Origin of the sequence: Vibrio sp. 1F279, assembly GCF_041439815.1 — a bacterium.
GTDB classification, from domain to species: domain Bacteria; phylum Pseudomonadota; class Gammaproteobacteria; order Enterobacterales; family Vibrionaceae; genus Vibrio; species Vibrio tasmaniensis_A.
In genome coordinates this window covers 1-57,671 of record NZ_JBGOOU010000033.1, presented here as the reverse complement: position 1 = coordinate 57,671, position 57,671 = coordinate 1, and the positions used below count along the sequence as shown (strand labels likewise).

Here is a 57,671-nt window from a genome sequence, read left to right as displayed (position 1 = left end):
CTGTAAATCGTCGTCATAAGTTGGATAGAGTAAATACAATCCTAGTACAACACTGATCAGTACGACGAGAAAAAATGAGCCTAACACTCTGTTGTTATTCATTTATAAGTGCCATTACTGATTGCATACCAATTTAATCGACGGTTACCTTAAGCGGTTTCACATTGTACCCGACACATATGGAGATTTAAATCCTGCACATGGGTCGATCCGCGTAGTATTTTTCTCATAAATTAGAATAATCAGATAATTTTCTTGATTTAACTCAGGCAATGATTCTGTAAAAAAGCGTTATAGTAATTTTCCTGTTCCAGCCTCCGTGACTTCTTTAGAAACAACGGAGCAAAATGAGAATTAACAATGACCCAAATTAATGAACAACGTCTCGTAGAACATTTCTGCGATCTAGTGAAAATTGATAGTGAATCTCGTAACGAAAAAGCGATTGCTGAAGCTTTGGCTGAGCAACTCGGTGAACTGGGTTTTGAAGTTCACAAACTGGCGGTTCCTGAAGAAGTGTCTAACGGTTTCAACATCTACGCTCGTCTAGATGGCACTCTTCCAGGTAGCACAGTGTTCAGCTGCCACATGGACACAGTAACGCCAGGTATCGGCATTGAGCCAATCATCGAAGACGGTATCATCCGTTCAAAAGGCAACACAATTCTCGGTGGCGACGACAAGTCTGGTATCGCAGCTATCATGGAAGCGGTTCGTTGCATCAAAGCTGAAGGCCAAGAGCACAAAACTATCGAGATTGCGTTTACTGTATTCGAAGAAGGCGGTCTGTTCGGCTCTTTGAACTTCGATATGTCTTACATTCAGTCTGAGCACGCTATCGTACTAGATACAGGCGGCCCAATTGGCACTATCGTCAATGCAGCACCTGGCCAACAGAAGATTGTTGCTAACATCAAAGGTCGCCCTGCTCACGCGGGTTTAGCGCCAGAAGAAGGCATCAGTGCCATTCAAGTGGCAGCAGACGCGATCACTAAGATGAATCTACTTCGTATCGATGAAGAAACTACAGCAAACGTCGGTATTGTTGAAGGTGGTCAAGCGACTAACATCGTAATGCCAGAACTTAAAGTCGTGGCTGAAGCTCGCTCTCTAAACGGAGAAAAGCTAACAGCTCAAGTTGAGCACATGATCTCGACATTCCAAGAGAGTGCAAAACAGTTTGGCGCTGAAGTAGAAATCGAATCGACTCGTGCTTACGATGCATTCGTTATCGCAGACGATCACCCGCACATTCTTTCTATCAAGTCCGCATTCGAGAAGCTTGGCGTAACAGCGAACACTAAACGCACTGGCGGCGGTAGCGATGCAAACAACTTCAACGCGAAAGGCCTAACAACAGTTAACCTTTCTACTGGTATGGCGAAAGTTCACACCACTGAAGAGTACATTGCAGTGAAAGACATGGTCGCAATCACTGAGTTTGTTGTGGCTTACGTGACTCAATAGTCTTACTGGTTAACTAGCCTGTCTTATTTGTTAACTAGACAATCTTACTCGTTGACGAAATAGAAAATGCCATCTAGTTAATGTCAAAAAGCCGAGTTCACGAATGATCCGTGACTCGGCTTTTTTGTAGTCTGAGTTTAGCTAGAAGATTAAGCTTAAAACCCCCTACGCTTCCAGAATTGGCCTTCATCTTTTGCAACAAGGTCGAATGTCTTATCAGCAATGATGTTGCCTTTTAACTCCACGGTCATGCGCCACTTGCCTAGCTTGTTCGAGACTGGCGCCCAGATGGTGTCGCCTAAGTAGAAATCCCAGTCGTTGTTACCGACATGCTCTTCACCATCGAACGGTTCGAGCACTTCGCCTTTATCTGTAGTGATATTCGGGTGATAGATGCAGTAGCGGATCTTTTCGCCTTTGGCTTTCTTGATATTCAAGATATAGCCAAATTCCACATCGATTTCAGCATCAACGGTAGTGGTGAACTCTTGGATTTTTGGAAGGTCTTTAGATTTAGAATCCCACGTCGTATAGATGCCGTAAGATGTCATGTCGACCACAACAGAGCGCTTTGCCATTTCAATCGTTACCTTGGAGTTGTTCTATTAATTTAATTCTAGCTACCATTCAGCCACGTAAGTAGAGGAAGAACGAGGCTATTCTTGCCAATCTTTTGCCATGCGCTTAATCACCGACGGTTCAATGTCGTGAATGCTGCCATATTGCTCTCGGCACACTTCTATAACCAAATCCGCTTTATATTTGAGTGCGAGTTGGCGGTAGGCTTTCATTTCCCACTGCTTAATAAAAGTATTCGACACTACAACGTCTAACCCTTGCTTCAAGCCGTCTTCTGCAGTGTTCTGACACCACTCATGCGCTTGCTGCAACTGCCTTGGGTCAAAATGATAGTCGCCTTGCTCATTCACGTAATACATATCCGCTTCGACATGCAATGCATCGTAGGTTTTTGCTTTTGTTGACTTGCCAGAACCGGGCAACCCTCGAATGAGTATTAACTTCATCTGTCACTTTACAAGCTAATTTTAAAACATGAGTTTATCTTAAATAGTGACGAGTTTCTCTGATAACTGCCGTTGCTCAACATCCGAAAACCGAGTCCTTATACTCGACTCAGATAATCACTGAATACAATGAGACTCCCCTCGACGCTGGTGGATGACTTCTGATAGCAAACACAAATAATTTACAACTATCCATTTTGTATATCGACAAGCGTATCAAACTACTATAGATTTAGATGTATAGACGTCTACATATCTAGCTTAGGGAGCAAGCTTTGCCTATTCGCATTCCAGACCAATTGCCAGCATCTGATGTTCTTCGTGAAGAAAACATCTTTATTATGCCGTTATCAAGAGCATCGACACAGGAAATTCGTCCACTTCGAGTCTTGATCCTCAACCTAATGCCAAAGAAGATTGAAACTGAAACTCAATTCTTGCGCCTACTATCCAACAGCCCATTGCAAGTCGATGTAGAGCTGTTGCGTATTGATGACCGACCAAGTAAAAACACGCCGACAGAACACCTTGATAACTTCTACCGTCAATTTGAAATGGTCAAAGGGAGAAATTTTGATGGATTGATCATCACAGGTGCGCCACTTGGCTTGGTTCAATTTGAAGACGTTATCTACTGGGATCATCTAAAAACCATCATGGAATGGGCAAACAAGCATGTGACCTCAACCTTGTATGTGTGTTGGGCAGCTCAAGCTGGCTTAAAGCTCTTGTATGATTTGCCAAAACGAACTCGTAAAGATAAGCTTTCTGGAGTTTACAACCACGAGATACATAACCCGTACCACCCAATCTTACGTGGCTTCGACGATACCTTCTTGGCACCGCACTCTCGCTATGCTGATTTCTCTCAGGAATACTTAGCCGAGCATACCGACCTTGATGTTCTTGCGACTTCTGATGTGGCGGGCGTATATCTAGCGGCAACCAAAGATAAGCGAAACGTGTTTGTAACCGGTCACCCTGAATACGATGCGCATACACTTCACAACGAATACATTCGTGATTTGGGTGAAGGCATGGAGCCTGTGATACCAATCAACTACTACCCGAACAACAATCCAGACAACAAGCCTGTAGCAAGTTGGCGTAGTCATGGACACTTATTGTTTTCAAACTGGCTAAACTACTGTGTTTACCAACAAACGCCTTACGATCTGGATCACTTCAGCGAAGACAACTTCACCAAGGACGACTAAGCGATAAGTCATCTACATAAAAAGCAACTAGGCATTTAGCCAATATGCCTATTTGCCAATGAACTAATAAGCTAATAAGCTAATAAGCTAACAAGCTAACAAGCTAACAAGCTAACAAGCTAACAAGCTAACAAGCTAACAAGCAATTTATACAGTTGGCTATCCAGATAAAGAACAATTAAGCCGTGCTCCATAGGTTGTTGATAAAACACCAAATGGGAGACGGCTTTTTTTATGGTGTTTGAGTCGCATTCCATAATCGACATAACACTTAAGTGTGTTCGATTTTATATCATAGGTTTGTGTTCAAAAGGAGCTGCACATGCCTAACAAGTCGCTATTACCAAAATCCACTCTGTTCTCTCAACTCACGCTACTCGCCTCTCTTTCTTTGGTAGGTTGTGTTTCTGTAACCGAAGGTCCACCAAAAATGGCAAGTGATCCAATTGCGATGTCTCAATCACGTATTGAATTGGGTTTGGGTTACATGGGACAAGGTAATATGGTCAAGGCACGTGAAAATCTAGAGCTCGCTATCAAACACGCTCCTAGCTATTACCGCGCCCAACTTTCGATGGCACATTATTACGAGCAAGTTGGCGAAGTAGATGAAGCAAGAACGACTTACCGCAAAGCACTCAGTCTAGATTCAAGAAACGGCAATGTATTGAATAACTACGGTACGTTCTTGTGTAAACAAGGCGAATACGAGCAAGCTGATAAATATTTCAATCGCGCTATTGACCAACCCTACTACTACCTTGTCTCTGCAAGTTATGAGAATGCGGCATTCTGCGCGTTTAAGGCTGGTAATACCGACCAAGCAAAATACTACTTCACACGAGCGATTGACCACGATCCAAATCGCGTAAAATCGATACTACAGCTATCAAAAATTGAAGTGAGTGACGCCGATTACAACGACGCTAGGCTTCGTTTATTCAAATTCCACCAGCGTTATGGCTACCAAATTCCATCGCTTAAAATCTTGGTCGATCTCGAAAACAAAGCAGGTAACAGTGCTCTAGAGAAGAAATATCAGAGTAAGTTAGATGAGTTACTTTCTGCTTAGCGCATATGAAAAACACAAAAAACGGGCTTGTTGCGTTAACAACAAGCCCGTTCGTAATTTCAGCTTAATATCTTAACTAAGTACAGTCTGTTATTTAAGCGCAATCCACTCTTGTCTTTGTTCGTCGTCCATAAAGGTCCATGCGATAAAGCGACTCACCTTCTGGCCTTGTGACATCTCAACCACTTTTACTTGTTTAGCTCTCAGCTTGCCAAGCTCTGAACGAACCATATCAACGTTGTCTTTCTTAGAGATCAATGTCGTAAACCACAATACTTGAGTAGCAAAAAGCTGGCTCTCTCTCGCCATCTTCATGATGAAAGCCGCTTCACCACCCGGACACCAAAGTTCAGATTTTTGGCCACCAAAGTTTAAGGTTGGTTTCTCTTGCTTAATCGATTTGGCTGGCTTCTTATTCATCTCGGGCTTGAATGACTTGCCCGCTTTCTTAGCTCGGTTTGCCGCTAAGTTATCCAATTTACGTTGTGATCCCTTTTCCGCCTCTTCTAGAGAACTATGGAATGGAGGGTTACAAATAGTGACATCGTAACGTTCATTATCCTTAATCACGCCCTTAAAGATAGATTCAGAGTCCGCTTGCAGGCGAGCTCGGATCTTACCTTTTAGATTAGGGTTACTTTCAGCAATGAAGTTCGCTGTTTTGATGGAGACTGAATCGACGTCCGTACCCGTACAGCGCCACTTATACTCTGTCGCGCCAATGATTGGGTAAATACAGTTTGCACCAACACCGATATCTAATGCTTTCACAGAGGCATGATTATAAGGTTCACCTTGTCCATCGCTATTTAAGATGTCTGCCACTCTGTGGATATAATCTGCACGGCCAGGAATTGGTGGGCACAAGTAACCAGCAGGAATATCCCAATGCTTAACGCCATAGTGATGCGCCAGTAAAGCCTTGTTAAGTAACTTAACAGCCAATGGATCAGAGAAATTAACGGTGTCTTCGCCCACCGGGTTCTTGATCAGGTGTTCTTTTAGCTCAGGTAACGCTGCAACCAATAACTCAAAGTCGTAGCGACCTGTGTGTTGGTTTCTTGGGTGCAATCCACCTTGAGGCTTCTCTGCCGAACGTCTTTTCTGTGCTGCATTCTTGTTAAATGCAGTTTTATTGAAAGACGCCTTATTCGATGGCCCTTTATTCGCGCCCGGCTTACCTTTGCTATCTTTTGCAAAAGGTCGCTTTGCTTTGTTGTTACTAGCGCCTTTTGAAACTGTACTCTTTCGTTTTTTATCCGATGTGTTCTTTGAAGAAATACGCTTGTCGCTGCTTGGTTTACCTGCACTTGGCTTAACATCACCTTGATTGTCTTTTGTTTTTGCTGATGAGGTACTGTTTTTCGACAGGCTTAGCGTCGTTCTATTTTGTGATTGGCTCATTGGGCTACTTCTTTAAATCTAAATACATCATGAATAAACGGGCATCTAACTCAAGTTGATGATATTCCGGCTCCATGTGACAGCATAGTTGGTAAAAGGCTTTGTCGTGCTCTTTCTCTTTGATGTGCGCCAGTTCGTGTACCACCAACATTCTCAGCAAAGGTTCTGGCGCATTTTTAAAAACACTGGCGATACGAATCTCATTCTTTGATTTGATCTTTCCACCGTGATTCTTCGCAACGTAAGAGTGCAGACCTAATGCATTATTGATTAGGTGTATCTTGCCGTCATAAATCACTTTACTGATCGGTGGTGTTTTTTTCATATAACGATTTTTAATCTCAATCGCATAGTCAAACAGGGCTTTCTCGCTTTTTATTTCATGATTCTTTGGGTAGCGAGCTTCGAACCACGGCACCAACTTTCCCGATTCAACTAGTTGAGTTACCGGGTCGAGAATGTGCTTCGGGTAGCCTTGGATATAGCGTAAAGAAGGATGCATGCTGAAAGACCGTACAAGTTACACCACGACAATACGTTGTGGTCTTGAAAATTGAGCCGCATAGTGTAACTGATCACACTTTTCTAATCACCTAGGATTCGTTACACTTTAGCGAGATTCACCAAGAGCTAGACTCAAAAAGAGATTATAAAAATGAAACGTGTTGTATTGTACGTCGCAGACAAATGCCCGCACTGTAAAGATGCACAGCGCTATTTGGATTCAAAGAAAATTGTTTACCGCCTAACGAATGCAAAGATGCAGCGTGGCCGTAAAGAGTTGCAAGCGATGGGGGCTCGCTCTATCCCCGTACTTAAAATCGGCGACCAGGTGATGGTCGGCTGGAATCAGAAGAACTTCGATAAAATGTATAACTCAAAGAGTACCTAAGTGCTCTAAGCCAGTAATACTTCTATATAATAAAGCCCGAATGTCCAACCTAGGATGCTCGGGCTTTGTTTATTTAAATCTTACTCAATCACACATACCGCTTAACGAAATCAATAAAGGTTCTATCGGCTTTCGACAAATACCCTTCCTTTCTCCAAGCCAAAGATAGATTGAGTTTTACAGGATCTTTAAATGGCACCCCCACGACGTCTTCTTCGTATTCTGTGACCAAACTCAGCAGCGCAGTAATGGCAAACTCTCGTTTTACTATAGAAAGAATCATTGGCAATAAGTTGGTTTCGAAGGCGATGGTCATATCGAGATTGTATTTTTTACAGGTCGCATCAATGAAATCACGGTGGAAATACCCCGACTTGAACATAATCAGTTCTTGAGCGAAAAACTCTTCAAAGGTAATGAATGGTTGTGACGCTAATGGGTGTTCTTTACCAACAACAGCTAGCATCTCGGAACTCAACAAGTGATCGGTTTCGAGATCATCTGGGACATTTTCATGATTGATAACCCCAATATCCAATTCGCCGTTTAATAGCATTTCACGAATCGATGCGGTGCCAGCATCTATAAGCGTCAGTTTTAGGTTTGGGTATTGGCTTTTAAATGCCATCACGACTTGGGGGAAAAAGTAACTGCCCATCATGCTTGGAGCGCCTAATCGCACCTCTCCCTTTTCTAGTCCCTTTAGCTCATTCATTGCGAGCTGAGCATCATTGAACTGCTGGGCGATTCGCTTGGCATGCTCGAACAGTACCTTTCCCTCTTCCGTTAAGGTGACGGATTTATCGCCTCGACGAAATAGAATCAACTCAAGCGTCTGTTCTAGTTTTTTAATGGAAATACTCAAAGCAGGCTGCGCGATATGCAGCGCTTTGGCTGCTTGGGTAAAGTTACCGAACTGAGCGACGGCTAAGAAATGACGAAGAGGTTTTGATTCAAGCATGGCGATATATTTAATATATAGAGGTGATATTTTTAATATATTTCTTTAATCACACTTGTGCTGATAACTTGTTCACAAATAGCTTACTTACTCGCGCAGGCACAACGTAAATGTTTGATAAAGGCAGTCCTCAATACAAACGTATCACCCAATCATTGGCGATTGGCTCGTTTATCATTTTCTGTAACCTTTATCTCTTTCAGCCAATCTTGCCGCACATGGCGGAGCACTTCCAAGTATCTGAAACTCAAATCAACTGGCTGTTTGCCGCGACAACACTTGGGCTTTCCATCAGTTTGGTGCCTTGGGCAATCGCATCTGAAACCTTTGGCCGAAAACCCATTATTTTGTTCAGTCTATTCGCTATTCCTTTGATTGGATTGAGCATGGTGTTCACGACCACTCTACTACAGCTTGTTATTGCTCGAGCATTCATGGGAATTGCAGTCGCTGCATTTGCAGGTGTGGCTGTTGCCTATATGGTTGAAGAGTTGTCACCTAAGGCATTCGCCATCGCGATTGGTGGGTATATTGCGGCTAACTCATTAGGTGGCATCTTCGGTCGTGTATTGGGTGGCTTGATTACGGACTATTTCGACTGGCATGCAACAGTTCTGTTTTTCGTTGTCGGCTCTTTGCTTGGCGCTCTCTATATTGCGTATAGTCTGCCTGACCAACAAAACTTCAAACCTCAAAAAGGGTTGTTCTTTCATCATAACCGCTCGCTTGTGATGCACTTAAGAAACCGTACCTTGTGGCTCGCGATGTTGATTGGTGGCGCTAACTTCGCGCTATTCGTTAACCTGTATTCAGTAATGGGCTTTAGGTTGGTATCCGAACCTCACTCAGTGCCTGTGGGCTTAGCTTCACTGATATTCCTATGTTACTTGGCCGGTACGGTAAGCTCTAAGCTCTCCAACAAATGGACACTTCGTTTTGAACCGTTGAGCGGAATCTTGATGGGGGTGTGTATCAGCTTAGTTGGAATGCTCGTTTCTGCGGTCGATAAGATCCCGTTCATGCTCGCTGGGTTGTTATTGATCAGTGGCGGAGCTTTCTTCGCCCATACCCTAGCCTATTCTTGGGTAAGTCAAAAAGCACCGAGCGCGAAAGCGACAGCAGCGGCACTTTACTTAGTTCACTATTACATAGGCGGGAGCTTGGGTGGTTTCTTACTCCTGTATTGTTGGCAGTTGTTCGGTTGGGATGGTGTTATCGCCGGTTGTTCTATCTTCTATGTTGCGATATTTGCTTGGGTCTACCAGTTAAAACAACTTCAAGGATCAACCTCGAAGCTAGCTGAAGCTTAAGTAACACAAGTTGTCTGATTGAATTAGTGCTTTTGATTAACGTCCGTTCTGATATCCTACGCAAAATTTCATTTCGGAACCTGTTATGTCGAACACTCAAAGCTCAGATCTTCAAACCATCCATGACCAAGTAAAACAGTGGTTAGACGATGTCGTTATTGGCCTAAACCTGTGTCCATTTGCAGCTAAGCCACAACGTAATAAACAGATTAAGATCTTTGTGAGTGAAGCGAAAACGGAAGAAGCGTTACTAGAAGACATCATGACGCACTTTGTAGAATTAGATAACACGCCAGTCGCAGAATTAGAGACGACGTTGGTGGTTGTGCCTAACATGCTGCAAGATTTCTTCGACTACAACATGTTCATTGATTGGATTGAAGCGCTGATTAAGCAGGAAGACTGGGAAGGCGTTTATCAAGTAGCGACGTTCCACCCAGACTATTGCTTTGGTGGTGCGGATCCAGAAGACGATGAAAATCTTACTAACCGCTCTCCGTATCCGGTTTACCATTTGATTCGTGAAGCGAGTATGGAAAAAGTGTTGAAGCACTACCCCAACCCTGAAACGATTCCTGATACCAACATCGCGAGAGTTGAATCTTTAACACCCGAAGAGCGTCGTAAGTTGTTCCCTTATCTATTCAGTTAAGAACTAACCTTTGAGCTTTAAGAGCTGACAGCTTCAACTTACGAGTCTGAGTGTTCTTGATGATATGGGCGAGATATAAACTGATCTCGTCCATTTTGTTTAGCAATGTACAGGCATTCATCGGCAACTTTGATTAGCGAGTCTAATGCCGACATTCTCTCCCCTTTGCTATCTCCAGTGCTCAACTCAAAATGACACGCACCAATTGATATGGTGATAGGCTTACTATCTAGTGTGATTTTCTTCATTTCTTGTAAAAGAGTCATGAACTTATCTTCAACACCACTTGGTGTACTATTTGGATACCAAAGAATGAACTCTTCACCACCAAAGCGAGCTACAAACTCTCCATCTTGAATATTATTGCGCAGAACGTTTGCCACTTTCTTTAAAACAACGTCACCCATTTGGTGACCGTAAGTGTCATTAACGACCTTAAAGAAATCGATGTCTACGACGGCTAGTGTCCCTTTACCTAGAGAGCCTTTTAACTGCTCCACTTCTGCATTCAACGTTTTGAACAAGCAACGTCTATTTGGCAAATGGGTCAGAGGATCGTACATAGCTTGGTACTCTAACTTCTCATTCAGCTCTTTGAGTTTTCGTTCTTGCTGTCTTCTAACCAGTTCCACTTCGATCCATGAGGCCATTAATCGCATAACGTCGATATCGAACTCTTTAAACTCGCGATGATAGGGAGCTGGGCTTGAAAAGTTTAAGGTGCCATAAAGCTCATCATTAACGAAAATCGGGATACCAATATAAGACTCTAAACCAAAAGACTGGTAAGCGGGATGCGTCGCATACTTATCGTGTTTGCCACAATGCTCTATACAGATAGGACCAATCGATTTACAGGTAATTTCACAATAGGTTGAACGATAATCGAAGATATCGCCACTATTGAGATCAACCCCTTCAGGTGTGACAGAGTGTTCAACTAAGTAAGTATTACCCTCGACTTTAGATAAAATACCGATATCAAGGTTGAAGCGTTCAAGCCCCATGATAAGCAGCTGAGCGATCTGAATATCGAAGCCCTTCCGGTAATCATTGGTGATTTGATACAAGCGACGTATAACAATTTCGCTTTCACTGGCTTGGTTCATAAATGGGGTCCCACTGCTGCCGAAGTTAATGGCAACATCAACATTTGGTATATTAAGAAGAGTAAAGTGTAAAAAAACATAATAATCAATTAGTTTGTATGCAAAATACCTCATTGGTCCAATGAATAAAAGTCGACTTCTTCGACTTTGCGTTAGCACCCTATTCCTAGCTTTGGTAAAATAATCCATTAACGAAACAGAATGGATAGGAAAATGAACCTTTCTCAACTAAGCCAAGAAATCTACGATCACCTTTACCGCGACATTGAAGAGTTCCGCAGTACTTTTGATCTGCCTGTTGCTGCTCCTGAAACAATGGACGAAAAAGGCGATACGCTACATACCTCTCTAGCGATCGAAGAACTAACAGAACTTGCAGAAGCTGACTCAAAAATCGAACAAGCGGACGCTATTGTAGACAGCGTTTATGTTTTGATGGGACGTCTGGTTCACCTTGGCCAAGCTAAGGTTGAAGACAACCTAGCAATCAGCTACCTGATCGACCTGCTATTGAATGTTTCTAAAAACCGCTCAATCGACTTTCTGCCTTGCTGGGACGAAGTACACTCAAGCAACATGAGTAAAGTATGTCGCAACGAAACTGAATACGCTGAAACAGAAGCTTTTTATGCTGAGCAGAACATCAAGCTGATGGCGGTTCAAAAAGGCGAATACATCATCGCTAAGTGTGCGGAAGATTTCGTATCTGAAGGCAAGACAGTTCGCCAAGGTAAAGTACTAAAATCTGTACACTACCGTCCTGCGAACCTTGAGCCACTAACGGCTTAACTAAGTTTACGACTGAACTAAGGTTATGGCTGTAGCTCTTTAAAGCACCAGCGCACCAAAATAGCAAACGCCACGTTTAAATAACGTGGCGTTTTATTATCTGTCCGTAAATTCTAACTGTATGTAGCTAACTAAGTGTTATACCAGTCGCGCCATATGATAAGCCGCCACATATTCGCCGTTTCTGAAAGCGAACCCTGCGGACTCTCCTTCAATCACGAAGCCAAATTTCTTATACAGGCTGATCGCTCTTTCGTTATCGGTATACACCGTTAACTCCATTCGCTTGATGTTAATCCAGTTATCACACAAGTCGATCGCGGTCGCGAGCAGCTGACTACCCACACCTTTGCCTAGCACATCGTCTTTAACACCCATACCAAATGAAGCCACATGTCGTCTTCTTGGATTCACGCACACTTCCATTCCCAAGTTGCCAACAATCTCATCGTCGATCATCGCGACATACGAGTACACGTTGTCAGGCATATTAGAGATTCGTTTTTGCCAGCTTTCCAGAGATGGATTTGGGAGTTGCAGCGTACCGGTATAAGCATTAGTGCATTCGTAAACTTCTTTTATTCCCTTTGCATCTGACGGTTCAGACCGTCTCACTATAATACTCATCGCAACTCCTACTATTTTCATCGCTAAATATGAAACACATCCTCAATGTGCACCTAGACACACTATCAAATACTAAATATTTAACAATAGGTTAGATAAAATTGTTTTGATTAAATCTTATATAGAGTTGAGATATAGGTGTACTTAAAAGAATGCAGCTCACTCGATTTAAGTCTTACCATCTTGTACCACGAAGGAAGAACCAAATCTTACGCTTTAGGAAGGCTCATAAAAAAGACCAGAGCATCATGCTTCTGGTCTTTTTATGAATCAAACGTCAATCAGAACTCAGTTTCTGAGTCACTTTTCTCTAGGCTGATGACATTCAAAACTGCAAATGCAGAGGCTAGGAATAAGCCTAATATCCAAACAAAATACCACATGAGAAACTCCTTAATACAGTGAATTGCCGTTGCGTTCGACATACTCGTTATCGAGTCGTCCAAACATCGTGCGATAACTAAAAGCGGTGTAACAAAGGATGATTGGCACCATCACAAATGCTACGCCTGTCATGATGTTCAAGGTCAGTTCGCTTGATGTCGAGTCCCAAAGGGTTAAGCTATGACTTGGATTAACACTCGACGGGATAATGAACGGGAACATCGAGAAACCCGCCGTTAAGATGATGCAAGCGTTAGTCAGGCTTGAACTAATAAAAGCAATCGCATCCCATTTCAACCTTGCGCCAATCAAAGCCAGCAATGGAATGGTCACGCTGCCGATCGGTGCAAACCACATCCAAGGGTACGTATCGAAGTTGGTTAACCAAGCGCCTGTTTGTGTGATGACTTCTTTGTTCAAAGGATTCGAAGCCGAGCTATGAACCATCGCACTGACTACCAGATAACCATCAATGTGGCTTATTGTTAAACCACCTAGCACCATGAGACTCACCACAAGTATCGCACTCACCTGAGCAACCAATCTTACCTTGTTGTATAGCGCATCTGTCGTTTTCATCATCAGCCAAGCACTGCCTTGCAACAACGCCATCAATAAACCAACGAAGCCACACAACAGAGCAAACGGATTAAGCAAATCAACAAACGATCCGTGGTACTCAACCATGAGTAAACTATTGAGCGAGAATGGAAGCCCTTGCATCAAGTTGCCAAACGCGACACCAAATAAAATCGGCGGAAAAAAGCCTGAAAACGAAATCGCTAAATCACACACTTTTCGCCATTGGTCGTTATCTATCTTGGCTCGGTACTCAAGTGCAAGAGGACGCAGCCACAATGAGATAAGAGCCAAGTACATCGCAACATATAAGCTTGAAAACGATGTCGCATACACTAACGGCCAAGCCGCAAACAAAGCGCCACCTGCGGTAATTAACCACACCTGGTTGCCGTCCCAATGGGGTGCAATGGAGTTAATCATCACTCGTCTTTCAGAGTTGGTTTTACCGATAAACGGTAACAACGCTCCTACTCCCATATCAAAGCCATCGGTGATCATAAAACCAATCAGCAACACACCGATTAGCACCCACCAAATTAAACGCAATGTGTCATATTCGAACATGAGTCAGTCACCTTATTGTTGAACTTGTTGTGCCAATTTGGCTTCAAGTGATGTTGTTGTTTGTTCATAGTGATAACGCCCCGTTTTCAAACTGCTTGGGCCTTTTTTAGCGACGGTAATCATCAAGTAACTTTCAACAATGATGAAGACCGTATAGAGGCCAATAATTAGCGCGAGAGACGTAAGTAAATTTCCAACGGTTTGCGAAGAAGCCGCGACCGCAACAGGGAGAATTTCACCGACCGCCCATGGCTGACGACCATACTCCGCAACAAACCAACCTGCTTCGATTGCCACCCAAGGCAACGGAATTGACCAAAGTGCCGCCTTCAATAACCAAGGCTTTTGCGTAATGTTTTTACGGTAGGTTTGCAGGAAGGCCGCACCAAAGACAAACAACATAATGAAGCCACAACCCACCATGATTCTGAATGACCAGAACAGAGGCCACACAGTTGGGATTGAATCATCGGCTGCTTGTTGGATTTGTTGTTCAGTCGCGTCAGTCACTGTATCGGTGTAACGCTTAAGTAATAAGCCATAGCCGAGATCGTGCTTGGTTTGATCGAAAGCTTGCTCTGTCTCATGTGAGGTATCGCCAGATCGCAAACGCTCTAGCAATTCATAAGCAATAATACCGTTTCGAATACGCACTAAATGTTGGTCACGCAAGTCATGAAGCCCTGTCACTTGCTCGTCCAAAGATCGCGTTGCAATAATCCCCATCACATAGGGAATTTTCACAGCAAAGTCGGTTTTGCCTTCTTCTTGATTTGGTAATCCAAACAAAGTAAACGCCGCAGGTGCCGGTTCGGTGTGCCATTCAGCTTCAATCGCCGCAAGTTTCACTTTTTGGACGTCACCCAGTTCATAACCAGATTCATCGCCAAGTACGATTACGGAGATAATCGATGCGATACCAAAAGATGCCGCTACAGCGAAAGAACGCTTGGCAAAGGCAATATCTCGACCTTTCAGCAAGTAGTATGAACTCACGCCAAGGATAAACATCGCACCGCAGGTATAAGCTGAAGCGACTGTGTGTAAGAACTTAACCTGAGCAACTGGGTTGAGCACCACTTCGGCGAAGCTAGTCATTTCCATACGCATGGTTTGGTAATTAAACTCCGATCCAATCGGATTTTGCATCCAACCGTTAGCAACCAGAATCCATAACGCAGAGAAGCTAGAGCCCAACGCCACCAACCAAGTCACGACAAGGTGTTGGCGTTTGGACAGCCTTTCCCAACCGAAGAAGAACAGTCCAACAAAGGTGGATTCTAGGAAGAATGCAACAAGGGCTTCGATCGCAAGAGGAGCACCAAAGATGTCACCGACATAGTGAGAATAATAAGACCAGTTGGTGCCGAACTGGAACTCCATGGTTAATCCGGTCGTGACACCTAAGGCGAAGTTAATACCAAAAAGTTTGCCCCAAAAGCGAGTCATGTCCTGATAGATTTGCTTACCGGTAAGCACATAGATCGACTCCATGATCGCCAATAAGCAAGACATACCAATAGTTAACGGGACAAAGAGAAAGTGAAACATAGCGGTTAGCGCAAACTGTAAACGCGACAATTCAACTACATCAAACATTTAAGCTCCAAACATCATAATGATGGATTTCATATTAAGAATTGGAGCGTATTTCAGCACAGTTTGAACAAACCAAACTAGAACAGATTGAATGTTAAAAAACAGAACAGGTTGAATTATCCGACGAGTGACAAGCTAGATTTCAAGTAAACATAGTCGAGGATCGACTAACGACTTAGGCTTGTGATTCCATGGTCTGAATCAAACTACCTAGTGTACGAATGGCTTCTGCTATTTTGTCGTCACAAACGTACGAACAATTGAGACGAATATGATGAGAGAACTTTTTGTCGCTGCTGAATATAATTCCCGGCGCAACAGAGATGTTGTGTTCAAGTGCTTGCTCATAAAGCTTCTCAACACAAACAGAATGAGGCAACTCTATCCAAAGGAAGTAACCACCTTGGCTTTTATGCACCATCGCACTTGAAGGTAAGCTAGATTCTAACAATGCAATATGCGCCTTCTTCCTTTCATTCAAAAGCTTGCGAAGTTTTTTAAGATGGTTGTCATAACTATAAAACGTCAGGTAATGAGACAGTCCAAGTTGGATAGGAATACTGCTTGAGAGCGTCGAAAGGTGCTGCAATCTCTGAATCTTTAACGCTTGTTTCCTTGCAACTACCCAACCGATTCGAAAGCCGGGCGACAATGATTTGGAAAACGAACCGCACAGCATGATTTGCTCGCCGGTGTCATAGGCTTTAGCAGGCAATGAGCTTTGGTTGCCGACATGAAGTTCTCGATACACATCGTCTTCGATCATCGGGATCTTATGTTGATTCACCAAATCGGCCAACCGCAGCTTGTTTCCATCACTCATCGAATAACCCACTGGGTTTTGCGATTCTGTCATGAACCAGCACGCTTTGATGTTCATTGAAGCGAAAACCGATTCCAACACATCTAAATCGATACCGGTTTCAGAGTCGGTCGGGATCTCAACAGCGGTAAGATTAAGTCTTTCAATAGTCTGTAACACACCGTAAAACGCAGGGTACTCTATCGCGACTAAGTCACCCGGCTCGGTACAGGATTGCAGGCATAAGTTAAGTGCTTCCATTGCCCCTGACGTGATCACAATATCGTCGGGCAATACATCTAGCCCACCAGCTTGATAGCGCTGAGCGATTTGCCTGCGTAATGTTTCACTGCCCGGTGGCAGATTAGTAAGCATGCTGTTATCGGGCATTTGACGACTGGCATTGGCTAAACTGCGCGACAACGCTTGATGCGGAAACAAGGCAGGGTCTGGAAATGCCGAGCTGAGTGGAATGATACTAGGGTCTTTGGCTCGTTGAAGTACATCGTAAAGCAGGTCGCTGATCTTAACGGGATACGGCTTGATGGCTTTTTGTTGTGCGAGTTCTGAGGTGAACACATTTCTGCGCGGTAACACGAAATAGCCAGATTTAGGCTTCGAGCGCACATAGCCTTGGTCTTCAAGCTGTTGATACGCCTGAAGTACCGTCTCGATACTGAGTTTATAACGTTTACACGCGTCTCTAATCGATGGAATTTTCTCACCACTAAGCCAGATGTTTTGTTCTATCTGATTCTTGATTGTATTGGCGAGTATCTGAGATTTTTTCATCAAAAAGTCTTTTCTATCTAATGTATAAAAGATTACTAAACCGTGGATATTCGAAGCACTCGGACATTCAGGTATAACAAAGCCCTACCCTAAACCCAATTACCTTCACGGTCGACTTGTTTATCTCTCCCACAAGAAAAGACACCACACTCATCAATAGAGTGTGGTGTCTTATTTATTTAGTTACTTAGTTTGACTAGCTGACTAGTTAGCTGGACGCCACACGCCCCATTGATCATTTTCGTAGGTCGCTTTAGGGTTTGTACCACCTTGAATCCACCACTGTGCTTTCCAAGACTGGTTCGAGTACGTTACTACTTCACCGCCTAGGTAAGTCGCTGAAGAGTCCCAAGTGCCATTGTCTGGGTCAGGAGTCGGATCTGGATCCGGCGTTGGATCTGGGTCTGGTGTTACGCCACCGTCATCAGCAATTACTTCAAAAGTGAAGGTTTCAACACTTTCGCTTTCAATCGAGCTAGCCATAAACGATAGAGTTTCGTTTGCAGTGATGCCAGTGGTATCAACTACGATAGAAGCCGTGCCGTTATTTTGAATGCTTACTGAAGAGCCTTGAGTTTGAGTCAATGTCGCCGCTTCGCTTGTTGCAATCACAACTTTGTCGCCAGCATTCACTACGTTGTCACTCTTCACTAGCTCGTAGATGTCGCCTTTCAATGGTTCAACACCACCGTCGCCACCATCAATCAGCGTTAACTGACCAGAAGCACGGCTATCTTTTGAGTTAAAGAAGTTACGTGAAGGATCGTTTTGGAAGTACATGTAGTGCTGCATTTCAGTGTGCCAATCACCAATGAAGATCGCGCCATCTTTAAACTCTTCGTGCCAGCCGTTAATCTCTGAAGCCAACAAGCGAGCCCAATCGTTAACGTTTGAAGCGTCGATAACGACGTCGAAGCTACGCGCGACTTCACCGTACTTGTTGATGATGTCGTACTTAACCGTATCACCAATTTCTGGCGTACCAAACTGGTCAGAAACAAACAGGTCGCCACGGACTAGATCAGGTTGAGGCGTAGGATCTGGTGGTGGAGTTGCTCCCCCCGTGATAGTGATGTCTGAACAGTTGTAGAAACCTTCACCTGCAGCATCGTCACGTTGCCAACGTACGTATAAGATTGCATCGCCAGAGCGGTCTGAAGGAATCGTTACGTTGATACGGTATTTGCCACCACTTACAGGAACATTCCCAACTTCTTGGAGAAGGTCTAAATCTCCCCACGCTAGGCCTTTTCTCAGGTCGGCGTTTGGTTTGGTTAGGTAGAACTCCCAGAATGACGGGTTGTGTGGTGCAGTCGCATTGAATACATATTCAAATGTACCAGTGCTTAACTCGGTGCGAGTCCAACCTGTATGAGGAGCACCCATGCCACGTTTTTGCGAATCATTGGCATAACACAAAGTGCCGTCTGGAATCGCAGCTTTCACAGCATTGATATTGTTGAAATCTTGGATATTTTTCGCATACTCGTTGCGTTGAACGAAAGGATATGACCCTGAAATCTCTTTTGCTTGAGCACACGCCGCATTTGGTGGCGTACCAGACCAAACTCCGCCTTGCTCGTAACACGTGTTCTGACGTGCACTTGGAAATTCAGACCAGCCATGAGCATTTGCCACTGACGGCACACTCGATAGCATAGCCACACTTACTGCTATTTTTAAAATATTATTATTTATAGTTGTCACTTTCCCACTCTCTATTATTTTACCCCATTGCAATCTTGATTGGACATTTACTAATCAAGATTGCAGTTCGAGGGTTTATAGTTTCTGACTTAAAGAACACGGAAAATATATACGTCATAACTATCAATAAAAGTGGGATTTATTTTGAAAGGAATCAGAGTCACACAACTCAAAGAAATGCGTTAGAGATAGATGATATCGCTTCGAATTATCAATTTTTACCAACACAAATTACATATTCCCTAAGAAAATAGCTCACTAGGAAGGTATTTTTTTGTTGAATCAATTCGAGTGGAGCGCTCTCATAAATAATGATATTGAGTGCTTTCTATCATTATTACTTTGTTGAGGCTGTTGCAAAGTCGCTAAGTGACTAAGCTATTAAGCTATTAAGCTATTAAGCTATTAAGCGTATACGTTTATAAATCGCTAAACCACTAAACGTTAGTTTGAAAGAGCTAAACTAATAGCGGCTATGCATACCAAAGCGATTCGACATATCATCGTCCATACGACCGCCCTTCCAACCGCCACCGCCCAACAAATTAAGTACATCACGCGCGTTATATTCCTCACCACCGAAGAAGTCATTAGACACATCATTACGCAGCAGTTGAATGGCTGGAGCAATTTCAGCAGCAAGGTCTTGTGGATCAGCAAACAATGCTAAGGCAACCAGTTGTTGGCGCTTACTCAATTCACATGAACTCGTTTCTACTTGCCCAATAGAGAAAAAGTCACTGCTTCCGTACGCTTTCACCAACTTTGCAGAAAGTGATTTGATTACTTTCTTGATTCGTCGTCGTTGAATATATCTAAACATATAGATTGCCTTGTATTGATGAGCCTAAGTTAACCAAACAATAGGTAAGTTTGATTGTCGACCGAGATGCTTTTTACTTGCGTATTAAATACGGATTCTAGCTGTTCAGGCACAAGCACTTGCTCTGCACTGCCTGATGCTTGTAGTACGCCCTTTTCGAGCAGCAGCAGTACTTGGTCGGCATGCCTCAAGGTTCGGTTCAGGTCGTGGTTAGCCATAATAACCGCAATGCCCTTCTCAGCCACTCGTTCGATAAGCTTATACAGCAACGCTTCTTGAGCAATATCTAACGGCGCTGCAGGTTCGTCGAGGATCAGGAGCTTTGCGTAAGGATTAAGCGTCGGCCAAATTTGCAGGCACATTCCCGCCAAACGAACGCGTTGCCATTCACCGCCAGACAGTGTCTGAATTGAACGATGAAGTTTGTCTGTGATGTCCAACATCTGGCTTATCTCTTCCAAAGCCGTGTTGATTTCAGTATCAAGGCCGTGCGATGAACTTGGCAGTGATAACGCAAGGTATTGGAACACTTCCAAGTTGAAGGCCGGTCTTGCACTTTGACAAAGATAAGCGCGATGCAATGATAAATCTTGTAGTGATAATTCTGACAAGTCTTGACCGTCGAGCTTTATATCACCTTTGTAGCCATCACCGACGCCAGATATCGCTTCTAATAAGGTACTTTTGCCACTGCCATTAGGACCGATGACATGAGTCACCTGCCCTTGCTTGAGCTCAAATGATAATGGTAATAAACGAGCGCCGACGCTCAGGCTCTTAATTTGAATCATGATTTTTAATTAACATCCAAATGAAGATAGGCGCACCGATACTGGTGGTCATCACACCTAAAGGTAATTCTGCAGAATCGAGTAATGTACGCGCGCAAATATCAGCAAACACCAACAACGCAGCGCCAGCAACGGCAGACAAAGGAAGAAGGTATTTGTTATCAGTACCAATCGCTAAACGGAGTAAGTGTGGCACCACCAAACCCACAAAGCTGATCACGCCACCTAACGCTACTGCGCAGCCGACTAAAATAGACACAGCGAAGATTAGACGCCAACGTAATCTCGGAACGTTCACGCCCAGTTGCGCGGCATGCGTTTCGCCAATCATCAGCTTGTCTAGCTTGCTACCTTGTAGACACAGCCAAATAATCACGGGGATCATCACTAACGTGAGCGAGTGTTGATACCAAGTCACGCCACCTAAGCTGCCCATCAGCCAATACATCAACAAGCGTAGGCTTAAGTCATCACTAAAATAGAACGCCCATGTCACCATCGCACCAGAAAGAATACCTAACGCGACACCCACCAGCAGTAATTTAGCCGTGGTGAGTTGCATCGTTTTTACCATGCTCACTAGAATCACGGTAAAACAGAGTGAGCCTAAAACGGCGGCAATCATGAACAGTTCTGGTGTAGGAGCAAACGGTAAGAAGAACAGTACGATAACCATCGCCAAACTTGCGCCACCAGAAATGCCGAGCACACCTGGCTCTGCTAATACGTTACCCAATAAGACTTGTAAGCTTGCGCCAGATACGGCTAACCCTGCCCCGATCGCAATCGCTGCTAATAATCGAGGTAAGCGTAAATCAATCAGTAGTTTTTGTTCTAGCGTGGACAATGTGCCCAGAGGGGAAATGAAAAGATCGCCAACCATTAGGTAAATCGCACTCAGCGCGACAAGCAGTGCTGCCATCAGATAAATGGCTCGGGTCCATTTGCGCTGTTTTTGGTGAAGAAGTTGTTGGAAATCCATATCAAGCTACTTTGAAATTGTTCGCGTAACCTTACCTGTATCCCTAAATAAACTCAAGGCTCACACCGTAATGTGAACCTTGATATTTCAACCAGTTGAGCGGTTGTTTTGGTAGTTCTAGTTCGGCTAGGTATTAATCGTACACAAGCTGACCGTGGTCGAATCGTGTTTCAACTTCGCACACCATTAAGGCCGCTCGTTGACCGATAGCAACGTTGCGATTTGGGAACACTACTGCTTCGTTTTCATTCTTCGCCATCAATGGCTTATCACCATCATGACCAAACACTTCACCGTGCTTGAACGCCGTAAAGTTTTCAACGGCATCAGAGAACATGAAATCAAAATCATCATGCAAACGAACAATGGTTCGGCTTACGCGATAAGTAATGGTTTTCTTTGGCAAATGCTCTGGTTCTATTTCAGCAATCAAATTGCGCATTGCCAAATCGAAAGCCGTTAACTTATCAAGCTGGTTCTCACCAATTCTTGCTACCTGCCCTAGCTCCATTGTCAGTGCTTGGGCTTCAAAGTTTTCAGCGCTGTACCAACTGAAGGTGCTCGTTGGCGCATTGGATAACAACACCGCTTCAACGTGAGCACTGTTAATGAAATCGAACAAGGCTTTACTGCGAACTTCGTGGCGAACCTTAGGGCTTACGGCGAAAGAGTAATGCTTAGACAAACGGATCGCACAGTGCAGATCTAAGTGCCAACGAGTGGCAGGCACCGTTTCCTTGTAAAACTCAGTAACCAAGAACTTAAGGTTCTTCGCGATGTCCACTTCTCGATTACTCTCGTACTGTTTTTCATCAAACAGACGGTTCATATTCACATCAAGAAAACGCGTATGCGCATTGGTCGCTTCTGGGTGAGCAATGATGAACAAACATCTTGCTGTCACGACTTGGAAGCCGGTTTCAATATCCTCAATGAGCTTATCAATCAGCTCCATTGGTGAAGTTTCGTCGCCATGAACACCTGTTGAAAAGATGATGTTCTTGGTCTCAGAATTATACTCTGCGGGAATCACTTCCAATACACCGCGTTGATGAAGCTTAATTTGAACACCGTTACTCAGTACGGTCTGTCCTGCAACCACTTCTTGCTCAAGATCTAGGCTGTCAAAAAGAAATGATTGGCGAAAGAGGGTCTTCGTCATGCGCTACTCCTTAATTGCACGGCCGTATGTTAATAAATTGTACATAGAAATTGTGTTGCTAGGATCGCACTTATCAATAGAAACTCCGTTATCACTCACAAATACTACCCATATATTTTTGTATTACCTGCTGACTTTACTAACCGACATCTGTTCCAAATAATTTCACCTATTTAGAACAACTTTTGGTTATCTCTGTTTATATCAGCAAGATAAGAGCCACGTAAGCTAACACAGCTCTTACCTACCATGAACAGATTGAGATCAATTAATCTTCCTGATCGAGCAATCTTTCAAATTCATCGATTTGAACTTTGACCATGTCGATGCTTTGTTGCCAAAAGTCAGCTTGAGTCAGGTCCATTCCCAAGTGTTTTTGAACGACTTCTTCCGCCATCATGCTGCCCGTATCACGAAGCAAGGAAACGTAATCACCGTAGAATTGTTCGCCCTTAGCATCGCGCTGAGCGTAAACACCTTTACTGAACAGGTAACCGAACAGGTATGGGTAGTTGTAGAAGCTCACTTGAGAGATGCTGAAGTGCAGTTTGCTTGCCCAGAAGTAAGGGGCGGCTTCTGTCATTGCATCGCCATACCACTCCTTCCAAGTGGTTTCCATCAAGTCACACAGCTGCTGAGCCGTTAGCTCACCTTTTTCACGCTGCTCATAGAAGGCTTTCTCAAACTCGAAACGTACTGGAATGTTTACCATCAAAGCGAGTGAAGAAGAAAGCTCTTCCCACAGCATTTCAAGTTTCTCATTGCGTGTTTGTGCTTGTTTTAACAAGTGGTCACGAACGATGTTTTCAGCAAAGATTGAAGCGGTTTCTGCTAGAGTCATTGGGTAGCGTGTCTGACACAAAGGCATGTCCTTCATCACCCAGTTATGGAACGCATGGCCTAGCTCGTGCGCCAATGTCATTAAGTCTGAGCGGCTACCGCTCCATGTCATGAACACAAGAGGTGTACGTGTCGCAGCAAACTTGGTGCAGTACGCACCTAGACGTTTGTTGGCAGCTGGTGCGGCATCAATCCAACCGTTCTCAACCATTAATGCGACAAAATCAGCCATCTCTGGATTGACTTCAGCAAAAGCGGTTTTGATCACTTCAATCGCTTCATCAAATGAATAAACCTTAGATTCGCTGCCACCCAGTGGAGGCATCGCGGCTAAATGGTTCCAAGGCTTCATTTCATCAAGCCCGTGAACTCTTGCCATTAACAGACCTGCTTTCTGGCCTACTTCGCGATTTGCCTTTGCTACCGACATCATGGTGTCTAGCGTTTCAGGTACGATGCGGCTGGCGTGTAGGCTTGGATCAAGGAAATGTACGTCGCTTATTTTCGAGCGCTTTTTGTTCTCTGTCAGTCGCCAACCCGCAAGCGCATTTAGAATTGAAGCAAAAGACTCTTGGTGCGTCTCCATTGCGCCTTGGACTGCGCGCCATGCCGGTTCTTGTTTGTCGAATTCGCTGCCGTACAACAAGCTCGCAGCTTGTGAAAAACCTAGCGCTTCGTCTTCACCGTTCAGCTTTAGCGACAGTTTTAAAGAACCGGTTAAGTTATCGTACAAACGACCCCATCCATCACGGCCATCAACCTTCATCGCGGCCAATAACTGCTCTTCAGCAACACTAAGGCGGCTGCTTGATAACTTACGCGAGCTTTCAATCGCAAAGCGTTGTCCTGCTACATCTGCGCTGTCATGCTCTAAAACTGCATCAATAAACTCTGGTTCTGCGTGGATTAGCGTGTCTTCATAAGGGCTGAACGCTTGAGACATTTCAGAATTCAGTTTCGCAACTCGACCAAGCAGTGCTTTGGCTTCTGTGTGTGTCGCGTCTACCGATGCGTGGCAGTTAGCGAAGGTGTTGATTGTACTCAGTAACGTGCCTGCCGCTTCAGAAGTTTGAATGGCGTTTTGCATCGCTAGGATAATATGACGCTTTTCAACGTGTAGGTACAACAGCTCAATGCACTGCTGGATGAGTTCAATGTCCTGCTCGATTTTTGCATCATCAAGATCACGATAAGCAATGCTTAGATCCCAACTCGGTGTTGTCATGACTAAATTCCTTTCACGTAGGTAGTAATACCAATCTGGTATAGCGGCTGTAAACGCCGCTTTATACTTCTATTTCTGTTTCTGTTTCTGTTTCTGTTTCTGTTTCAATTTACAGGTCCAATAGATTGTTAACTCTTAAACTGTGTTTTTTGAACACTCAGAGAACAGGTAGCCCTATCGATTTGACACTGGTAAAGCTCTGCGCAAACTGAGTGATTTGAATATGAGTTATCGACGCGTTTTCTATCGATAGCTTCGAGTACAAACTCGGATTTTTCCAATCGATATCAAGGCAGTGCGCTAACAATATGCGAATCACACCACCATGAGTAACCAATAATAGATTGTCACTTGGATCGTCCAAAAGTTGCGACCAAGCTTGAGTTACTCTGTCGTGGAAGCTCTGTAAACTTTCTGCACCAGTCAGTTGATGATTAGCAGGATCTTGCCAAAAGGTTTCTAGCATTCCCCACTTGTCTTCAAGCTCATCAAATGGGACACCATCAACGTCACCGAAGTTCATTTCCTGAAAGTCTGGTGCTACAGATAAAGTCACAGACATACGCTGTGCGTATCTGTTTGCGAGGTCGCTGCATCGCCTTAATGGTGAGGTAACCACGCAATCAAAGGCAATATCTTGTTTTATCAGCGCCCCACATATCCGATCTTGAAGATCAGGATTAACCAACACATCAGATAAACCATTAAGTGCCGCTTCGCCTTCGACCTTGCCATGTCTTAATAAATAGATGTTTTTAGTTGTTCCATTAACCATGTGTGCGACCTAGCCTTGAGTATCAAGCAAGTGATTAGATGGTTTTAAGTGCAGCGGCAATCCGGCAGCAACCAGCGTGACGCGTTCAACGACGCGAGCTAGCGCTTGGTTCATTCGTCCTGCATTGTCCACAAACAAGCGCGACACTTTCCCCAGCGGCACCACACCTAAACCGACTTCGTTAGAAACCATGATAATTTGCGCTGGGCTTTGCTCTACGCTTTTCACTAAAACTTCAACCACGGCCTCAACCTGTTCATTGGTCGCATCATCACCCAACTCAAAAATAATGTTGTTCAACCACAAAGTTAGGCAGTCAATCAACACCACATCGTTTTGACCAAAAGACAGCAGTTTTTCGGCTAATTCAACAGGGGCTTCATGCTCAATCCACAGCTCACCACGACGTTGTTTATGGTGCACAATTCTCTCACGCATTTCGTCGTCCAAATAAGTGGCCGTCGCAATATAGTTGAGGCGCCCATTTGAACATGCTTCAAGCGCACATAATGCCTGTTGTTCTGCAAAACTCGACTTACCAGAACGAGCCCCACCCAATACCAAATGGCTATTTCGCTGATTTACTTGATTAATTTGATTCGTGTTTGTCATAGGAGCCTGTTATAGAAAACCATTGTAAAAAGCAGTAATGAACACAAGGTAAATCAGCAACTCCATCAACTGTTGAGCCGCACCCAAGCAGTCGCCAGTAAAGCCGCCAATTCGAGCCAATAACCATTTTTTGAAACCTAATCTAAACAGATAGGCGACGACAGATAAAACCAAAGCGAGCTCAAGACCAAACCACAAGCTAGGCAGAACGCCCACAAGCAATAAAAAGACAAGTTCACCTTTAGTTTGCTTGTTCGCCAATGGCTTACTTTTACTGGTATCTAAATCGCTAACGTAAGGCATGTCGTAAATCAGTGATGCAGCAATTGCACGGCTAAAGGTATAACTGGTCACGATAACCATAAACAAATTTGTCATATTCGCTAGTTCGTTTAATAGAACCCACTTGCCAAGCAGAGCCATAACCAGTGCAGACGCGCCATAAGTACCAATTCGACTGTCTTTCATGATGGTCAAACGGCGTTCTAAGGTCATGCCGCCGCCAATACCATCCGCCATATCGGTTAAGCCGTCTTCATGGAAAGCACCGGTTAGCATCAAGCTAAAACTCATCATTGAAAAGATGGCCACTGTACTTGGCAGTATGACATCGAGTAGCAAGAACACACCGCCACACAAAACACCAAGTAATAATCCAATCGTTGAAAAGTAGCGACCAGAACGGTTCATTCGCTCTTCTGAATAAGGCGTATTCTTCGGCATCGGCAAACGAGAAAAGAAACCCATCGCCAACGAAAAAAGTTCCCATTGGTATGTGATGCTATCTTTCAACGATCTTTTTGGTGCATCACTCATTAAACCGTGACTCCAGCACTCGCAAAACTCGCCATGTTGTTATAGAACTCTGCCGCCGCACGAATTATTGGCATAGCTAGCGCAGCACCTGTGCCCTCGCCCAATCTCAATCCAAGATCGAGCAGTGGCTCAGCGTCTAGCAGCTCTAATAGAATCTTGTGCCCCGACTCTTCAGAGCGATGAGCAAAGATCATGTAATCACGGCAACTCGGTTCAATTAGAGTCGCGACATACGCCGCAACCGACACGATAAAACCATCGACCAACACAGGGGTTCTGTTTTCGTAAGCGCCAAGGAAGCCCCCCACCATTTGAACTATTTCATAACCGCCGACTTGGCTTAACACCTCTTTTGCGTCAGGATTTATGCAACGAGCAACACCTTGCTTAACCACCGCCACTTTACGTGCAAGCTGTTCATTGTTGATACCAGTGCCTAAACCAACACACTCATCTGCAGTTCGGTTTGCTAGCGCACTTAAGATGGCAGACGCGCTGCTGGTATTGCCGATGCCCATTTCACCAAACATGATGATATTCGTGCCATTCGAAATGGTTCTAGATACAAGCTCAGTTCCCAGTTCAATCCCACGTTCAACAGTTTCTAAACTCATTGCCGCTTCATTGGCAAAGTTATTGGTTCGCGTACCTAAGCGCTGAGAAATCAACATGTCGCTGTCAGATTCAACAGGCAACAAAATCCCAGTGTCCACGACTGTAATTTCGACGTTGTTTACCGCACAAAAGCAATTAATCGCTGCGCCACCGCTTAAGAAGTTCAACACCATCTGTTGCGTGACGGCACTTGGAGCAATACTCACACCTTCATCTGCTATGCCATGGTCGCCAGCAAAAATGATGATACGTGGCTTATTCAATTCGATGTGCTCAACCGCAGTTTCTTTGCCTTGGCTCTGAATCAATGCCAGTTGATGTGCGACTTTTTCTAGTAAGCCAAGCGCACCGAGTGGCTTGGTTTTTTGGTCAATTCGGTGTTGGATGTACTGCGAGTATTGGGTATCTAACATAAGTTTAGGAACACTTAAATTTAAGGTAATGGATTTCTAGGGCTGCGATTCTGCTTAAGCTAAATCGTTACACTATTTAGGGCGTGCAACAGAGAACACATTGGAAAGCGTCGCGTATTCACCGCCACCAAGTCGAGATAAAGGGTCCAATGCCAACGCGTCAATCTTAAGACGTTCACTCTCTTGATCAATCACATCTTCGGAGATGTACACAGTTTCGACTTGAGCAAAGATAAGGCTTTGTGGCACCTCTCCCACTTCTTTTACTTCGTACAAGGTGCAACCAAAAGCGACCGCGCACTCTTTTGCTCTCGGTAAAGAAAAGCCCTCGAATTCAACCAGTTCAATATTATTCGCGGTAACTTCAGAGTCACCATGATCGAGTGTTGCTGCTGTTGCCGTCATTATTTCTGCAGAACTTGAAGAAGCAATGTGAATCACTAGCTTACCCGTTTCAAGGGCATTACGGGTGGTATCTTTGATTTCGCCCGACGGCTTTTTCCCAACTGATAACATCAGTAGCGGCGGATTGCTGGAAACAGGCGTGAAATAAGAGAAAGGCGCTAGGTTGTACTCTTGTTCAGAAGATTCCGTCAATGCCCACGCAATCGGGCGAGGAACAACGGTTTGTGTCATCAGGTGATAAATCTGAGTGGGAGCAAGAGTATCAAGCTTGAGGTTCATAGCACGTCCTTGGTCTATGTGAATTACGACTCAGTTTACGTGTTAAGCAATGCTGTATCTATGCCTAATCAACAGAAACCGTAGAGAGTGTTCTTAATTTAAACAGATCACACTGGTTTTTTCTCAAATTGACAATCAAATTGACGAACCCTAAAACACCTACAATACTGATAATAGATTTATCAGTAACTTACATTTTGGCATCGTTTATGCTTTATCTAAAGTACTTGTTAATCTCTCCATTGATAAGTACCCATACAGTGAATGCCCACAACACTGACGCTACACAAAGAAAGACAATCGATTGAAAGACAAAACCAAACAATGATTTAGGAGGTGGAATGATTCCAAACTCAAGTAAAAGAAAACCAAATAAATCGAGTAAGAAAACCAGTAAAAAGGTAAGGAAAATCCCACTCTCCTTCACCTAATAGCTATCGAAGCAATAAGACAACAAAGTAGCAAAGCAAATAACAAGCCCGTCGCCCAGCGGGCTTTGTTATCTTTAACACCTTAATTGAGGTTTACCTAGCTAAGCACATACCTTCCGTATAAAAGCCCATCATCAAACCCCATCTTCCTAACGCTCATTCATGAAACTTTTGTTCGCTTAAAATTCAAACACTGTTTATATTAAACAAGCACTTGTAGAGCGAGTAAGGGATAGAATGAGTATTAATGGAGATAAAACATCGGTTGTTATAGCTGGTGCGACAGGGCTAATTGGTCATCATGTCCTGAGACTGCTCATTAACGAGCCCGCTGTCGAACACATCTATGCTTTGTCACGAAGAGCATTAGGTGAAGAATTTCACTCCAACAAACTCGATACACTCATCCACAACGATCTACAAGTAACGAGTTGGGACGACACCAAAGCGACGCCCAACTTAGGCATTATCTGCTTAGGCACAACCAAGAAAAAAGCAGGTTCAAAAGAAGCGCTGCGAAAGATCGATGTAGAACTGGTTAGCCAAGTGGCACAGTCGATGAAATTCCTTGGAGTTCAACGTGTCGCAGTCGTTTCTAGCTATGGCGCTTCGCCAGACTCCTATTCACACTACCTGCGCTGTAAGGGACAAATGGAGCAAAACCTAAAACGTATTGGCTTCAAGCAGCTCTTCATCGCTCGTCCAGGCCCGCTGGTGGGTGAACGTGCCGAACCCAGAACTGATGAAAAACTCCTACAAAGAGTCTTCCCTTTAATATCTCCGTTAATGTTTGGAAAATTCAAAAACCTACGCCCTATCCAATCGGAAGATGTAGCGAAAGCAATATTATTCCGATTGTTCGAAAATAATTTTCAAAGTCTAGAAATTTACACTTCGACTGACATGCTTAATTTATTAGCGAAATATCGTTAAAACGTCTACCTATTCACCACAATGTTGAATATCCATCCAACCCATTGGGTGGATATTACTAATCGTTCTAATAAATTACTTTTCCTTATTTTACGTTTTGTTACAGGTCGCTATTTTAGCTAACAGTATTTGCGCCCATATATCTAAGCGCCCTATCGATTCATGGTTATTCATAAGGAAAAACAATGTCATTTTCAGCTATCGCTGCCTTAGCGGTATTCACTGGTATCCTCTTTTTTCTCTACGGACAGCAGAAAAAAGAACACACACTTTCTCGCCTCGTTTTACTCGGTTTAGTTTTCGGTAGTGCTTTTGGCCTTGGTCTTCAACTGCTATTTGGTGAAGGCAATCCTGTTATCAAAGAGACGCTCGACTGGGTAAACATTGTCGGTCGTGGTTACGTTGGCCTACTAAAAATGGTCATCATGCCATTGGTGTTAGTTTCAATGATTGCGGCAGTAGTGAAGCTTGAGAAAGGCGGCTCACTAGGTAAGATTTCTGGCATCACCATTTCTGTGTTGCTAGCAACAACGGCAATTTCTGCGATTGTTGGTATTGTTGTAACACAAGCATTCGGCTTGTCGGCTGAAGGTTTAACTGAAGGCGCTCGTGAAACAGCACGTATCGCAACACTAGAAAGCCGCATCGGCAGCGTTTCAGATCTAACGATTCCACAAATGCTGGTTAGCTTTATTCCGACTAACCCATTTGCAGACCTAACAGGGGCTCGCTCTACTTCTATCATCGCGGTAGTTATCTTTGGCGTGCTAACGGGTATTGCTGCTCGTAAGGTGATGGCAGAGAAAGAAGAATTAGAATCTCCAATCCGTACGTTCGTTGAAGCGGCTCAATCTATCGTTATGCGCTTAGTTAAGATGATCATGGCACTAACGCCATACGGCATCGCAGCATTAATGGCGAAGGTAGTCGCAACGTCAAGTGCTTCTGACATCCTAAGCCTATTGGGCTTCATCGTTGCTTCTTACGTCGCTATTATCCTGATGTTCGTCGTTCACGGTGTGTTGGTTTCTTTTGTTGGTGTCAACCCGAAAGAGTACTTCCAAAAGATCTGGCCAGTACTGACGTTCGCTTTCACGTCTCGTAGCTCTGCAGCAACTATTCCCCTGAACGTTGAAGCTCAAATCACTAAGTTAAACGTACCACCAGCGATTGCTAACCTGTCTGCGTCTTTCGGTGCAACAATTGGTCAAAATGGTTGTGCGGGTATTTACCCTGCAATGCTTGCAGTTATGGTTGCGCCTACGGTTGGTATCGACCCAATGGACATTAACTTCATTCTGTCTCTGATTGCTATTATCACAGTGAGCTCATTTGGTATTGCCGGCGTTGGTGGCGGTGCAACTTTCGCTGCACTTATCGTACTACCCGCGATGGGTCTTCCTGTGACTATCGCAGCACTGCTTATCTCTATCGAGCCACTTATCGATATGGCACGTACTGCGCTTAACGTATCTGGTGCAATGACAGCTGGTACAATCACAAGCCGCCTATTGGCTAAAAAGGACAAGCAGCAAGATTTGGAACAAGCGAACGCTTAATGGGTTCGATTGATCCAATAACTTGAGTCTCGTTAAACAAAAACCGATGCACATGCGTCGGTTTTTTATTGCTTATTAGTTTTGTTTATTACTTTACGACCATCCACATTCTATAACGCAAAACTCTATATTTGTTCAATAGTACAATAAGTTAGCCATGAAACATCAGCCAAACTGATATATGATGCACCGCTTCAATATGTCACATCATTCTGGCACCCGTTCGATAACAGGATCCTCATGAGCTTTATTATATTATTACTTCTTCTAGTCTTCGTTGGCGTTACACGTTTATTTCAGTGGCGAAAAACCTCTAGTTTTATCAAACTTCTTCTTCTCTCTTTATTTATATTGATTGGTTCGGGTTTAATCCCTCGCTATCTACTAAACGACCTGCAAGCCAATTATGAGCGCAAACCTGACATTCAGTGGACCTCTCACAATGCCATTGTCTTGCTTGGTGCTGGTACTCAACTCATCGCAAGTACACAAGAATTTGAGCCGACCTTTTTCTCGTTCGGTCGCATCAATGAAACGGCAAGCCAATATAAAAACTGTGCGAAGGCTCAAACCATATGCAAAGTGATTGTTAGTGGTGGAGATGCACAAAATAATGGTGTAACCGAAGCGGAAGTTTATCAACAGCAGTTGCTTAGACTCGGCGTTCCACTAGCCGATATCATTCAAGAATCGAATAGCGTCAACACTTGGAAAAACGCGCAGCTCACCAGTGACCTAATGAAGCATCACCAGTTCGACAACATTGTTCTTGTTTCATCAGGCCTACATATTCGTCGTAGTGAACTCTACTTTAATCATTTTGGATTAAACGTCGTCCCAGTACGAGCCGACTACATGGCTGCTCAAATTTCATGGTTACCATTGTGGTACAACTTCGCAGTTACAGACTTTGCATTGCATGAACAATTGGGTTTTGCTCGTTACAACCTTTACAACTTTATGGGTTGGAACAGCAAACGTGAGAAGCCCGGAGACGCCTGATCGCTTCAACCATGACCTAACTAGTTAGCTAGTTAGTGGTCATTTAGTATCTAGAAGATTCACAGCTCATAAACAAAAAATGCAGCCACAATCGAAGGATTGTCAGCTGCATTTTTAATTCGTGCTTCTACTCAGTACTAACGGGCAATTACCACATTAGATCATCTGGGATCACGAAGTCTTTGTACGGGTCATCTTCGTCTACTTCGTCTGCGCTACCTGCCTGCGTATCAACGATAGATTCTTCGTCGCGCATAGCAATCTTGTTCGCTACTGCTGTTGGAATAACAACGTAGCTCTCGCCTTGACGAGCAATACTTAGAATGCCTTTACTTAGTTGCTTTTGAGTCAGCTCTTCTACGTAAAGGTATTTAACTAGCGTACCGTCGGTGAAGTTGTATTTGATCTCACCGTTCTTCTGTTCGATCTTGTTCATCTCAATCAGTTGCTTCACTTGAGCTTTAATTTCTTTGCTCAACTGCTGTTCTTTCAACTGTTGGTTTAACTCTTTGTCTTTCGCTTGCTGCGCCAGTTTAGTTTCTTCTGCTGCCGCTTTTGCTTCACGAGACTGAACGCGAGACTTTTTAGAGCCCTTCTTCGCCTTCTTTAATTTTTTCTCATTTACCAAGCCAGCTTTAAGCATTTGCTCTTGGAGTGTTAACTTTGCCATGACTTTCCCAGTTCAAGATTAAAAACGACACTATCATACCTGTTTTTGAGGTTTCTGTTTACTGAACAAGAATAAATTACAGAACAATCGCAAAATTTGTGCTGATAGCTCTAAGCTGTGTCCATATTCCCTTCCAGTTGCTCACAACCTCTGCTCTCCCCGAACAAACAGTTTTCGTTTAAGCACGCCAACATTGGCTGATCTACCGACTCAAAACCATTACCTGATTCTATTATTCGCGCGCGTACCATTTATCATTCCAACAAGACAATATGTTAATTTTCAATGGTTAATCAATTTTATAAAACCTTGGCATATATCTCATATTTGAATAAATGCCATAGAGTTATAACTCCAATGTCATAACTCTTGACTACGTTATTCTAGACATCAATCAATAAGGATAACGTAAACGATGAAAACTCAATGGACTTGGTTAGCTGCACTTGTGGCATCCACATCAATCGCTTCGACCTCTGCGATCGCAGATACCGACGTGTATCTCACCAATAACACCAATCAAGTGATGACCATTCAAGCCAACCACACTGGGACCGACTTGCTTCAACTCGGTGATGAGTGGCAACAGCATGTTGAACAGATTGGTCCTTGGGAGACGAAGAAGCTGATCAGTTTTAACCGCTGGACTGGTGTGAAATCTGGGAAGACCTATGAGTTTGACACTGTGGTATCGAACGCTGTGGGTGAGAGTGTCACGCTCAACCAAACCATGAAGGGTCATTGGTACAACTCGACACTGCAACATGGTTTAAGCGCCGCAGACGTCAACCTAACGTTGCATGACGACCGTAATATTCATCGCAGCACAACCGATGCGTTCGGGGTCAATGCAGAGCTAGCACTTAAAGCCGATTCTACGGCGCGCTACGATGATATTTATTACACCATCACTCCACCAAAAGTGGATGAGCAACCAGAGCCAAATGCCAATACACTCAAAGTCATGACTTATAACATCTGGGCACTGCCTGCCATCGCTTCGCATATTGGTGACCGCTATGACCTGATCCCTCAATACGTAAAGGGCTATGACGTGTTGGCGCTACAAGAGGTGTTTGCTAACGGCAGAGATGAATTCTTGCGTGAACTTGCAAAAGAGTATCCTTATCAAACCAAAATGCTCGATAAAGATGGGATTAACATCTATGACGGCGGTGTGATAATTGTGAGCCGCTACCCTATTGTCAACGAAGCGCAATACGTGTTCCCTGATTGTACAGGCACAGATTGTTTCGCTGATAAAGGCGTGAATTACGCTGAAGTCATCAAAAACGGTCAGGCTTACCACGTGTTTGGCACTCACACCGCATCATTCGATACGGACACCGCTCGTGACTACCGACAACGTCAATTCAAGCAGATGCGTCAGCTTGCTCAATCACTGGAAATACCAACCTCTGAAACGGTTATTTACAGCGGTGACTTCAACGTGAACAAGCTGAAGTTCCCAGACGACTACCAACAAATGTTCGCTAACCTGCAGGCTGATGAACCAACATACTCAGGTTACACCGCTTCTACCTTTGACCCACGCATCAACAACTTTGCGGGCGAACCTATGTCGGGTGGCGAGAACGTTGAGTATCTCGATTATGTGGTAGTGAGCTCGGAATATGCCGCCAAAGCTCATAATGACAATCGCGTGTATGTCCCAAGATCAACAAGCAGTGAGTTATGGAAGCACTACAACCTTTCAGACCACTTCCCTGTTAGCGCTGTCATCAAGTAACTCGGTGAATCCATAATGCATCGAGTTATATTAATCCTAGTGCTCGTCTTAACGGCGAGCATTGTTGGCTATTCGTGGTCATCAAAATCCACTGAAACACCGCTATCTTCTGCTCAACACACAGGACCTAAGCCGCGTGTTTCTGCGACAACTGCTGAAGATAATTTCACACCAACTGCAACCGCCAGTTCGGGAAATGCAGCATCACAGAATAAACAAGCCGAAGCTGAATCATCGGGCGGGGAAACGAATGCTGAAAACTTAAGCGAACTTGAAGGTAAAGCTCTATTCGATGAACTCGATGGGTTCTGGGCGCTTTGCCAACAACGCGATGACTGCACTGAGCAACTCGCACGATTGAAATCAGAATTGCCGAGCATATGGTTTGAGTTACTGAGCGACTATCCGCAGTTATCAGTCGACTGGCAATTAGCCCAAAGTACCATCCCACTTGAATCCATAGAGACTCTTGAAGATCGTGTTGCCTTATTCAAGCAGTCTGCACAGCAAATATGGGGCGAGTTGGCCCACCAGCTATTCGCAGACCAGTTTGCGCATCTAGATTTTACGCTCGACGCAAACACCCTTAAAGAAAACGAAGCGAGCCAGTTTTTGGCCAACTATCAAGATTTGCTTAGTGAATGGCAAAACAATACGGACACGTTAAACGCCGAAACACAGCTTCAAAAATATGAATTGGCAGTCTCTTTGATACCCAGCAGCTATAGCCCTGCTGAGATAGTATCAGTCAAAGCCGACCTTCAAGATGCCTACTTAGATGAAGCGAAGGCTAGCAACATTGCCGCGCGAGAACAGCAAGTCGCGCAACAGCAACAAACCGTGATGAGTTATCACGAGCAACTGGATCAGCTCAAAGCGACCTTAGACTTTCAGCGAACCTCAAGTTATGGCACTTGGACTCAACACGATTGGGACAGTTATTATCAGCAGCAAGTATCCGATTTCAGGGAACAGTTTTTTAGCAAGTAACGCTTTAACTTAAACCGTCACGAAACTGCGCGGGCGTCTTATTGAGCCACCCTTTAAACGCCCTCCTGAAATTAGCTGGGTCGCTATAACCGAGCCTTTCACCTATGTCATCGATACTCATGGTTGTGCCGAGTAACAGCTCTTTGGCCAGTTCCACTCGAACTTCGGTAAGCAATATTTGATAACTGGAATCATGGGTCACTAGCTCTCGCCTGAGTGTACGAGAGCTACAACCAAACTCTTCTGCGAGTTGTTCTATAATTGGGAAACTGCCTGCGGTTTGATAAAAGATCGTTTTGATCTGGTTAGTCAGCAGGTGCTCAGAGTCCAGCGTTTCGACTATCGACTGGCAAGACGCAAGATAGCGCTTCAGTGTCGCGGCATCATGAGTCAATAAGGTTTGTGATAAAACCGAGGCATCAAAACGCAGTTCACAATGGCTTTGCTCAAAAATCACCGGGCACTGGAAACGGTCGTCATAGAGCTTGGCGTAGTTAGGGCGAGCATAAGGCAAAGCCAAAGTATGAATATCCAACTCATGACCAGTCAGTTCTTTGAACAAAGAGACGATTGAACTTAAGAAATATTCACTGCAGAAAGGAAGGAGATCACCCACTTCCAAGGTGTTCTCAATCTGAATCACCGCTTGCTCGGAATCTAGAAATAATTTAACCGAGAAAATAGGACCGTTCAGACGCAGATATTTAAAGCCCGACTTGATGGCCTCCCCGACATTTTGACTGGTCGATAGCGCATAACCCAACACACCAAAGTGGCTCAAGCTAGCGTGTTCCCCCAGCCAAAGCCCTAAGCCATCGTGAGGAAAGCTCTGATTCGCCGCGCTAAATAACGAAAGCTTGTCAGCGTAAGTCAACTTTCCATTCCGGTCTCGCCAATCCATGTTCGGCAAACCCACATCATTGAGTAACCTTTCAATATCGAGACCTCGTTGCTCTAACGTATTCAACAGCAGCGCGATATCTAATGTACCCAACTGATGCCGATGTCCGGTCGGCTTATACTCCGCGATAATCTCCAATCGTCTCTCCTTATATCGAGCCCATTCCCATAAACATGACTACTCAGCTTCAACAACACTACTGACAAAATCGTGATTGGTAACGCGCTCTTGTCCGAATATGACCTCCCAATTCTACGCTACTCATCGCACAATGGCTTTAGTTGTTAAATTTATGTGAACTATCGCAATGATAAAAACGAATCCTGCTCCATACAGTTTGATTGATTCTAATGGTCAGCCGATCATTGGGCATTTCGATGGCATCCCAAAGCACCTGAACATCGAGAACTTTGACTACCGAAACTCGATGGATGCAAAAGCAAACTCTTGGCAGAAGCACTTCCACTACAAGCAATTTCAATTTGTCAGTATCGTCACCGAAACGCACATTATCGGCGTGGCAATCGCGGATATTCGCTACTTAGGCTCGGCATTTTGTTATCTGTACGATATTGAAAACAACCATCTAGAAGAGTCATCTTGGTTGAGGCCATTAGGGTTTGATAAACAAGTTACCGCTTCGCCATTTGACGGCACGACAAACATTGCAGGCCAAAGCATCATCTTTAATATTGAAGGCGGACAATGGCAAGTTCGATTGAATACCAAACTCATCAAGGCCGATATCGCTTTAGAGCCTGAAACCGACAGCTTGCCCATGGCGATGTGCAGCCCAACGGGTTATTCAGGTTGGACTTACACTCAAAAGCACAATGCTTTGCGCATCAGCGGTGAAATCCAAATCAAAGGAGAATCACTCGTTCTCCAACAAGCTCGTGCCGGTTATGACTTTTCAGCGGGTTACATGAGGCGTGAGACCAGTTGGCGCTGGGCAAGTATCAACACGCAATCCAATGGCACAGATATTGGCCTAAACCTCGCGGCGGGCGTGAATGAGACTGGAGGCTGCGAAAACGTGTTATGGGTCAATGGAACCAGACACTTGCTTAACCCGGTACAGTTTACGTTCAGTCGCCAAGACACGAACTTGCCTTGGCAGATAACATCACAAGATGAACGTATAAACCTGACCTTTACGCCCTTAAATAACCGCAGCGAAAAGCTCAATTTATGGCTGTTAAAGAGTAACTTTCGTCAGTTCATTGGTCACTTTTCTGGCTCGATTGAAGACAACAATGGAGTGACACATCAACTCGATGGTGTTCTTGGCCTAACAGAAGATCACTTTGCTCGCTGGTAACGTAATTCTGCTGATTGAATCTCAGGCGAGCAAGTCTAAGTAAACTTGATACTAAGAACGCGTATAGCGTCTCAACAAGGATAAAACATGAATATCGACGCATTAATCAATCACCCAGAATGGCTACTGCTGGTATTAGCGCCCTTATTCGTGGTGTGCATGTTGGCTGAGTATTTTATCGGTCAGAAGCAAGGTCGATTGCCAGATAATTCCAGCTATAAACTTTCAGAAGTGATGTGTAACTTCACGCTTGCGGGAATGCATCAACTCTCCGATTTGATCACCGGGTTATTGGTCGTGCAGTTGTATCTCTTGATGTTTGGTTGGCGTTTAATGGACATCGACATGGGCGTGCTGAGTTTCATTGTGTTGATGGTGTTGCAAGACTTTTGCTATTACTGGTTCCATAGAGCAAGCCATCGTGTTCGCTGGATGTGGGCAGCACACGTCGCGCACCACAGCTCAGAACAGATGAACTTCAGTACGGCTTTCCGTCAAAGCTTAATGTACCCACTTGCTGGGATGTGGCTATTCTGGGTACCGTTGGTCATCATAGGTTTTGACCCTAAATGGGTCATCTTTGTGGTGCTTCTGAATCTAGGTTTGCAGTTCTTTGTCCATACACAATGGATACGAAGCTTGGGACCACTTGAATACATCTTTAACACCCCTTCGCATCATCGAGTACATCACGGCAAAAACCCGCAATACATCGATAAGAACTACGCCGGTGTTTTGATCATTTGGGATAAGTTGTTTGGTACGTTCGAACCTGAAATTGAAACCGTGCGTTACGGCGTCACTAAGCCTGTAAACAGTTTTAACCCTATAATCGTCACCTTTCAAGAATGGAAGGCTATATTCAAAGATTTGAGAAACCGAGAGCTAACCATCAAACAGAAAGTCCTGTTGATACTCTCACCTCCATCGGATTAAACGGACGATAGACAGATTGTATTAACTAAGAAACCGCCTCAACTGGATTCAAAGGCATCCCCACCGACTCGATTGAATAGTAAAGCACCGTTTTCCGATAATTTATTTGTGATCTGGGTTGCACGCGTACCGCATACTATCAGATACTGAACAAAACTAACCTTCAGCCACAGTAAACGTTCTGCGCTTGCTGTTCAGGAATTTCAATGAGTTCAGATAATCAGCCGACCTACTTCTTTTTCGATTACGAAACGTGGGGCGTTAGCCCAGCAAAAGACCGTCCGAGTCAGTTTGCGGGTGTTCGTACCGACCAAGATTTCAATGTTATTGGAGAGCCTCTGGTTATCTATTGCCAACCTCCTGCTGATTACCTCCCTGCGCCTGAAGCTGCGTTGATCACCCGTATCACGCCACAGAAAGCGGCTTCACAAGGTCTCCCTGAGCCAGAGTTTATCGCTAAGATCCATGCTGAGTTGGCCAAACCAAACACCACAAGCCTTGGTTACAACAGTATTCGATTTGATGACGAGGTAACGCGTTACACCTGTTACCGAAACTTCATCGACCCATATGCGTGGAGCTGGCAGAACGGCAACTCTCGTTGGGATCTACTCGATGTAATGCGCGCTGTTCACGCACTGCGCCCTGAAGGCATTGTTTGGCCAGAGAACGAAGAAGGTTATCCAAGTTTCAAACTGGAACACCTATCTGTGGCAAACGGCATTGAACACGAGAACGCGCACGATGCGATGGCCGATGTTATTGCGACCATCGAGTTAGCAAAGAAGCTTAAAGCTGCACAACCTAAGATGTTCGATTACCTTTACAACATGCGTCATAAGCGTAAGCTAAATGACCTAGTTGATATCGTAAACATGACACCATTGATGCACGTTTCGGGCATGTTTGGCCGTGACTGCAACTACACAAGCTGGATTGTGCCTATGGCTTGGCACCCAACTAATCAAAATGCGGTTATCGTGGTTGATTTAGCTAAAGATCCAAGCCCACTACTAGAACTGGACGCTGATGAACTCAGAGACAGACTCTACACCAAACGCAGTGAACTGAGTGAAGACGAGCTACCCGTACCCATCAAATTGGTTCAACTGAACAAGTGCCCTATTCTTGCTCCAGCCAAAACGCTGACGGCTGAAAATGCCGAAACCATCGGTATCGATCGCCAACAATGCTTGAAGAACTTGGCACTGCTGCGCGAACATCCAGAGATCCGCGAAAAACTCATTGGCCTGTACTCTCAAGAGCGCGAGTACGAAAAAAGTGATGATGTTGATACCCACCTTTACGACGGTTTCTTTTCACCTGCTGATAAAACAGCGATGAACATCATTCGTGAAACTGACCCGAACAACTTGGCAGTTTTGGATATCACCTTCAGTGACGAACGTATTAAACCGTTACTGTTCCGTTACCGTGCACGTAACTTCCCATGGACGCTCGACGAAGCTGAGCAATTGAAATGGGCAAACCATTGTCGTGAGTTTTATGAGTGCCGTTTAGAAGAGTACATGCTCAACCTTGAAAACCTCGCGCACGAACATGAAAGTGACGAGAAGAAAATGGCTATCTTGAAGGCGGTTTATCAATACGTAGAAAAGTTAGCTAGTTAATTCCATTATCAAGAGACGTAACACTTTGAAAGAAAGATTGATCCAACTGGTTTACTGCTTAATCTCCTTCACCTTAATCATAGGTGCACTTACAGTAGGTAACGCGTTACAGCACTTTTTGGATACCTCAATCCCAGGCAGTATTTTTGGCATGTTGATTCTGTTTGCCGCCATGGTGATTGGTATTGTTCCTTCGCACTGGGTACAACCCGGTGCAAGCTTGATTATCCGCCTAATGATCTTACTGTTTGTTCCGATCAGTGTTGGGTTGATGGATCACTTCGACATGCTCATCGCGAACGCATTGCCAATTATGGCGAGCGCCGTTGGTGGCACGTTGCTGGTGTTGGTGTCCTTATCATGGTTTTTAGACCGCTTGCTTTCGAGAGGTAACTGATCATGTGGATTCTACTCACCATCGTGGTATTCCTGTTTGCTCGCTGGGTAAGTCAAAAAGTTAACTCACCACTGTGTAATCCCCTGCTGATCAGCATTGGTATCATCATTCCGATACTCACGTTCTTCAAAGTACCGTTTGAGACTTACTATGCGGACAATACCTGGATTACCTACATGCTGCAGCCCGCGGTAGTTGCCCTTGCTTATCCGCTTTATGAACAGCTACCTCAAATCAGAGCCAACTGGCGCATCATCACCTTTGCTTGCACACTAGGCAGTGTGATGTCGATGACAACGACAGCATTGATCGCTGTGGCTTTTAAAGCAGACTTAAGTTTGATTGCGAGTTTATTAGGTAAGTCAGTCACCACACCAATTGCGATGGAAGTATCGAGCCATTTAGGTGGTGAAGCAGCGATTGCGGCAATACTGGTATTGATTGTTGGTCTGTTTGGGGCGATTTTTGCTTACCCAATCTACAATCTCATTGGTATTAAGAGCCCTATTGCCCGAGGTTTAACCATGGGTACCGTATCTCACGCTTTAGGCACTGCAACCTGTGCTGAAAAGAATCAGGAAGATGCAGCATTCAGTTCTTTGGCTCTTGTGCTTTGCGGCGTCATTACCTCAATCATCGCACCGAGTATATTTTCGCTCGTGGTTTGGTTCTATTCTTAACCTAAACGATCACTACGCGATTCAGCCCAACCAGAATGCTGTTTATTACAGTGTCTGTTTGGGCTTTTTATTCGCATTTATTTAGCAATAGCAGCCAAATCGCGCCCTGTTTAGGCCAATAAATGGGATATCAATGGTAGTTTTTACTCTTGCAATCGATTTCATCTGTGACCTCACTCTAATTATGCAAACCAATGTAACAAAACCAACGAAGTGGTGATAAATGTCACAGAAAATTCCTGAGCATTACATAGAATTAAAGCCTAAGGTCAATTAAGGATTCAACATGAACAGTCGTATTACCCTGGCGCTGGAAAGTGCTCCAACAGCAATCAAAGCACTTTTGAGTGACATCGTATTAGCAGACAACTTTGACGCGACCTTGTCTCCAGAACAATTTGCTAGCCTACTGCAAGCAAGTGGTTTAGCGGATGACGAGCTACGTATTGCGCTACTTCCTTTTGCCGCAGCCTATTCTTACGCTCCGTTATCTGACTTTTATGTTGGTGCAATCGTGCGTGGTTTGTCTGGCACTCTGTATTTTGGTGCAAACCTTGAAATCGCTGGTGCTCAACTTGGCCAAACAGTACACGCTGAGCAATCTGCAATCAGCCACGCTTGGATGAAAGGCGAACAAGGTATCTCTGATATCACCATCAACTTCAGCCCTTGTGGTCACTGTCGTCAATTCATGAACGAACTGACCACAGCGAAAGAGCTTAAGGTTCAGCTTCCACAACGTGATGAAATGTCTCTGCAAGAGTACCTACCAGACTCGTTCGGCCCTGCTGATTTAGGTGTAACAACAGGCCTAATGACAAAGCTTGATCATAAGTACACGACCGAAGAAACAACGCCTATTGTTGTAGAAGCGCTAGCAGCACTAAACCGCAGCCATGCTCCTTACACCAAAAACCTAAGTGGTGTTTCGCTACAACTGACGTCAGGTGAAATTTTTACGGGTGCTTACGCTGAAAACGCAGCGTTCAACCCGAGCCTACCTCCTCTGCAAGTCGCGTTAATTCAACTTAAACTGGCTGGCTTCGATTTTGAACAAATTGAAAGTGCAGCTTTGGTTGAAATCGCCGAAGGTAGCATCAGTCACCTAGCGGATACGCAATCTACATTAGAAGCGATTAATCCCGACATTCCAGTGACTTACTTAGCAATCTAAGTACATCTAATTAACAAAAATTCAAATAAGCAGCCCTATTTAACGGGGCTGCTTTTTTTATACCTGTAATTAACGCAACAACTTGCGCAAACGTTTGCTTTTATCATTGAAATAAGTATGATCACCCCGTTTTCAATCAATCGTTCAAAAGATCGGAAGGAATTTCTATGTTTGGTACTGCTACTCGTGAAAATGCTACTCGTGTACTTCTATTAGGTTCAGGTGAACTCGGCAAAGAAGTTGCTATCGAGTGCCAACGTTTAGGTTTGGAAGTTATTGCTTGTGACCGTTATGCAGACGCACCCGCGATGCAAGTTGCGCATCGTAGCCATGTATTAGACATGTTAGACGGCGATGCACTTCAAGCGATCATTGAACTAGAAAAGCCAGATTATGTGGTTCCTGAAATTGAAGCTATTGCCACCAGCAAGTTGGTAGAGCTAGAAGCACAAGGCTTAAATGTCGTTCCGACTGCGAATGCGACCAAGCTAACGATGAACCGCGAAGGTATCCGTCGCCTAGCGGCAGAAGAGCTAAAACTGAGCACTTCTCCTTACCGCTTTGCAGACACCTTTGAAGACTTCGCTGCCGCTATTGAATTCGTGGGAATGCCTTGCGTTGTTAAGCCAGTAATGAGCTCTTCAGGTAAAGGCCAAAGCGTTATCAAAACAGAGGAAGACATTCAAAAGTCTTGGGACTACGCACAAGAAGGCGGTCGTACTGGCGCGGGTCGCGTAATCGTTGAAGGCTTCATCGACTTTGATTACGAAATTACGCTACTTACCGTTCGCGCAGTCGACGGTGTGCATTTCTGTGCGCCTATCGGTCACCGCCAAGAAGATGGTGATTACCGTGAGTCTTGGCAGCCACAAGTCATGTCAGACAACGCACTTAAAACAGCGCAATACACCGCTGAACAAGTGGTTAATGCACTAGGTGGTCACGGTATCTTTGGTGTCGAGCTGTTTGTTAAAGGCGATCACGTTATCTTCAACGAAGTATCCCCTCGCCCACACGATACTGGCTTAGTGACTCTTATGTCTCAAGACTCATCGGAATTCGCACTGCACGTACGCGCGTTTACCGGTATGCCGATCAAATCCATCACGCAATACGGTCCATGTGCATCAGCGGTTATTCTGGGCCAAGGCACTTCAACCAACATTCGTTTTGAAGGTCTTACAGAGGCGCTAGACGCACCACAAACGCAAGTTCGCTTGTTTGGTAAACCTGATATCGATGGTCGCCGTCGTCTAGGTGTGGCGCTTACTCGTCGCAACAGCACTGAGACTGCGATTGAAGATGCAATTGAGAGTGCTTCTAAAGTAAAAGTAATTTACTAACCAGCTATTCAAATTCTGAACAATCACGACTTCAAATCTGAACAACAAAAAAGACGGGCTATCGAGCCCGTCTTTTTGTTGGTGTTATCTTTTTTATTGAAGCGGTCTTTTCGCTAGAGAGCTCACTGCGCTTAAGCGTCAGACTCAATCAAATACACTTCTTCACTGAATCGAGACAAACCTTTCTTCGCAATCTTAGGGTGTTCATCATCTGCGATATCTTGATTCAACAAAGTGATCTTATAACCTGCAAATAACTGATCGATCTCTAGCTTAGGTACGCTAAACGGAGGCCCTGCCATCTCACTTTGATCGTAATCCAATGTCACCAATAAGATTTTGCCGCCTGGCTTTAACAGTTGCTTCAAACGCTCTACATATTGCACGCGCATCTCTTCAGGCAATGCGACTAAAGACGCGCGATCGTAAATGGTATCGACAGGCTGGATTGGCGCTGAGAAGTAATCGCCCGTGTAGATGTTCAGTTCATCGAATTGATACAGCTCGTGCTGACCACTGATTTGAGTCACAGTCGGGGTGTAAAGGTGCTCTGCAAAAAATGCGCGAACCGCAATCTGACTTAACTCGACACCTTGAACATCTTCATGCTTTGAAGCTAGCCAAATCAGATCTTCACTTTTGCCACAAAGTGGAACAAACACACTCTTCTCGTAGCTAGGCTCAGTCTTTTCCCAAAATTTAATCAGAAGTGGGTTTACATCTTCGAGGTGGAAACCAATTTGGTTGGCTGCCCATTTATTGTGCCAAAATTCAGGATTATTCATCTTTCGTTCATGTTAAACAGTCATAATGCAAGGGTACAGTATAGAGAGGTAAGAGCAACCTTAGCTTGGTTTAAAGTACCAAATTGGTTTCGATGAAATCAGAAACTGGCTAAGTTCAAAGTTCTAATAATTGCGGAACTAACGGTTGGATTATTTGTCTATATCTTCACATTTTAAAGCAATATTAAACGTTAGAGTTGGTTTCGGTCTTAGCTAGCCCCATTTAATATGTAGTGAGTTTAGTTAAGCTGTTTTTACTCTTGTGCGTTACTGGTTACCCCTTTTAACTACCCGTTTTTGTAACCTTGTATTTTGGAGTTTGAATGAGTGTATTTCTCCGTACGACGGCCCTAATGCTATTGGTATTGAGCCGAGCGCCTGCATTCGCAGCAGCACCTGTTTCAACAAGTTCGACTGATCAAACGCGCACTCCTGCGCAAAACCAAGTTTCATCAAACGTATTCCGTCATAGTTTGAGCGGCCTTTACGGCATCAAAGCCTTCGACTCACGCCCGACTCAGCCTTACACCGACTTCGATATTCTGTACAGCAAAGCGCATCAAGGCCAAGCTGAACTAGAAACTATCTGTAAAAGTACTGCCCTACTCACCAATTCTGAAGCGCTATTTGCTGGCGTTAAATCTCAAGCTCGTGCAGAAGAAAAAATCGCCCTTGAGCTTGATGGTGATGTAACAAAAATTACCGACTTAGCCCGTGCAACTATCATCGCGAACGATGTAGAAAGCTTGGTTGAAGTTTACGAAGCGCTAAGCCGTGAAGCAGACGTTGTTAAGCTGAAAAACAAGTTTAAGTCACCAGCCGATTCTGGCTACCGTGACCTTAACTTGTTGGTTCGTTTACCTAAAACCAACATCATTGCAGAGGTTCAACTTCACTTGAAAGCGATTGCTGATGTGAAAAGTGGCCCTGAGCACGAACTCTACGAAATCATCCAAGGCATTGAGCGTCACGCAATTGCAGAACATCGCCCAATCAACGATATCGAAGCGGCACAAATCAATAGCCTAAGACGCCAATCTTTAGAGCTTTACCAACAAGCATGGCAACCGTACATTACCACGCACATTAAAGCGGCATAACCACTGGCATAAACGCTTACCATAAACAAGAACGACAAAGGGCTGCATAATCGCAGCCCTTTCTTTTTATTAGTGCTCTCGCGTTGCTTTCATTAGTTCATTACTATCAGAAAGCAAACTATAGGGATGTCACTATTAGTAGTTAACGAGAAGGGTAGCTAAGAAAAGAGAGTCAGGTGATACCACTAAGAGAAACCAGTGACAAGACAGTCAGCAAATGATGCATAAGACGTAGATACAAAAAGACCACGCTAGGCGTGGTCTATTGCTTGGCTACTTCTCGATTTTAATATTTTCGACTCGGGCCTTCAATTTTTGTCCCGGTCTAAAAGTAACAACACGTCGAGCAGAAATTGGAATGTCTTCACCAGTTTTCGGGTTACGACCAGGTCGCTCGTTTTTCTCACGAAGATCAAAGTTACCAAAACCAGACAGTTTTACCTGTTCGCCATTTTCAAGTGCCTTACGAACTTCTTCGAAAAACACTTCAACCGTTTCCTTGGCATCCCGCTTGCTGTATCCGAGTGTTTCAAACAGGTTCTCAGCCAAATCGGCTTTAGTGAGTGCCATAAAACTTTCCTCAAAGCTATGTTATACATTGCTACCATCTTCAGTAGCGCCAAAGCATTTACCCTATTCAATCAATGAGATAAGGTCATTTACAAGGAAAGTGTATGCCAAGCTTCTGATTTTCGCCAACTTTTTTATCTCATCAATTTAATTATTCTTTCAAATCAGGAAGATAACTCCCTTGTAAAGTCACATATATAGCTAAAAAACACCTAACCAACAGGTACGATGTGATATTATATCCCGAAAAATCCAACATAATAAGAATTTAAAACTTTAGTGTTCTAAAAGATAATTTTTGAGACCTCTATCCTATACCCAATAAAATCAGCCACTTGATTTGATATCAAACTCAACAGAGGTTACTAAGTAACCATTATTAAATATGATATTTGTATCATTTCAGAATTTAATTCGAATTAGTCAATCCTTTCGACAATGCTATTCTGCTGTGTTTTTAGAAAACGCTCAATCAATCGTCTTTATTTCCCTAAGAGGTCTTACGGTTGTCTTAGCAGGCTTCACTATCAAACCTATACCGACTAGAAACAGTACAGATGCCACAACTTGAGCGACTGATAGCACCTCGTCATACATAAAGTAGCCACTGATCAATGCGAATATAGGTACTAGCAAGGTTAACGGCGCTGTCGTGCTTAACGGATATTGAATTAACAGTTTATTCCACACCCAGTAACCGAATAGCGTGGTTGGGTAAGCCTGAAACAACACAGCAATCGTTGCGTTCCAATCCCATTGTTCTATCGCCTGCCAAATAATTTGGTCACCGTGCAGCATCACCGCAAACAACACTAATGGAACTGGCGCAAATAGCATGCCCCACACGTTAAACGCAAAAGCCTGAGTGGTTTTAGACGCTTTAACAATCACGCCCATTAACGTCCAACTACACGCTGCGACCATAATAAGAATCACGCCATTAACAGTGACATTGCCCGTTGCTGCGGAAACCAGCACCGCCAACGCGCACATGGCTAACATCGCACCCATTAACTTGCGAACCGACGCACTTTCTTTGAAAACCCACACGCCAACCGCCATACCAATTAGCACATTGGTTGAAAGCAACACCGACGAAAGCCCCGATGAGAGCCCAGCGGTGATTGACCATGAAGCCATGCCCCAGATGCCCACACCAAACACAAAGCCATAACTCACTAAATAACGCCACGCGACATTCGGTCTTGCTACAAAAAATATCACCGGAATCACCGCTAGCGAGAAACGCGCGGCGGTTGCCAACAACGGATGAACATTGGTTACACCCATTTTGATCATCGAGAAATTGAATCCCCAAATTGCCATCACGAACACCGCTAACAACAAATCATTTCTTTTCATACTGACCCCTCCTTTGTTTTGAATGAGTATCCCTTGATCAATAAAACCAGTACAGATACAATTTTTACAATAAAAACCAGTACAGTTAACAACGGTCGTGACCATGAGCATCTACAGAAAGCTAGCCAATCAGTTTATTGATGAGATTGAAACGGGGAAAAGACCCGAAGGTGGACGCATGCCTTCGCTGCGTCAATTAGCTAAACAACAAGCCATCAGCATGTCGACCGTGGTGAGCTGCTACCAAGAACTCGAATCACAAGGCTGGATACACTCTCGACCGCAAGCAGGGTATTTTGTTTCTCCTCATAAACCTGCTCGTTCAACCCCAGAGTGGGCACAGTTTGAAAGTAAAGTGTCGAGCGTCAAGCTAACCTCATCGACTCACAACTCAATCAATGGATCTTTAGGGGTGTCTAGCACCGCCAATGATGAACAGTCGATTGTTGAACTGGAACGCAGTTTTCGCCGCGCTATTCGGCGTATGAGCAGCAGGCTAAACCATTACCCAGATACACAAGGTGAGCCAATGTTACGTCAGGCATTATCCACTCACTTTGCCAAGCTCGATGTACACTTTTCACCTGAAGAGATGGTGATTACTGCAGGCTGTATGTCTGCGATTAAGGCTGCACTTGAATCGTGCACCAAAGAAGGCGACACCATCGCGATTAGTTCACCTTGTTTCAACGGCATTCTGGAGTTGCTCGGAAAGATGTCGCGACAAATCATCGAGATCCCATCTCTGGATGACGGTATCGACTTGCAACAATTGGAAGCGCATTTGAAGAATAGACAAGTCGATGCCGCGATTTTTTGTACCTCTCATATGAACCCTCAAGGGATCAACATGTCGGCTAGTCAAAAACAAAAGCTTGCTGAATTAGCGAATCACTATCAAGTACCGATCATTGAAGATGATGTGTATCTGGAACTTTCTTATTCCTCACACACTCCACTCCCCGCGAAATACTACGACAAAGGCGGCTATGTACTATGGTGTGGTTCAATATCGAAAAGCTTGTCACCGAGTTACCGATTAGGATGGTGCTTACCAGGGAGGTTCATTAACGAATACAAGGCTCAGTTTTCTGCTGCAAGCTATGGCGTCGCCCTACCCACTCAGCTTGCAGTTGCTGACTTTATCGAATCTGGTCAATACGCAAAACACGTTAGAAGAAGGTGTACTCAGCTTCTCTCTTTGCGCCAGCAATACCTAAGTTATTTGGCTCAGCACCTTCCTCAAGGAGTAAAGATAAGTAACCCGCAAGGTGGCATGGTACTTTGGCTACAAATACCAAATTTGAACCAATCAAGCTTTGCTCAGGCAGTTGCCGACCACAACATTGATATTAGGCTTGGACACCTGTTCAGCACTCTCGACCTTTACAGCAATTGCTTACGCATCAATATTGGGTATTCGTTAGAGGGTGAAACTAAGCAGCAATTGGATGCCTTAATTGAGCTTATCCACATTCACAGCTAACAGCCCGGAGCCTTTCAAAATCAGCTTTTTAAAAGCCTTTCGAACACCGAATTTTAATAGCCTTTTGTCATAAAAAAGAAGGCTATTATTCCTATCTTGATTCGGTTAAAGCCCCGAACCGTAAGGAAACCCACTCGCCTCAAAACCCTTAAATACTGAGTTTGCTAGCACATACAAAATTATGCAAACTGACTAATGACACATCACTTTTTAACTTCAATATACAACCGCCGGCGCTGGCGTTTTCCCGTATTTGAAGAGAATAATTATGAGTGATACAACAAAAAACAAACCACTACCTTCCTTTATCGAAGAACGCTTGAATTTCTATATTCAAGACCTCATTACCCAGAACCAAAGCCAAAAGCACTTGGTATTGGGTAAACGACCTCAGCGCAATGCCGTCGTGATGCAGAGCAATGATTACTTAGCACTGTCACACAACAAACCGATCCAAGACGCCCATCAAGCAGCGATTATTGAACACGATGACAACGTAGTGATGTCTGCAATTTTTTTACAAGATGAAGAGTCTAAACCTGCGTTTGAAACCGAGCTCGCGAACTATGTCGGAATGGAGAGCTGTTTGCTTTCTCAGTCAGGTTGGGCGGCCAATATAGGACTATTACAAACCATCTGCCCGCCGGACACATCGGTGTATATCGACTTTTTTGCCCATATGTCGCTATGGGAAGGCATTCGTGCCGCTGGCGGCATCGCCCACCCGTTTATGCATAACAATATGAATCACCTGCGTAAACAGTTAGAGCGCCACGGCTCAGGCGTTATTGTGGTCGATTCGGTTTACAGTACCATTGGGACCATCGCCCCACTACGCGACATCTACGAAATGGCGCAGGAGTTTGATTGTGCCGTCGTCGTTGATGAATCGCATTCATTGGGCACGCATGGGGAAAATGGTGCCGGCATAGTTCACGCATTGGGCCTTACAAACCAAGTCGACTTCATCACCGTAAGTTTGGCTAAAACCTTTGCTTATCGTGCAGGCGCGATCCTTGGGCCAAAACTGCTTTCAGAAACCTTACCGTTTGTTGCTTATCCCGCGATTTTCAGCTCGACCGTGTTACCACAAGAGGTGGTCCGTTTAGAGAAAACATTAGAGGTAATCAAAAGTGCAGATGATAAACGACAAGCTCTGTTCCTGCGTGCTAAATCGCTGACTACGGGTCTAAAACGAATTGGCTTTAATATCCGCAGCGAGTCTCAAATTGTTGCGTTGGAGTGCGGCAATGAGAGAAATACAGAGCGAGTGCGCGACTTCCTTGAAGAACGGAATGTGTTCGGTGCGGTGTTCTGCCGCCCCGCTACGGGCAAGAACAAGAACATCATCCGATTTTCAGTGAATGCCGATATGACACCACGAGACATTGACCATGTGCTCACAGTTTGTCACGAAGCGTACCATCACCCAGAGTTAGAGTTCGTATAACTCTGTACACACCAATTCTATAACTAACACAAACGGCAGGACTGAATAGACGCTATCATGTCGCGATACAAAAAGAGCCCAGCGAATTGCTGAGCTCTTTCTTGTGTTCATCTATTTATCTATTTATCTATTTATCTATTTATCTATTTAGTTCAGCTGGATAACCGGACGGTACAACCAATCAAATCCAGTGTGCAATTTTATCGAACAGTCGGGTTTTATCCGCTGGCTTCACAATAAAATCTGACATGCCTGACGATTCCATTTTTTCCAATGTCACTGGGGAACTGTCGCCTGTGTGAGCAATAATCGGCACTGTAGAGTATTCTTTGGCTGCACTGCGGATTCGACGAGAAGCTTCAATACCATCCATAATTGGCATCTCGATATCCATCAGAATCAAATCAACATCCTCGGTATCCAAAGCATCTAACGCTTGTTGGCCATCTTCTTTCTGTACAACGTCAAAGCCCTGTTTTTCCAATAACATTGCGGTAAAACGGCGCAAAGATTCGTTGTCATCCACCACCATTATCGTACGTTTATTAGTCGCCTCTAGTGGTTTCACAGCAACCGATGGCAACACGTAATTAGAATCGAAAAGTAAGCGCTCGATGGTGGCTTTGGTATTCAGTAGCCAAACTTGTGTTTCCACCCAAATCGGTTCAAAAACAACGTTACGAACACGCTTAATGGGATGATGCTCATACAAATAGATGATTCTCGCTTCAGTGAACGATAGCAAAGATTCAATTCTATCGAGGTAATTGGCTCTTAAATCTAAGCTCTCCATATCAACGAAAATCAAGTCGAACTCAAATTGATATTCCTTATTTTTAAGTGCTGATACAACGTCTAATACGGTGAGGTCAAACCCCATAAAACGTGATGTCTCAGTAATTTTATCAGAGAGTACTTTCTGGTCACTCACCATCAACACTGTCTTTAGCTTAGTGAGCTCACTCTTAATTTCGTTCACAGAGTGAGAAGTCAAAGATGGAAAAGTCATCGTGAACTGCGTCCACTGTTCCACCTCAGACTTACACTTAATCTCTCCACCAAACGACCGCATTACCTTCTGACAAAATGGCAAACCTAAGCCGTAGTTACCTGATTGGCCGGTGGTGTAAAAATCCTGGAAGATACGTCGAATGACATCGTTTGAAATACCAGATCCGTTATCGGTAACCATAATTTGATTGGTCACGTCATCACTGCACATGGTGACATGAATATGAAAATCTTCAGGGCTGCGATGATGGAATGCGTTCTTGAACAAGTTATACATCACGTACTTCAACAAGGTATCACTACCCAAGAAGTCAAAGTTGCTTTGTACATCTAAAGAGATCGCTGATTTATCAGCTGAGCGCTTATAGTTAAAGCTATCTATCGCCCCTTCCACCACCGCTTGAGCTGAATGTTTCTTGAACGTAGAACGAGATACTCGGTTTTCATCAATTGAAGTCAATAGCAGATCAATCGTCTCGTTACCTGAGTGAATAATCTCCATCGCTTCATCACCCACTTCACGTAACTGTATAACTTCTTCATTACTCAAAGCGTATTGCCCTTGGTGGCCACCACTTTTCGGATTCGGCAATATGGACTGCATAACATCAATAGATGTCAGTAAACCACTTAGTGGGTTTCGCATCTCATGCGCGATACCAGCTCCAAAAGATTTCGCCAATGACACCTTATTCTCATGTTCCACCTGATTACGGAAGTAAAATAAGTTACCGAACAAATAGATAAATAAGAAGATTGGCACATGCGTCCAATCCATAGTGAGCTCTAAGTAGAAGCCTTGTGCCACCCACGCACACAAGGTAGCAATCCCTATCCCAGCGAAGGTTTGTGCAAACATCACTCGGGTGACGTGAACTAATAGAATATGGAGGAAAATAGCCGACATGAAAGACATAACCCATACGTTGGACCAGTTATTCATCAGCAGCATGTAAAAGAAAAAACACGGTAAGCAGAGGGTAATAGCGACTTGATAATAAGCCGGAAGGTACTTTCGCCAATCAAATGGAATACGATTACGAACAACAATCCCAAGGAACAATACCGAGCAAAACAGACGCACGGCTAAATTTTCATAGGGTTGCGGAAACAAGAATTCCCATACAATGTAGTAAGCAGGGAAACCGACAAAGCCCATCCAACCCACAAGGGTTAGGTTAGGTTCTGCGTACTGATAAACTTTACGAATCGCGTTCATACAAATACTTTATTTACTAAGCCCTAACGTTTACAAAGTCTAAAATTTGATGTTGGTTCTTATGTTTTCCGCTGAGTATATTACACATCACCTCAGAGCAGTGAGCTTTCAATCAAATATGTATCAACGCTTTTGATTTTATTATGACTTAGATGAATAAAGTCTCGTTTCATACTTTAACTCAGACAACATCCCTAAGTGATTCAGATTTATACGCTCACGCTACACCAATAACGCGCCTTAGCAAGTGCTGCGCCTCTTCGTTTGCATTATGTCACTGTAACGCGATACATCTTTCTTGGAGTATCGCCGTAATCAATCACCGCGTAATGTTGCGTGACCCTATTGTCCCAAATAGCCATTGATCCCCTGTCCCATTTGAAACGGACTTGAAACTCAGGGCGTCGTGCAATTTCAAACAGTTGGTTAAGTAAAATATCACTCTCTTGTCGGTCAAGTTCGTTGATATAACGGGTAAACTGCTCATTGATATAAAGTGTTTCTTTACCGGTTTCCGGATGGCTCTGAACAACAGGATGAATTACAGGTGGATTTTGCTGCGCGGTTTTAAGTAGTGATTTGTGCCAATCAAGCTCTATCTGATCTGGCTCAACTCCCTCGAAAGCCACCAGCGAATGAGTCGCAGACAACCCTCTCAGTTTTGCTTTCATGTCTTCATCTAATGACTCGAAAACCGCCGTCATCGAACACCAAATCGTATCCCCACCGGTGCTTGGAATATGTTGAGCATGCAACAAAGAAGCTTTCGATGGCACTTTGCGCCAGGTTAGATCCGTATGCCAATAGCTTTCCATGGGTGCATTACCACGGGTTGTTTCGATGACACTCACCTGAGGTGCGCTTTCGACGCGAGGAAAGAAGGGATGCGCAAGCTCGAGCTGTCCAAATCGCTCTGCAATCATCAAGTGTTGTTCTGGTGAGAGTACTTGATCACCTAGGAAGATTACTTGATGGGTAATCAGCGCCTGATAAACCTCATCGAGCTCAGTCACACTGCATGTGGCGAGATCGACTCCATGGATTCGCGCACCGATATGAGGGGTAACTTGTTCTATTTTCAACATACTTTCGCTTATTGGTGATATGACATTTCAGGATCAGTTTAGGTACAGGCTATTAAACCGAACAAATACGCCATTTCTTTCAACACTGTTCGTTCCAAAAAAAAGTCTCACTTTAATAAGAAAAAGGCCATCTAAAAAAAGAGCCCCTACATAGGAGCTCTTTTCGTTTTTTGATACTTCCTGTATCCATAGACAAGTCCAATCTGTAGTACTTTCACTGAAAGCCAGATCATCGATATCTCCAGTTGTGTATCAACTTAAATGTAACACACAATCTCCAGGCTGTTCTAAAACACAACCGAGATAATGAACTTAGTGCCACTCCATCTCACCACTCAGCACTTGTTCGATGCCATCAAGATGGAAGGAATCTCGACATTAACGATACTGATGTGGAATAAGTATTATTAATTTTACTTATGCAAAACTAAATTCTATCTTGGCTGCATTATACAACACCATAAACAAACGCAATTACGCAGGGAAAAAGACGATGACCGCCATTACCGATTTAGACATTCTGCTAAAGTCCATGTCACCAGAGCTCATTGAAGGTGATTATGTTTTTTGTACTGTAGACGGGGGATTGGGAGATTATGTTCAACTCGAACCAATCGCGACCTTTCGTGAAAAGGAAAGTTTAACACTGGTTCTTGAAGAAGGCGTTGCGACCAAAGCTCAGTTAGACTTCGACGGTGTATTTAGCCTGATAACTTTATCGGTCCACTCGAGTCTTGAAGCGGTTGGATTAACAGCGGCTTTTGCCACCAAGCTAGGTTCATACGGCATTAGCGCCAACGTAATTGCTGGTTATTACCATGACCATATCTTCGTTCAGAAAGAGAAAGCAGAAGCTGCAATGAGTGCGCTGAAAGAGTTTTCAGAAACTGATTAATAAATAATTTGATTACTCACAAATACAAAAAAAGCGACGTAATCTACGTCGCTTTGACTTATTGCTTAACAATCACTCACTGATCAGGCATCAGTGAGTGACACAGTTAAGCAAGCTTAAAAGTCGCCACTTTGTCACTTAAACCAGCGGCTTGGCTCTTAAGTTCGTTCGACTCAGTTAAGCTGTCCTGTGCGCCCACAACTAAGTGGTCCGTAACATCTTTAATGGTCGTAATGTTCTGAGTAATTTCACCCGTCACGTGCGTTTGCTCTTCTGCTGCGGTAGCAATTTGAGTCGCCATATCACTAATCAAAGCCACCGCTGTGTTGATCTCTTCTAGCGCATGTGAAGCTCGGTCGGCATCTTCGACGGAATGTATTGCCAGTTTCGAGCTGCTCTCCATAAGATCAACCGCTTGAGCCGTTGTGCGTTGTAAAACATCAATCGTTGACTTTATCTCTTCTGTTGAAGAGTGAGTTCGTTGAGAAAGCACACGTACTTCATCTGCAACTACAGCAAAACCGCGACCTTGTTCACCAGCACGCGCCGCTTCAATCGCAGCATTCAAAGCAAGCAAGTTAGTTTGCTCTGCAATACCTTGAATCGTAGCAAGTACCGTTGAAATCTCTTGAGCATGCTTGTTTAGCTCGCTGATCACGTTGCCCGCCTCGTTCACTTCATTGGCGAGGTTATTGATAGAACCTTTAGTATCGACAACCAGGGCGTGACCGCTATTAGTGCTTGTCGCAGAGTCTTGTGCCGCTTTTGCGGTTTGCTCAGCATGCGATGCAATCTCTTGCGTTGCACTCGCCATTTCCGTTACAGCCGTCGCCACCATGGTGATCTCTTGCTGTTGATGATTAAGCTCATCCACCGAACGATTCGCTCGCTGAGTACTTTTCTCTGACTGGCTGTTAAGCTGCTCTGATTGCCCACGAATATGACCAATCAACTGCTGTAAACTTCCTACAAAAGTGTTGAAGTTCTGTGCTAGTTCTCCTACTTCATCTTGGTTCTCAACATGAATACGCTGAGTTAAATCACCACTACCATTAGCGATCTGCGCCAATGCTTGAGACACATGGTTCAACGGACGGAACAGAATAGTACACAGCAGGTTAAACAATATGGTACATACAATCACAACCAACAGTGTCACCAACACTTGACCGATCACCGCATCAAATAACGGTGCAACCAAAGAGTCATGATTAACAACACTGATAGTAATCAGGCTTGTACCATCAATCGCACGTGCGTACAGAACATAGTCGCTGCCATTTAACTCGATAGCCGTGTCTTTACCGCTAGTCAGTGCCTTCTGTACATCAGAAAAATCTAGCCCTAGCGAGCTAATGTTCTCATTCAGCAACTTTGTATCAGCGTGCGTGTAAACCGTGCCTTTGTTGGTCGCGATAAACATGTAGCCTTCGCCTGGAAGAATCACTTTTTCAAGGCTGTTTAGAATGCCGGTAATTTCTACATCGGCCCCCAAAACGACCTGCTGGCCATGCAGTTGCATTGCAGTACCCAACGACACAACGTTCGCCCCAGTTGCCGCGGCAACCGTTGGGTTATCCATGAACACCTTACTTGGGTTCGCAACCGCATTGGTGTACCAACCCCATACGCGTGGATCATCATTGCCCGGTGGCAACACTACGCCATTCGCATTTTTTTGCGAGCCATCTGGGAACGCTAAGAACACATTATCAAACGCCCCTGAATCACGAACCTGCTTCAGGTGAGTCACCAAGCTTTCTTGTGTTGACTCCTTCGAAAGTGAAGTAAGCGCACGTTCTTTGGATAAGATCCAATCCGATACATATTGATTGTAAGAAGCTGATGCACCTTCTAAGCGCTGTTCAACTTCAATATCTAACCGTTGCAATGAAGCACGAAAAGACAATACCTCGACCAAAATCCCCCCCAGGATAATGGCCATGCTGGCAGAGATCGCCAGCTTATTTTTAAGCGAGAGTTTCTTGAACATAGGAAACCTATAATTTGGAAGTAAAAACCGCGGTGACAAATTTGTCACCAATGCGGTTTGCAAGCACCATTTATTTTACGCTTTAAAATAAATTAATAAACCATCCAAGGTTAATATCAGCAATATATGTGAGTAGGGGCACGTATAGCGAGACATTCACCAATCAAATCATTGATTGTATGAGAAATCATACCGAACAGCCTGTTGAAGGGTAATTAAGTTAAATACGCTCAACATAGTGTTGTTACCTATACCCGTGATCATTGAAGGAGCTTGATTTTTTGCAATGAGAAGATCATGCTAT

General features: G+C 44.2%; 54 protein-coding genes (1 of these 54 running past the window's edge). 23 read left to right on the top strand and 31 right to left on the bottom strand.

What is annotated here, in order from left to right:
• A protein-coding gene (locus tag ACED60_RS20150; protein ID WP_012604103.1) for a tetratricopeptide repeat-containing diguanylate cyclase crosses the window boundary here: on the bottom strand, nucleotides 1-102 show its beginning. Its footprint begins 1,857 nt before the window's first position; the window shows 102 of its 1,959 coding nt (coding positions 1-102); its start codon is at nucleotides 100-102; its stop codon lies beyond the left edge, outside the window.
• A 258-nt stretch (nucleotides 103-360) separates the two neighbouring features.
• Here ACED60_RS20150 and ACED60_RS20145 point away from each other — a divergent pair, with 258 nt between their 5' ends.
• Nucleotides 361-1,467: a M20/M25/M40 family metallo-hydrolase gene (locus ACED60_RS20145; RefSeq protein ID WP_017065539.1), complete on the top strand. Its 1,107-nt coding sequence runs from the start codon at nucleotides 361-363 to the stop codon at nucleotides 1,465-1,467.
• A gap of 155 nt (nucleotides 1,468-1,622) precedes the next feature.
• Here ACED60_RS20145 and ACED60_RS20140 read toward each other — a convergent pair whose 3' ends face one another.
• Complete coding sequence (locus tag ACED60_RS20140; RefSeq protein ID WP_371728315.1) at nucleotides 1,623-2,045, bottom strand: DUF3859 domain-containing protein; 423 nt, start codon at nucleotides 2,043-2,045, stop codon at nucleotides 1,623-1,625.
• Nucleotides 2,046-2,123: 78 nt separating this feature from the next.
• On the bottom strand, nucleotides 2,124-2,492 hold the full coding sequence (locus tag ACED60_RS20135) for an ATP-binding protein (protein WP_371728314.1): 369 nt from the start codon (nucleotides 2,490-2,492) through the stop codon (nucleotides 2,124-2,126).
• 275 nt (nucleotides 2,493-2,767) lie between these two features.
• On the opposite strand from ACED60_RS20135, the gene metA reads away from it, so the two are divergent.
• Nucleotides 2,768-3,709, top strand: a complete 942-nt coding sequence (gene metA, locus ACED60_RS20130; protein ID WP_012604106.1) for a homoserine O-succinyltransferase — start codon at nucleotides 2,768-2,770, stop codon at nucleotides 3,707-3,709.
• A 322-nt stretch (nucleotides 3,710-4,031) separates the two neighbouring features.
• The gene (gene pilW, locus ACED60_RS20125) at nucleotides 4,032-4,781 is read left to right on the top strand and encodes a type IV pilus biogenesis/stability protein PilW (RefSeq protein ID WP_102248847.1); all 750 of its coding nucleotides are present in this window, start codon (nucleotides 4,032-4,034) and stop codon (nucleotides 4,779-4,781) included.
• Nucleotides 4,782-4,871: 90 nt separating this feature from the next.
• Here the strand turns inward: pilW and rlmF are convergent, their stop codons facing one another.
• Together rlmF and ACED60_RS20115 are read right to left on the bottom strand one after the other, a co-directional pair.
• Nucleotides 4,872-6,185, bottom strand: coding sequence for a 23S rRNA (adenine(1618)-N(6))-methyltransferase RlmF (rlmF, locus tag ACED60_RS20120; RefSeq protein WP_371728313.1), 1,314 nt, complete (start codon nucleotides 6,183-6,185; stop codon nucleotides 4,872-4,874).
• 4 nt (nucleotides 6,186-6,189) lie between these two features.
• Complete coding sequence (locus ACED60_RS20115) at nucleotides 6,190-6,687, bottom strand: YgjP-like metallopeptidase domain-containing protein (RefSeq protein ID WP_004734935.1); 498 nt, start codon at nucleotides 6,685-6,687, stop codon at nucleotides 6,190-6,192.
• 153 nt (nucleotides 6,688-6,840) lie between these two features.
• On the opposite strand from ACED60_RS20115, the gene ACED60_RS20110 reads away from it, so the two are divergent.
• On the top strand, nucleotides 6,841-7,077 hold the full coding sequence (locus ACED60_RS20110) for a glutaredoxin family protein (RefSeq protein ID WP_012604109.1): 237 nt from the start codon (nucleotides 6,841-6,843) through the stop codon (nucleotides 7,075-7,077).
• 88 nt (nucleotides 7,078-7,165) lie between these two features.
• On the opposite strand, the gene ACED60_RS20105 is transcribed toward ACED60_RS20110, so the two are convergent.
• Nucleotides 7,166-8,038, bottom strand: coding sequence for a LysR family transcriptional regulator (locus ACED60_RS20105; protein WP_017104416.1), 873 nt, complete (start codon nucleotides 8,036-8,038; stop codon nucleotides 7,166-7,168).
• Between the two features lie 110 nt (nucleotides 8,039-8,148).
• On the opposite strand from ACED60_RS20105, the gene ACED60_RS20100 reads away from it, so the two are divergent.
• Complete coding sequence (locus ACED60_RS20100) at nucleotides 8,149-9,348, top strand: MFS transporter (protein ID WP_371728312.1); 1,200 nt, start codon at nucleotides 8,149-8,151, stop codon at nucleotides 9,346-9,348.
• Between the two features lie 85 nt (nucleotides 9,349-9,433).
• Nucleotides 9,434-10,000, top strand: a complete 567-nt coding sequence (locus ACED60_RS20095; protein WP_012604112.1) for a DUF1415 domain-containing protein — start codon at nucleotides 9,434-9,436, stop codon at nucleotides 9,998-10,000.
• A gap of 38 nt (nucleotides 10,001-10,038) precedes the next feature.
• On the opposite strand, the gene ACED60_RS20090 is transcribed toward ACED60_RS20095, so the two are convergent.
• Nucleotides 10,039-11,109, bottom strand: coding sequence for a diguanylate cyclase (locus ACED60_RS20090; protein ID WP_371728311.1), 1,071 nt, complete (start codon nucleotides 11,107-11,109; stop codon nucleotides 10,039-10,041).
• Nucleotides 11,110-11,322: 213 nt separating this feature from the next.
• Between ACED60_RS20090 and ACED60_RS20085 the strand changes: the two genes are divergently transcribed.
• Nucleotides 11,323-11,898 (top strand): nucleoside triphosphate pyrophosphohydrolase family protein, encoded by a 576-nt coding sequence (locus ACED60_RS20085; RefSeq protein WP_017059167.1) that lies wholly within the window; start codon nucleotides 11,323-11,325, stop codon nucleotides 11,896-11,898.
• A 138-nt stretch (nucleotides 11,899-12,036) separates the two neighbouring features.
• Here the strand turns inward: ACED60_RS20085 and ACED60_RS20080 are convergent, their stop codons facing one another.
• The 16 genes from ACED60_RS20080 to ACED60_RS20005 all read right to left on the bottom strand — a co-directional run bounded on the left by ACED60_RS20080 (nucleotide 12,037) and on the right by ACED60_RS20005 (nucleotide 28,693).
• Nucleotides 12,037-12,525, bottom strand: coding sequence for a GNAT family N-acetyltransferase (locus tag ACED60_RS20080; RefSeq protein ID WP_017068284.1), 489 nt, complete (start codon nucleotides 12,523-12,525; stop codon nucleotides 12,037-12,039).
• 281 nt (nucleotides 12,526-12,806) lie between these two features.
• The gene (gene cydX / locus ACED60_RS20075; protein ID WP_004734907.1) at nucleotides 12,807-12,908 is read right to left on the bottom strand and encodes a cytochrome bd-I oxidase subunit CydX; all 102 of its coding nucleotides are present in this window, start codon (nucleotides 12,906-12,908) and stop codon (nucleotides 12,807-12,809) included.
• Nucleotides 12,909-12,918: 10 nt separating this feature from the next.
• Nucleotides 12,919-14,055 (bottom strand): cytochrome d ubiquinol oxidase subunit II, encoded by a 1,137-nt coding sequence (gene cydB / locus ACED60_RS20070; protein ID WP_371728310.1) that lies wholly within the window; start codon nucleotides 14,053-14,055, stop codon nucleotides 12,919-12,921.
• A gap of 12 nt (nucleotides 14,056-14,067) precedes the next feature.
• Entirely contained in the window at nucleotides 14,068-15,654 is a 1,587-nt protein-coding gene (locus ACED60_RS20065; protein ID WP_371728309.1) for a cytochrome ubiquinol oxidase subunit I, read from the bottom strand.
• A 175-nt stretch (nucleotides 15,655-15,829) separates the two neighbouring features.
• Nucleotides 15,830-17,248, bottom strand: coding sequence for a PLP-dependent aminotransferase family protein (locus ACED60_RS20060; RefSeq protein ID WP_371728308.1), 1,419 nt, complete (start codon nucleotides 17,246-17,248; stop codon nucleotides 15,830-15,832).
• Between the two features lie 204 nt (nucleotides 17,249-17,452).
• Complete coding sequence (locus ACED60_RS20055; protein WP_371728318.1) at nucleotides 17,453-18,907, bottom strand: lytic polysaccharide monooxygenase; 1,455 nt, start codon at nucleotides 18,905-18,907, stop codon at nucleotides 17,453-17,455.
• Between the two features lie 511 nt (nucleotides 18,908-19,418).
• On the bottom strand, nucleotides 19,419-19,778 hold the full coding sequence (locus tag ACED60_RS20050; RefSeq protein WP_017096953.1) for a DUF6559 family protein: 360 nt from the start codon (nucleotides 19,776-19,778) through the stop codon (nucleotides 19,419-19,421).
• Nucleotides 19,779-19,807: 29 nt separating this feature from the next.
• Nucleotides 19,808-20,569 carry a vitamin B12 ABC transporter ATP-binding protein BtuD gene (gene btuD / locus ACED60_RS20045; RefSeq protein ID WP_371728307.1) on the bottom strand — a complete coding sequence of 254 codons (762 nt, stop codon included), beginning with the start codon at nucleotides 20,567-20,569 and terminating at the stop codon, nucleotides 19,808-19,810.
• Nucleotides 20,556-21,551, bottom strand: a complete 996-nt coding sequence (gene btuC, locus ACED60_RS20040; RefSeq protein WP_371728306.1) for a vitamin B12 ABC transporter permease BtuC — start codon at nucleotides 21,549-21,551, stop codon at nucleotides 20,556-20,558. Before btuC ends, btuD begins: the two co-directional genes overlap by 14 nt.
• Before the next feature lie 133 nt (nucleotides 21,552-21,684).
• Complete coding sequence (locus ACED60_RS20035) at nucleotides 21,685-22,713, bottom strand: succinylglutamate desuccinylase (protein WP_012604124.1); 1,029 nt, start codon at nucleotides 22,711-22,713, stop codon at nucleotides 21,685-21,687.
• Nucleotides 22,714-22,981: 268 nt separating this feature from the next.
• On the bottom strand, nucleotides 22,982-24,778 hold the full coding sequence (locus tag ACED60_RS20030) for a M3 family oligoendopeptidase (protein WP_371728305.1): 1,797 nt from the start codon (nucleotides 24,776-24,778) through the stop codon (nucleotides 22,982-22,984).
• Nucleotides 24,779-24,935: 157 nt separating this feature from the next.
• The gene (locus ACED60_RS20025) at nucleotides 24,936-25,553 is read right to left on the bottom strand and encodes a histidine phosphatase family protein (protein ID WP_371728304.1); all 618 of its coding nucleotides are present in this window, start codon (nucleotides 25,551-25,553) and stop codon (nucleotides 24,936-24,938) included.
• Nucleotides 25,554-25,562: 9 nt separating this feature from the next.
• Nucleotides 25,563-26,165 carry a bifunctional adenosylcobinamide kinase/adenosylcobinamide-phosphate guanylyltransferase gene (cobU, locus tag ACED60_RS20020; protein ID WP_371728303.1) on the bottom strand — a complete coding sequence of 201 codons (603 nt, stop codon included), beginning with the start codon at nucleotides 26,163-26,165 and terminating at the stop codon, nucleotides 25,563-25,565.
• A 9-nt stretch (nucleotides 26,166-26,174) separates the two neighbouring features.
• The gene (locus ACED60_RS20015) at nucleotides 26,175-26,981 is read right to left on the bottom strand and encodes an adenosylcobinamide-GDP ribazoletransferase (RefSeq protein WP_371728302.1); all 807 of its coding nucleotides are present in this window, start codon (nucleotides 26,979-26,981) and stop codon (nucleotides 26,175-26,177) included.
• Complete coding sequence (cobT, locus tag ACED60_RS20010) at nucleotides 26,981-28,009, bottom strand: nicotinate-nucleotide--dimethylbenzimidazole phosphoribosyltransferase (RefSeq protein WP_009846936.1); 1,029 nt, start codon at nucleotides 28,007-28,009, stop codon at nucleotides 26,981-26,983. Before cobT ends, ACED60_RS20015 begins: the two co-directional genes overlap by 1 nt.
• A 72-nt stretch (nucleotides 28,010-28,081) precedes the next feature.
• Nucleotides 28,082-28,693 carry a flavin reductase family protein gene (locus tag ACED60_RS20005; protein WP_371728301.1) on the bottom strand — a complete coding sequence of 204 codons (612 nt, stop codon included), beginning with the start codon at nucleotides 28,691-28,693 and terminating at the stop codon, nucleotides 28,082-28,084.
• Between the two features lie 668 nt (nucleotides 28,694-29,361).
• On the opposite strand from ACED60_RS20005, the gene ACED60_RS20000 reads away from it, so the two are divergent.
• The 3 genes from ACED60_RS20000 to ACED60_RS19990 all read left to right on the top strand — a co-directional run bounded on the left by ACED60_RS20000 (nucleotide 29,362) and on the right by ACED60_RS19990 (nucleotide 32,618).
• Nucleotides 29,362-30,057, top strand: coding sequence for an NAD-dependent epimerase/dehydratase family protein (locus ACED60_RS20000; protein WP_371728300.1), 696 nt, complete (start codon nucleotides 29,362-29,364; stop codon nucleotides 30,055-30,057).
• A 185-nt stretch (nucleotides 30,058-30,242) separates the two neighbouring features.
• Nucleotides 30,243-31,616 (top strand): L-cystine transporter, encoded by a 1,374-nt coding sequence (locus ACED60_RS19995; protein WP_371728299.1) that lies wholly within the window; start codon nucleotides 30,243-30,245, stop codon nucleotides 31,614-31,616.
• Between the two features lie 240 nt (nucleotides 31,617-31,856).
• Nucleotides 31,857-32,618, top strand: a complete 762-nt coding sequence (locus ACED60_RS19990) for a YdcF family protein (protein ID WP_017102192.1) — start codon at nucleotides 31,857-31,859, stop codon at nucleotides 32,616-32,618.
• Between the two features lie 148 nt (nucleotides 32,619-32,766).
• Here ACED60_RS19990 and ACED60_RS19985 read toward each other — a convergent pair whose 3' ends face one another.
• Nucleotides 32,767-33,288, bottom strand: a complete 522-nt coding sequence (locus ACED60_RS19985; protein WP_371728298.1) for a DUF2058 domain-containing protein — start codon at nucleotides 33,286-33,288, stop codon at nucleotides 32,767-32,769.
• 415 nt (nucleotides 33,289-33,703) lie between these two features.
• On the opposite strand from ACED60_RS19985, the gene ACED60_RS19980 reads away from it, so the two are divergent.
• Entirely contained in the window at nucleotides 33,704-35,038 is a 1,335-nt protein-coding gene (locus ACED60_RS19980; protein WP_371728297.1) for a sphingomyelin phosphodiesterase, read from the top strand.
• 39 nt (nucleotides 35,039-35,077) lie between these two features.
• Nucleotides 35,078-36,028, top strand: coding sequence for a chromosome partitioning protein ParA (locus ACED60_RS19975; RefSeq protein ID WP_371728317.1), 951 nt, complete (start codon nucleotides 35,078-35,080; stop codon nucleotides 36,026-36,028).
• Between the two features lie 4 nt (nucleotides 36,029-36,032).
• On the opposite strand, the gene ACED60_RS19970 is transcribed toward ACED60_RS19975, so the two are convergent.
• Nucleotides 36,033-37,067, bottom strand: coding sequence for an AraC family transcriptional regulator (locus ACED60_RS19970; protein ID WP_102534796.1), 1,035 nt, complete (start codon nucleotides 37,065-37,067; stop codon nucleotides 36,033-36,035).
• 169 nt (nucleotides 37,068-37,236) lie between these two features.
• Between ACED60_RS19970 and ACED60_RS19965 the strand changes: the two genes are divergently transcribed.
• The 7 genes from ACED60_RS19965 (at nucleotide 37,237) to purT (ending at nucleotide 44,411) form a co-directional block, all read left to right on the top strand.
• Nucleotides 37,237-38,250 carry a DUF2804 domain-containing protein gene (locus ACED60_RS19965; RefSeq protein WP_102534797.1) on the top strand — a complete coding sequence of 338 codons (1,014 nt, stop codon included), beginning with the start codon at nucleotides 37,237-37,239 and terminating at the stop codon, nucleotides 38,248-38,250.
• Between the two features lie 87 nt (nucleotides 38,251-38,337).
• Nucleotides 38,338-39,186, top strand: a complete 849-nt coding sequence (locus ACED60_RS19960) for a sterol desaturase family protein (protein ID WP_371728296.1) — start codon at nucleotides 38,338-38,340, stop codon at nucleotides 39,184-39,186.
• Nucleotides 39,187-39,392: 206 nt separating this feature from the next.
• Nucleotides 39,393-40,817: an exodeoxyribonuclease I gene (gene sbcB / locus ACED60_RS19955; RefSeq protein ID WP_371728295.1), complete on the top strand. Its 1,425-nt coding sequence runs from the start codon at nucleotides 39,393-39,395 to the stop codon at nucleotides 40,815-40,817.
• A 25-nt stretch (nucleotides 40,818-40,842) separates the two neighbouring features.
• The gene (locus ACED60_RS19950; protein ID WP_009846947.1) at nucleotides 40,843-41,214 is read left to right on the top strand and encodes a CidA/LrgA family protein; all 372 of its coding nucleotides are present in this window, start codon (nucleotides 40,843-40,845) and stop codon (nucleotides 41,212-41,214) included.
• 2 nt (nucleotides 41,215-41,216) lie between these two features.
• Nucleotides 41,217-41,894, top strand: coding sequence for an LrgB family protein (locus ACED60_RS19945; RefSeq protein WP_012604141.1), 678 nt, complete (start codon nucleotides 41,217-41,219; stop codon nucleotides 41,892-41,894).
• Between the two features lie 286 nt (nucleotides 41,895-42,180).
• A complete protein-coding gene (cdd, locus tag ACED60_RS19940; protein ID WP_065676922.1) occupies nucleotides 42,181-43,068 on the top strand; it encodes a cytidine deaminase in 888 nt (295 codons plus the stop codon).
• A 167-nt stretch (nucleotides 43,069-43,235) separates the two neighbouring features.
• The gene (gene purT, locus ACED60_RS19935) at nucleotides 43,236-44,411 is read left to right on the top strand and encodes a formate-dependent phosphoribosylglycinamide formyltransferase (RefSeq protein ID WP_102258542.1); all 1,176 of its coding nucleotides are present in this window, start codon (nucleotides 43,236-43,238) and stop codon (nucleotides 44,409-44,411) included.
• 131 nt (nucleotides 44,412-44,542) lie between these two features.
• Here purT and ACED60_RS19930 read toward each other — a convergent pair whose 3' ends face one another.
• The gene (locus tag ACED60_RS19930; protein ID WP_009846951.1) at nucleotides 44,543-45,196 is read right to left on the bottom strand and encodes a thiopurine S-methyltransferase; all 654 of its coding nucleotides are present in this window, start codon (nucleotides 45,194-45,196) and stop codon (nucleotides 44,543-44,545) included.
• Between the two features lie 323 nt (nucleotides 45,197-45,519).
• On the opposite strand from ACED60_RS19930, the gene ACED60_RS19925 reads away from it, so the two are divergent.
• Nucleotides 45,520-46,296, top strand: coding sequence for a RelA/SpoT domain-containing protein (locus ACED60_RS19925; protein WP_017059130.1), 777 nt, complete (start codon nucleotides 45,520-45,522; stop codon nucleotides 46,294-46,296).
• A gap of 273 nt (nucleotides 46,297-46,569) precedes the next feature.
• On the opposite strand, the gene ihfA is transcribed toward ACED60_RS19925, so the two are convergent.
• Nucleotides 46,570-46,866 carry an integration host factor subunit alpha gene (gene ihfA, locus ACED60_RS19920; RefSeq protein ID WP_004734853.1) on the bottom strand — a complete coding sequence of 99 codons (297 nt, stop codon included), beginning with the start codon at nucleotides 46,864-46,866 and terminating at the stop codon, nucleotides 46,570-46,572.
• Nucleotides 46,867-47,334: 468 nt separating this feature from the next.
• On the bottom strand, nucleotides 47,335-48,228 hold the full coding sequence (locus tag ACED60_RS19915) for an EamA family transporter (RefSeq protein WP_029225334.1): 894 nt from the start codon (nucleotides 48,226-48,228) through the stop codon (nucleotides 47,335-47,337).
• Between the two features lie 103 nt (nucleotides 48,229-48,331).
• Between ACED60_RS19915 and ACED60_RS19910 the strand changes: the two genes are divergently transcribed.
• The gene (locus tag ACED60_RS19910) at nucleotides 48,332-49,714 is read left to right on the top strand and encodes a PLP-dependent aminotransferase family protein (protein ID WP_371728294.1); all 1,383 of its coding nucleotides are present in this window, start codon (nucleotides 48,332-48,334) and stop codon (nucleotides 49,712-49,714) included.
• Between the two features lie 268 nt (nucleotides 49,715-49,982).
• Entirely contained in the window at nucleotides 49,983-51,164 is a 1,182-nt protein-coding gene (gene cqsA, locus ACED60_RS19905; RefSeq protein WP_269336333.1) for an alpha-hydroxyketone-type quorum-sensing autoinducer synthase, read from the top strand.
• 181 nt (nucleotides 51,165-51,345) lie between these two features.
• Here the strand turns inward: cqsA and ACED60_RS19900 are convergent, their stop codons facing one another.
• Entirely contained in the window at nucleotides 51,346-53,394 is a 2,049-nt protein-coding gene (locus ACED60_RS19900; protein ID WP_371728293.1) for a response regulator, read from the bottom strand.
• Nucleotides 53,395-53,663: 269 nt separating this feature from the next.
• Nucleotides 53,664-54,479 (bottom strand): TauD/TfdA dioxygenase family protein, encoded by an 816-nt coding sequence (locus ACED60_RS19895; RefSeq protein ID WP_371728292.1) that lies wholly within the window; start codon nucleotides 54,477-54,479, stop codon nucleotides 53,664-53,666.
• Between the two features lie 493 nt (nucleotides 54,480-54,972).
• On the opposite strand from ACED60_RS19895, the gene ACED60_RS19890 reads away from it, so the two are divergent.
• Nucleotides 54,973-55,374, top strand: a complete 402-nt coding sequence (locus ACED60_RS19890) for an ACT domain-containing protein (RefSeq protein WP_012604152.1) — start codon at nucleotides 54,973-54,975, stop codon at nucleotides 55,372-55,374.
• Nucleotides 55,375-55,480: 106 nt separating this feature from the next.
• On the opposite strand, the gene ACED60_RS19885 is transcribed toward ACED60_RS19890, so the two are convergent.
• On the bottom strand, nucleotides 55,481-57,367 hold the full coding sequence (locus tag ACED60_RS19885) for a methyl-accepting chemotaxis protein (RefSeq protein ID WP_371728291.1): 1,887 nt from the start codon (nucleotides 57,365-57,367) through the stop codon (nucleotides 55,481-55,483).
• Nucleotides 57,368-57,671: the final 304 nt, after the last annotated feature.

Excerpts from the sequence above, each read along its gene's own strand:
- ACED60_RS19945 (WP_012604141.1), top strand. The coding sequence starts at position 41,217 with ATGTGGATTCTACTCACCATCGTGGTATTCCTGTTTGCTCGCTGGGTA.
- ACED60_RS19900 (WP_371728293.1), bottom strand. The coding sequence starts at position 53,394 with ATGAACGCGATTCGTAAAGTTTATCAGTACGCAGAACCTAACCTAACC.
- ACED60_RS19930 (WP_009846951.1), bottom strand. The coding sequence starts at position 45,196 with ATGAATAATCCTGAATTTTGGCACAATAAATGGGCAGCCAACCAAATT.
- cydB (WP_371728310.1), bottom strand. The coding sequence starts at position 14,055 with ATGTTCGAATATGACACATTGCGTTTAATTTGGTGGGTGCTAATCGGT.
- ACED60_RS19915 (WP_029225334.1), bottom strand. The coding sequence starts at position 48,228 with ATGAAAAGAAATGATTTGTTGTTAGCGGTGTTCGTGATGGCAATTTGG.
- sbcB (WP_371728295.1), top strand. The coding sequence starts at position 39,393 with ATGAGTTCAGATAATCAGCCGACCTACTTCTTTTTCGATTACGAAACG.
- ACED60_RS20025 (WP_371728304.1), bottom strand. The coding sequence starts at position 25,553 with ATGGTTAATGGAACAACTAAAAACATCTATTTATTAAGACATGGCAAG.
- ACED60_RS20110 (WP_012604109.1), top strand. The coding sequence starts at position 6,841 with ATGAAACGTGTTGTATTGTACGTCGCAGACAAATGCCCGCACTGTAAA.
- ACED60_RS20000 (WP_371728300.1), top strand. The coding sequence starts at position 29,362 with ATGAGTATTAATGGAGATAAAACATCGGTTGTTATAGCTGGTGCGACA.
- ACED60_RS19995 (WP_371728299.1), top strand. The coding sequence starts at position 30,243 with ATGTCATTTTCAGCTATCGCTGCCTTAGCGGTATTCACTGGTATCCTC.
- ACED60_RS20060 (WP_371728308.1), bottom strand. The coding sequence starts at position 17,248 with ATGAAAAAATCTCAGATACTCGCCAATACAATCAAGAATCAGATAGAA.
- purT (WP_102258542.1), top strand. The coding sequence starts at position 43,236 with ATGTTTGGTACTGCTACTCGTGAAAATGCTACTCGTGTACTTCTATTA.
- rlmF (WP_371728313.1), bottom strand. The coding sequence starts at position 6,185 with ATGAGCCAATCACAAAATAGAACGACGCTAAGCCTGTCGAAAAACAGT.
- pilW (WP_102248847.1), top strand. The coding sequence starts at position 4,032 with ATGCCTAACAAGTCGCTATTACCAAAATCCACTCTGTTCTCTCAACTC.
- btuD (WP_371728307.1), bottom strand. The coding sequence starts at position 20,569 with ATGATTCAAATTAAGAGCCTGAGCGTCGGCGCTCGTTTATTACCATTA.
- ACED60_RS19885 (WP_371728291.1), bottom strand. The coding sequence starts at position 57,367 with ATGTTCAAGAAACTCTCGCTTAAAAATAAGCTGGCGATCTCTGCCAGC.
- ACED60_RS20015 (WP_371728302.1), bottom strand. The coding sequence starts at position 26,981 with ATGAGTGATGCACCAAAAAGATCGTTGAAAGATAGCATCACATACCAA.
- cdd (WP_065676922.1), top strand. The coding sequence starts at position 42,181 with ATGAACAGTCGTATTACCCTGGCGCTGGAAAGTGCTCCAACAGCAATC.
- ACED60_RS19990 (WP_017102192.1), top strand. The coding sequence starts at position 31,857 with ATGAGCTTTATTATATTATTACTTCTTCTAGTCTTCGTTGGCGTTACA.
- ACED60_RS19965 (WP_102534797.1), top strand. The coding sequence starts at position 37,237 with ATGATAAAAACGAATCCTGCTCCATACAGTTTGATTGATTCTAATGGT.
- cobU (WP_371728303.1), bottom strand. The coding sequence starts at position 26,165 with ATGACAAACACGAATCAAATTAATCAAGTAAATCAGCGAAATAGCCAT.
- ACED60_RS19890 (WP_012604152.1), top strand. The coding sequence starts at position 54,973 with ATGACCGCCATTACCGATTTAGACATTCTGCTAAAGTCCATGTCACCA.
- ACED60_RS19925 (WP_017059130.1), top strand. The coding sequence starts at position 45,520 with ATGAGTGTATTTCTCCGTACGACGGCCCTAATGCTATTGGTATTGAGC.
- ACED60_RS20090 (WP_371728311.1), bottom strand. The coding sequence starts at position 11,109 with ATGAACCAAGCCAGTGAAAGCGAAATTGTTATACGTCGCTTGTATCAA.
- ACED60_RS20115 (WP_004734935.1), bottom strand. The coding sequence starts at position 6,687 with ATGCATCCTTCTTTACGCTATATCCAAGGCTACCCGAAGCACATTCTC.
- ACED60_RS20105 (WP_017104416.1), bottom strand. The coding sequence starts at position 8,038 with ATGCTTGAATCAAAACCTCTTCGTCATTTCTTAGCCGTCGCTCAGTTC.
- ACED60_RS19985 (WP_371728298.1), bottom strand. The coding sequence starts at position 33,288 with ATGGCAAAGTTAACACTCCAAGAGCAAATGCTTAAAGCTGGCTTGGTA.
- ACED60_RS20145 (WP_017065539.1), top strand. The coding sequence starts at position 361 with ATGACCCAAATTAATGAACAACGTCTCGTAGAACATTTCTGCGATCTA.
- ACED60_RS20095 (WP_012604112.1), top strand. The coding sequence starts at position 9,434 with ATGTCGAACACTCAAAGCTCAGATCTTCAAACCATCCATGACCAAGTA.
- ACED60_RS20080 (WP_017068284.1), bottom strand. The coding sequence starts at position 12,525 with ATGAGTATTATAGTGAGACGGTCTGAACCGTCAGATGCAAAGGGAATA.
- ACED60_RS19960 (WP_371728296.1), top strand. The coding sequence starts at position 38,338 with ATGAATATCGACGCATTAATCAATCACCCAGAATGGCTACTGCTGGTA.
- ACED60_RS20135 (WP_371728314.1), bottom strand. The coding sequence starts at position 2,492 with ATGAAGTTAATACTCATTCGAGGGTTGCCCGGTTCTGGCAAGTCAACA.
- cqsA (WP_269336333.1), top strand. The coding sequence starts at position 49,983 with ATGAGTGATACAACAAAAAACAAACCACTACCTTCCTTTATCGAAGAA.
- ACED60_RS20035 (WP_012604124.1), bottom strand. The coding sequence starts at position 22,713 with ATGACGAAGACCCTCTTTCGCCAATCATTTCTTTTTGACAGCCTAGAT.
- ACED60_RS20085 (WP_017059167.1), top strand. The coding sequence starts at position 11,323 with ATGAACCTTTCTCAACTAAGCCAAGAAATCTACGATCACCTTTACCGC.
- ACED60_RS19895 (WP_371728292.1), bottom strand. The coding sequence starts at position 54,479 with ATGTTGAAAATAGAACAAGTTACCCCTCATATCGGTGCGCGAATCCAT.
- cydX (WP_004734907.1), bottom strand. The coding sequence starts at position 12,908 with ATGTGGTATTTTGTTTGGATATTAGGCTTATTCCTAGCCTCTGCATTT.
- btuC (WP_371728306.1), bottom strand. The coding sequence starts at position 21,551 with ATGGATTTCCAACAACTTCTTCACCAAAAACAGCGCAAATGGACCCGA.
- ACED60_RS19980 (WP_371728297.1), top strand. The coding sequence starts at position 33,704 with ATGAAAACTCAATGGACTTGGTTAGCTGCACTTGTGGCATCCACATCA.
- ACED60_RS20065 (WP_371728309.1), bottom strand. The coding sequence starts at position 15,654 with ATGTTTGATGTAGTTGAATTGTCGCGTTTACAGTTTGCGCTAACCGCT.
- cobT (WP_009846936.1), bottom strand. The coding sequence starts at position 28,009 with ATGTTAGATACCCAATACTCGCAGTACATCCAACACCGAATTGACCAA.
- ACED60_RS20050 (WP_017096953.1), bottom strand. The coding sequence starts at position 19,778 with ATGTTTAGATATATTCAACGACGACGAATCAAGAAAGTAATCAAATCA.
- ACED60_RS20100 (WP_371728312.1), top strand. The coding sequence starts at position 8,149 with ATGTTTGATAAAGGCAGTCCTCAATACAAACGTATCACCCAATCATTG.
- ACED60_RS20055 (WP_371728318.1), bottom strand. The coding sequence starts at position 18,907 with ATGCTATCGAGTGTGCCGTCAGTGGCAAATGCTCATGGCTGGTCTGAA.
- ACED60_RS19910 (WP_371728294.1), top strand. The coding sequence starts at position 48,332 with ATGAGCATCTACAGAAAGCTAGCCAATCAGTTTATTGATGAGATTGAA.
- ACED60_RS20030 (WP_371728305.1), bottom strand. The coding sequence starts at position 24,778 with ATGACAACACCGAGTTGGGATCTAAGCATTGCTTATCGTGATCTTGAT.
- ihfA (WP_004734853.1), bottom strand. The coding sequence starts at position 46,866 with ATGGCACTCACTAAAGCCGATTTGGCTGAGAACCTGTTTGAAACACTC.
- ACED60_RS20005 (WP_371728301.1), bottom strand. The coding sequence starts at position 28,693 with ATGAACCTCAAGCTTGATACTCTTGCTCCCACTCAGATTTATCACCTG.
- ACED60_RS20140 (WP_371728315.1), bottom strand. The coding sequence starts at position 2,045 with ATGGCAAAGCGCTCTGTTGTGGTCGACATGACATCTTACGGCATCTAT.